General features: G+C 40.9%; 49 protein-coding genes and 1 pseudogene (2 of these 50 cut by a window edge). 30 read left to right on the top strand and 20 right to left on the bottom strand.

Annotation, left to right across the window (positions count from 1 at the left end):
* Nucleotides 1-194 carry the beginning of a nucleoside-diphosphate kinase gene (ndk, locus tag NQT65_RS08455; protein ID WP_004586996.1) on the bottom strand. The gene continues 238 nt to the left of window position 1, outside the view, so the window shows 194 of its 432 coding nt (coding positions 1-194); it begins with the start codon at nucleotides 192-194; its stop codon lies off the left edge, out of view.
* 217 nt (nucleotides 195-411) lie between these two features.
* On the opposite strand from ndk, the gene trhP reads away from it, so the two are divergent.
* From trhP to NQT65_RS08435, 4 genes are all read left to right on the top strand, one after another.
* On the top strand, nucleotides 412-1,803 hold the full coding sequence (trhP, locus tag NQT65_RS08450) for a prephenate-dependent tRNA uridine(34) hydroxylase TrhP (protein WP_256850932.1): 1,392 nt from the start codon (nucleotides 412-414) through the stop codon (nucleotides 1,801-1,803).
* A gap of 8 nt (nucleotides 1,804-1,811) precedes the next feature.
* Nucleotides 1,812-2,066 (top strand): YfhL family 4Fe-4S dicluster ferredoxin, encoded by a 255-nt coding sequence (locus NQT65_RS08445; protein WP_256850931.1) that lies wholly within the window; start codon nucleotides 1,812-1,814, stop codon nucleotides 2,064-2,066.
* Nucleotides 2,067-2,198: 132 nt separating this feature from the next.
* Entirely contained in the window at nucleotides 2,199-3,524 is a 1,326-nt protein-coding gene (locus NQT65_RS08440) for a methyl-accepting chemotaxis protein (RefSeq protein ID WP_004586999.1), read from the top strand.
* Between the two features lie 470 nt (nucleotides 3,525-3,994).
* The gene (locus tag NQT65_RS08435; RefSeq protein WP_256850930.1) at nucleotides 3,995-6,922 is read left to right on the top strand and encodes a TonB-dependent receptor; all 2,928 of its coding nucleotides are present in this window, start codon (nucleotides 3,995-3,997) and stop codon (nucleotides 6,920-6,922) included.
* 45 nt (nucleotides 6,923-6,967) lie between these two features.
* Here NQT65_RS08435 and NQT65_RS08430 read toward each other — a convergent pair whose 3' ends face one another.
* Entirely contained in the window at nucleotides 6,968-9,262 is a 2,295-nt protein-coding gene (locus NQT65_RS08430; RefSeq protein WP_256850929.1) for a hypothetical protein, read from the bottom strand.
* 497 nt (nucleotides 9,263-9,759) lie between these two features.
* Here NQT65_RS08430 and NQT65_RS08425 point away from each other — a divergent pair, with 497 nt between their 5' ends.
* Nucleotides 9,760-10,395 carry a methyltransferase family protein gene (locus tag NQT65_RS08425; protein WP_055255594.1) on the top strand — a complete coding sequence of 212 codons (636 nt, stop codon included), beginning with the start codon at nucleotides 9,760-9,762 and terminating at the stop codon, nucleotides 10,393-10,395.
* A gap of 1 nt (nucleotide 10,396) precedes the next feature.
* Here the strand turns inward: NQT65_RS08425 and NQT65_RS08420 are convergent, their stop codons facing one another.
* From NQT65_RS08420 to NQT65_RS08410, 3 genes are read right to left on the bottom strand one after another with little or no spacing between them, the layout of a single operon-like run.
* A complete protein-coding gene (locus tag NQT65_RS08420; protein WP_256850928.1) occupies nucleotides 10,397-12,430 on the bottom strand; it encodes a putative bifunctional diguanylate cyclase/phosphodiesterase in 2,034 nt (677 codons plus the stop codon).
* A 3-nt stretch (nucleotides 12,431-12,433) separates the two neighbouring features.
* The gene (locus NQT65_RS08415; protein WP_256850927.1) at nucleotides 12,434-12,967 is read right to left on the bottom strand and encodes a YfiR family protein; all 534 of its coding nucleotides are present in this window, start codon (nucleotides 12,965-12,967) and stop codon (nucleotides 12,434-12,436) included.
* Between the two features lie 8 nt (nucleotides 12,968-12,975).
* Nucleotides 12,976-15,036, bottom strand: a complete 2,061-nt coding sequence (locus tag NQT65_RS08410) for a TonB-dependent receptor plug domain-containing protein (RefSeq protein ID WP_256850926.1) — start codon at nucleotides 15,034-15,036, stop codon at nucleotides 12,976-12,978.
* Nucleotides 15,037-15,463: 427 nt separating this feature from the next.
* Here NQT65_RS08410 and NQT65_RS08405 point away from each other — a divergent pair, with 427 nt between their 5' ends.
* The 3 genes from NQT65_RS08405 (at nucleotide 15,464) to NQT65_RS08395 (ending at nucleotide 18,112) form a co-directional block, all read left to right on the top strand.
* Nucleotides 15,464-16,480, top strand: coding sequence for a Kelch repeat-containing protein (locus NQT65_RS08405; RefSeq protein WP_256850925.1), 1,017 nt, complete (start codon nucleotides 15,464-15,466; stop codon nucleotides 16,478-16,480).
* Nucleotides 16,477-17,193, top strand: a complete 717-nt coding sequence (locus tag NQT65_RS08400; protein ID WP_054981658.1) for an SIR2 family NAD-dependent protein deacylase — start codon at nucleotides 16,477-16,479, stop codon at nucleotides 17,191-17,193. The genes NQT65_RS08405 and NQT65_RS08400 overlap by 4 nt, the downstream gene beginning before the upstream one ends.
* A 121-nt stretch (nucleotides 17,194-17,314) precedes the next feature.
* A complete protein-coding gene (locus tag NQT65_RS08395; RefSeq protein WP_256850924.1) occupies nucleotides 17,315-18,112 on the top strand; it encodes a response regulator in 798 nt (265 codons plus the stop codon).
* Nucleotides 18,113-18,171: 59 nt separating this feature from the next.
* Here NQT65_RS08395 and NQT65_RS08390 read toward each other — a convergent pair whose 3' ends face one another.
* Nucleotides 18,172-18,774 carry a LysE/ArgO family amino acid transporter gene (locus tag NQT65_RS08390; protein WP_024032917.1) on the bottom strand — a complete coding sequence of 201 codons (603 nt, stop codon included), beginning with the start codon at nucleotides 18,772-18,774 and terminating at the stop codon, nucleotides 18,172-18,174.
* Nucleotides 18,775-18,846: 72 nt separating this feature from the next.
* Between NQT65_RS08390 and NQT65_RS08385 the strand changes: the two genes are divergently transcribed.
* Nucleotides 18,847-19,779 carry a LysR family transcriptional regulator ArgP gene (locus NQT65_RS08385; protein ID WP_256850923.1) on the top strand — a complete coding sequence of 311 codons (933 nt, stop codon included), beginning with the start codon at nucleotides 18,847-18,849 and terminating at the stop codon, nucleotides 19,777-19,779.
* 15 nt (nucleotides 19,780-19,794) lie between these two features.
* Here NQT65_RS08385 and NQT65_RS08380 read toward each other — a convergent pair whose 3' ends face one another.
* Nucleotides 19,795-21,108: a M20/M25/M40 family metallo-hydrolase gene (locus NQT65_RS08380; protein WP_256850922.1), complete on the bottom strand. Its 1,314-nt coding sequence runs from the start codon at nucleotides 21,106-21,108 to the stop codon at nucleotides 19,795-19,797.
* Nucleotides 21,109-21,510: 402 nt separating this feature from the next.
* Here NQT65_RS08380 and NQT65_RS08375 point away from each other — a divergent pair, with 402 nt between their 5' ends.
* The 3 genes from NQT65_RS08375 to NQT65_RS08365 all read left to right on the top strand — a co-directional run bounded on the left by NQT65_RS08375 (nucleotide 21,511) and on the right by NQT65_RS08365 (nucleotide 23,231).
* Nucleotides 21,511-22,527: a hypothetical protein gene (locus NQT65_RS08375; RefSeq protein WP_256850921.1), complete on the top strand. Its 1,017-nt coding sequence runs from the start codon at nucleotides 21,511-21,513 to the stop codon at nucleotides 22,525-22,527.
* Nucleotides 22,528-22,720: 193 nt separating this feature from the next.
* A complete protein-coding gene (locus tag NQT65_RS08370; RefSeq protein ID WP_004587013.1) occupies nucleotides 22,721-22,975 on the top strand; it encodes a type II toxin-antitoxin system Phd/YefM family antitoxin in 255 nt (84 codons plus the stop codon).
* Nucleotides 22,968-23,231, top strand: a complete 264-nt coding sequence (locus NQT65_RS08365; protein ID WP_024032911.1) for a Txe/YoeB family addiction module toxin — start codon at nucleotides 22,968-22,970, stop codon at nucleotides 23,229-23,231. Before NQT65_RS08370 ends, NQT65_RS08365 begins: the two co-directional genes overlap by 8 nt.
* A 131-nt stretch (nucleotides 23,232-23,362) precedes the next feature.
* Here NQT65_RS08365 and NQT65_RS08360 read toward each other — a convergent pair whose 3' ends face one another.
* Both NQT65_RS08360 and NQT65_RS08355 read right to left on the bottom strand, forming a co-directional pair.
* The gene (locus NQT65_RS08360) at nucleotides 23,363-24,043 is read right to left on the bottom strand and encodes an SDR family oxidoreductase (protein ID WP_004587015.1); all 681 of its coding nucleotides are present in this window, start codon (nucleotides 24,041-24,043) and stop codon (nucleotides 23,363-23,365) included.
* A gap of 229 nt (nucleotides 24,044-24,272) precedes the next feature.
* Nucleotides 24,273-25,271: a DUF4382 domain-containing protein gene (locus tag NQT65_RS08355; RefSeq protein WP_256850920.1), complete on the bottom strand. Its 999-nt coding sequence runs from the start codon at nucleotides 25,269-25,271 to the stop codon at nucleotides 24,273-24,275.
* A gap of 346 nt (nucleotides 25,272-25,617) precedes the next feature.
* On the opposite strand from NQT65_RS08355, the gene NQT65_RS08350 reads away from it, so the two are divergent.
* Nucleotides 25,618-26,472 carry a mechanosensitive ion channel family protein gene (locus tag NQT65_RS08350; RefSeq protein ID WP_256850919.1) on the top strand — a complete coding sequence of 285 codons (855 nt, stop codon included), beginning with the start codon at nucleotides 25,618-25,620 and terminating at the stop codon, nucleotides 26,470-26,472.
* Nucleotides 26,473-26,557: 85 nt separating this feature from the next.
* Here NQT65_RS08350 and astB read toward each other — a convergent pair whose 3' ends face one another.
* The 3 genes from astB to NQT65_RS08335 form a co-directional block, all read right to left on the bottom strand.
* Nucleotides 26,558-27,904: an N-succinylarginine dihydrolase gene (astB, locus tag NQT65_RS08345; RefSeq protein WP_004587018.1), complete on the bottom strand. Its 1,347-nt coding sequence runs from the start codon at nucleotides 27,902-27,904 to the stop codon at nucleotides 26,558-26,560.
* A gap of 412 nt (nucleotides 27,905-28,316) precedes the next feature.
* Complete coding sequence (locus NQT65_RS08340; RefSeq protein ID WP_256850918.1) at nucleotides 28,317-29,420, bottom strand: L-dopachrome tautomerase-related protein; 1,104 nt, start codon at nucleotides 29,418-29,420, stop codon at nucleotides 28,317-28,319.
* Nucleotides 29,417-30,433, bottom strand: coding sequence for a zinc-binding alcohol dehydrogenase family protein (locus NQT65_RS08335; RefSeq protein ID WP_126009442.1), 1,017 nt, complete (start codon nucleotides 30,431-30,433; stop codon nucleotides 29,417-29,419). The genes NQT65_RS08340 and NQT65_RS08335 overlap by 4 nt, the downstream gene beginning before the upstream one ends.
* 113 nt (nucleotides 30,434-30,546) lie before the next feature.
* Between NQT65_RS08335 and NQT65_RS08330 the strand changes: the two genes are divergently transcribed.
* Nucleotides 30,547-31,446: a LysR family transcriptional regulator gene (locus NQT65_RS08330; RefSeq protein WP_256850917.1), complete on the top strand. Its 900-nt coding sequence runs from the start codon at nucleotides 30,547-30,549 to the stop codon at nucleotides 31,444-31,446.
* Here NQT65_RS08330 and NQT65_RS08325 read toward each other — a convergent pair.
* Nucleotides 31,435-31,893: a MarR family winged helix-turn-helix transcriptional regulator gene (locus NQT65_RS08325; RefSeq protein WP_121638292.1), complete on the bottom strand. Its 459-nt coding sequence runs from the start codon at nucleotides 31,891-31,893 to the stop codon at nucleotides 31,435-31,437. The genes NQT65_RS08330 and NQT65_RS08325 overlap by 12 nt on opposite strands.
* Nucleotides 31,894-32,028: 135 nt before the next feature.
* Here NQT65_RS08325 and NQT65_RS08320 point away from each other — a divergent pair, with 135 nt between their 5' ends.
* A complete protein-coding gene (locus NQT65_RS08320; RefSeq protein WP_004587024.1) occupies nucleotides 32,029-32,457 on the top strand; it encodes an organic hydroperoxide resistance protein in 429 nt (142 codons plus the stop codon).
* Nucleotides 32,458-32,724: 267 nt separating this feature from the next.
* Here the strand turns inward: NQT65_RS08320 and NQT65_RS08315 are convergent.
* The 3 genes and pseudogenes from NQT65_RS08315 to NQT65_RS08305 form a co-directional block, all read right to left on the bottom strand.
* Nucleotides 32,725-33,191, bottom strand: a pseudogene (locus tag NQT65_RS08315) (nuclear transport factor 2 family protein).
* Nucleotides 33,192-33,280: 89 nt separating this feature from the next.
* Nucleotides 33,281-35,416 (bottom strand): FAD-binding oxidoreductase, encoded by a 2,136-nt coding sequence (locus tag NQT65_RS08310; protein WP_256850916.1) that lies wholly within the window; start codon nucleotides 35,414-35,416, stop codon nucleotides 33,281-33,283.
* A gap of 82 nt (nucleotides 35,417-35,498) precedes the next feature.
* On the bottom strand, nucleotides 35,499-36,119 hold the full coding sequence (locus NQT65_RS08305; RefSeq protein WP_256850915.1) for a glutathione S-transferase family protein: 621 nt from the start codon (nucleotides 36,117-36,119) through the stop codon (nucleotides 35,499-35,501).
* Between the two features lie 162 nt (nucleotides 36,120-36,281).
* Here NQT65_RS08305 and NQT65_RS08300 point away from each other — a divergent pair, with 162 nt between their 5' ends.
* The 5 genes from NQT65_RS08300 to NQT65_RS08280 all read left to right on the top strand — a co-directional run bounded on the left by NQT65_RS08300 (nucleotide 36,282) and on the right by NQT65_RS08280 (nucleotide 42,395).
* Nucleotides 36,282-37,166, top strand: coding sequence for a LysR family transcriptional regulator (locus tag NQT65_RS08300; RefSeq protein WP_256850914.1), 885 nt, complete (start codon nucleotides 36,282-36,284; stop codon nucleotides 37,164-37,166).
* Between the two features lie 357 nt (nucleotides 37,167-37,523).
* Nucleotides 37,524-37,877 carry a metalloregulator ArsR/SmtB family transcription factor gene (locus NQT65_RS08295; RefSeq protein WP_004587025.1) on the top strand — a complete coding sequence of 118 codons (354 nt, stop codon included), beginning with the start codon at nucleotides 37,524-37,526 and terminating at the stop codon, nucleotides 37,875-37,877.
* A gap of 38 nt (nucleotides 37,878-37,915) precedes the next feature.
* A complete protein-coding gene (locus NQT65_RS08290; protein ID WP_096042729.1) occupies nucleotides 37,916-38,926 on the top strand; it encodes an ArsJ-associated glyceraldehyde-3-phosphate dehydrogenase in 1,011 nt (336 codons plus the stop codon).
* A gap of 31 nt (nucleotides 38,927-38,957) precedes the next feature.
* Nucleotides 38,958-40,175, top strand: a complete 1,218-nt coding sequence (gene arsJ / locus NQT65_RS08285; RefSeq protein ID WP_029773649.1) for an organoarsenical effux MFS transporter ArsJ — start codon at nucleotides 38,958-38,960, stop codon at nucleotides 40,173-40,175.
* Between the two features lie 99 nt (nucleotides 40,176-40,274).
* The gene (locus tag NQT65_RS08280) at nucleotides 40,275-42,395 is read left to right on the top strand and encodes a methyl-accepting chemotaxis protein (protein WP_256850913.1); all 2,121 of its coding nucleotides are present in this window, start codon (nucleotides 40,275-40,277) and stop codon (nucleotides 42,393-42,395) included.
* A 97-nt stretch (nucleotides 42,396-42,492) separates the two neighbouring features.
* Here the strand turns inward: NQT65_RS08280 and NQT65_RS08275 are convergent, their stop codons facing one another.
* Complete coding sequence (locus NQT65_RS08275) at nucleotides 42,493-43,080, bottom strand: TetR/AcrR family transcriptional regulator (protein WP_256850912.1); 588 nt, start codon at nucleotides 43,078-43,080, stop codon at nucleotides 42,493-42,495.
* A 132-nt stretch (nucleotides 43,081-43,212) separates the two neighbouring features.
* On the opposite strand from NQT65_RS08275, the gene NQT65_RS08270 reads away from it, so the two are divergent.
* The gene (locus NQT65_RS08270) at nucleotides 43,213-43,755 is read left to right on the top strand and encodes a carboxymuconolactone decarboxylase family protein (RefSeq protein WP_256850911.1); all 543 of its coding nucleotides are present in this window, start codon (nucleotides 43,213-43,215) and stop codon (nucleotides 43,753-43,755) included.
* Between the two features lie 63 nt (nucleotides 43,756-43,818).
* Here NQT65_RS08270 and NQT65_RS08265 read toward each other — a convergent pair whose 3' ends face one another.
* On the bottom strand, nucleotides 43,819-44,349 hold the full coding sequence (locus tag NQT65_RS08265) for a hypothetical protein (RefSeq protein WP_004587031.1): 531 nt from the start codon (nucleotides 44,347-44,349) through the stop codon (nucleotides 43,819-43,821).
* A gap of 53 nt (nucleotides 44,350-44,402) precedes the next feature.
* Here NQT65_RS08265 and NQT65_RS08260 point away from each other — a divergent pair, with 53 nt between their 5' ends.
* Nucleotides 44,403-44,786, top strand: coding sequence for a DUF1294 domain-containing protein (locus NQT65_RS08260; protein WP_256850910.1), 384 nt, complete (start codon nucleotides 44,403-44,405; stop codon nucleotides 44,784-44,786).
* A 38-nt stretch (nucleotides 44,787-44,824) separates the two neighbouring features.
* On the opposite strand, the gene NQT65_RS08255 is transcribed toward NQT65_RS08260, so the two are convergent.
* Together NQT65_RS08255 and NQT65_RS08250 are read right to left on the bottom strand one after the other, a co-directional pair.
* Nucleotides 44,825-45,181 carry a PEGA domain-containing protein gene (locus NQT65_RS08255; protein ID WP_256850909.1) on the bottom strand — a complete coding sequence of 119 codons (357 nt, stop codon included), beginning with the start codon at nucleotides 45,179-45,181 and terminating at the stop codon, nucleotides 44,825-44,827.
* A 171-nt stretch (nucleotides 45,182-45,352) separates the two neighbouring features.
* Nucleotides 45,353-47,326 carry a serine/threonine-protein kinase gene (locus NQT65_RS08250; protein WP_138685256.1) on the bottom strand — a complete coding sequence of 658 codons (1,974 nt, stop codon included), beginning with the start codon at nucleotides 47,324-47,326 and terminating at the stop codon, nucleotides 45,353-45,355.
* Nucleotides 47,327-47,810: 484 nt separating this feature from the next.
* Between NQT65_RS08250 and tagH the strand changes: the two genes are divergently transcribed.
* From tagH to tssA, 8 genes are all read left to right on the top strand, one after another.
* Nucleotides 47,811-49,085 carry a type VI secretion system-associated FHA domain protein TagH gene (gene tagH / locus NQT65_RS08245; protein ID WP_256850908.1) on the top strand — a complete coding sequence of 425 codons (1,275 nt, stop codon included), beginning with the start codon at nucleotides 47,811-47,813 and terminating at the stop codon, nucleotides 49,083-49,085.
* Between the two features lie 15 nt (nucleotides 49,086-49,100).
* Complete coding sequence (tssJ, locus tag NQT65_RS08240) at nucleotides 49,101-49,565, top strand: type VI secretion system lipoprotein TssJ (protein WP_024032885.1); 465 nt, start codon at nucleotides 49,101-49,103, stop codon at nucleotides 49,563-49,565.
* Nucleotides 49,566-49,579: 14 nt separating this feature from the next.
* The gene (tssK, locus tag NQT65_RS08235) at nucleotides 49,580-50,908 is read left to right on the top strand and encodes a type VI secretion system baseplate subunit TssK (protein ID WP_024032884.1); all 1,329 of its coding nucleotides are present in this window, start codon (nucleotides 49,580-49,582) and stop codon (nucleotides 50,906-50,908) included.
* Nucleotides 50,909-50,928: 20 nt separating this feature from the next.
* Complete coding sequence (gene tssL / locus NQT65_RS08230) at nucleotides 50,929-52,209, top strand: type VI secretion system protein TssL, long form (protein ID WP_096042737.1); 1,281 nt, start codon at nucleotides 50,929-50,931, stop codon at nucleotides 52,207-52,209.
* A gap of 10 nt (nucleotides 52,210-52,219) precedes the next feature.
* Nucleotides 52,220-55,729, top strand: coding sequence for a type VI secretion system membrane subunit TssM (gene tssM / locus NQT65_RS08225; RefSeq protein WP_256850907.1), 3,510 nt, complete (start codon nucleotides 52,220-52,222; stop codon nucleotides 55,727-55,729).
* Nucleotides 55,711-56,439: a type VI secretion system-associated protein TagF gene (gene tagF, locus NQT65_RS08220; protein WP_024032881.1), complete on the top strand. Its 729-nt coding sequence runs from the start codon at nucleotides 55,711-55,713 to the stop codon at nucleotides 56,437-56,439. The genes tssM and tagF overlap by 19 nt, the downstream gene beginning before the upstream one ends.
* On the top strand, nucleotides 56,432-57,229 hold the full coding sequence (locus NQT65_RS08215; RefSeq protein WP_256850906.1) for a PP2C family protein-serine/threonine phosphatase: 798 nt from the start codon (nucleotides 56,432-56,434) through the stop codon (nucleotides 57,227-57,229). The genes tagF and NQT65_RS08215 overlap by 8 nt, the downstream gene beginning before the upstream one ends.
* Nucleotides 57,230-57,416: 187 nt before the next feature.
* A protein-coding gene (gene tssA, locus NQT65_RS08210; RefSeq protein WP_256850905.1) for a type VI secretion system protein TssA crosses the window boundary here: on the top strand, nucleotides 57,417-57,671 show its beginning. 858 nt of this gene lie beyond the right edge of the window; only the first 255 of its 1,113 coding nucleotides appear in the window; its start codon is at nucleotides 57,417-57,419; its stop codon lies off the right edge, out of view.

The following is a 57,671-nucleotide window of genomic DNA, read 5'->3' as shown; positions in this document are numbered from 1 at the left end:
GATACTAAAGCACCGAAGAAAGGACGCTCGCTGTGCTCTGCGTAGAAACCTTCAGCTTTCTCTTTTGAAAGGTGAACCATTTTAGCTGCAACGATTTTAAGACCCGCAGTTTCGAAACGGTTGTAGATTGCGCCGATGTGGTTTTTTGCTACTGCATCAGGTTTTACGATTGAGAAAGTACGCTCTAAAGCCATCTTTATGCTCCAATAATTTTTAAATAAAAGTGTGAATATTTACGGGCGCGAATTATACGCGTTTTAATTGAAAAAACCTAATTTTATTAAAAACCAGTTTGGTTGCAGTTTTATGATCTTGATCAAAAGCACATTGTTTGGCGCATTTATAATGCCGCGCTTGTAAATTAATTAATCATGTAACTGACTTGTACTCGGTTAGCTGTACGGAGCGCATATGCCAGCTGTTTCTTCTGTAACTTCTTTTATTCCCGAACTGTTATGCCCTGCGGGGAGTTTAAAAAATATGCGCTACGCCTTTGCATATGGAGCCGATGCCGTTTACGCCGGCCAGCCTCGCTACAGTTTGCGGGTACGTAATAATGAGTTTGATTTAGAGACATTACAAATAGGGATTAATGAAGCCCATGCGCAAAATAAAAAGTTTTATGTGGTTTCAAATATTGCTCCGCATAACGCAAAGGTTAAATCGTATTTACGTGATATAGAACCAGTGATTGCTATGGGACCCGATGCGCTGATTATGTCAGATCCTGGATTAATTATGCTGGTACGAGAAAAGTGGCCAGCCATGCCTATTCACCTATCGGTGCAAGCAAATGCGGTTAATTATGCAAGTGTTCAGTTTTGGGCAAAACAAGGTATTGAGCGAGTTATTTTATCGCGCGAGCTCTCGCTTGAAGAAATAAAAGAAATACGCACGCTATGCCCAAATACTGAGCTTGAGGTGTTTGTACATGGCGCTTTATGTATGGCGTATTCAGGGCGCTGTTTACTCTCGGGTTATATAAATAAGCGCGACCCTAACCAAGGCACCTGCACGAATGCCTGCCGCTGGAATTACGATGTAAAACCGGGCGTTGAAAACGAAACGGGCGACATGGTGCATAAAATTGACCCTAACCAAGTTATACCAAGTCTCGGTGAAGGTGCGCCAACAAATAATATTTACATGCTTGAAGAGCAAGGGCGCCCAGGGGAGTATATGCCAGCCTTTGAGGATGAACACGGCACCTACATTATGAACTCAAAAGATTTACGCGCCGTGCAATATGTTGAGCAGCTTACAAAAATGGGCGTACATAGTCTAAAAATAGAAGGGCGGACAAAATCGTTTTATTACGTAGCGCGCACCGCGCAAGTATACCGTAAAGCCATAGATGATGCGGCATCGGGTAAACCATTCGATACTCACTTATTTAAAACACTCGAAAACTTAGCGCATAGAGGCTACACCGAAGGCTTTTTAAAGCGCCATGCCCATCAAGATTATCAAAACTACGAATTCGGTCACTCGGTCTCTACTAAACAGCAATTTGTTGGGGAAGTAATAGGGCGCCATGCTGATGGTTTAGTTGAAATAGAGGTAAAAAATAAATTCTGCGTTGGGCATTCTTTAGAGCTTATGACACCACAAGGGAACATTACTTTTGAGCTTGAATATATGCAAAACAAAAAGGGCGAAAGTATTAGTGATGCGAAAGGCTCTGGGCATATTGTGAAAATCTCATTAGATGAGAGCATTAATTTAGAGCACGCAATATTAATGCGCAATTTAGATGAGCACCAAGATACCCGCAACCCCTATAAAAAAGTAGCAAGTGAGTAAGCGCTAGCATGGCTCTACTTATAAATAACAAGTGCATTAACTGTGATGTATGTGTAGATGAGTGCCCCAACAGCGCGATTTTTATGGGGTCAAAAACTTATCAAATAGACCCAGATAAGTGCACTGAATGTGTGGGGCATTACGATAAACCAACGTGTGCCATAGTGTGCCCCATTAATTGCATTAAAAGCGATCCTTTAAATAGGGAGTCACTTGAGCAGCTCGCACAAAAGTATGTAAACCTAGTTGAAAGTGAAGGCTGAGCACATAAAAAGGAACATATGCTTAAAAATTTAGCAAAAAATTAGCTTAAACTACTTATTAATTATCGCGTTATCATTAATACCTCCTATACTGGAAGTAACTTGATTTAGTGTTTTTTGGTAGGGAAGTTAATGTTTTTTTCAAAAGGTAAGCAAAACGAAATAGCCGCTTTAAAAGCCCAGTTGTACCCTTTAGAGCAAGTGTGGGAAGGGCTTTACAAAGAAATGCTGGTACTTAATGTACTTTATGATGGGCGAATTTCGCATGCTAACGATAACTTTTTAAACGCATTAGGTTATAACGAAGATAATTTAACAAATAATCAGCTAGGCGATTTTATTGCTGATCAGTCGCGGCTATCACCTGAATACGCAGAACTTGAAAAAGCATTCCAAAAAGAAGGCCACTGGAGTGGGGCTATTGAATTTGTTCGCCAAGATGGCAATGCAGAGTGGCTAAGATTAATTGTGCACCCTGTGGTGGGCGAGCAAAATCAGTTATTGTATTTTTCGGTGTTTGGCACCGTACTTACTAAAACCATTACAACCTCTCGAGAACAAAGCGACACAATAAAAGCGATTTATCGCTCTATGGCTGTGATTGAATTTGATTTACAGGGGCATGTGTTGACGGCAAACGATCAGTTTTTGTCAGCCATGGGGTACAATGAATCAGAAATAATTGGCCAGCATCACCGGGTGTTTTGTGAAACCGAAGAAGCTAATTCGGCTGAATACCAACAGTTTTGGAGCAAGCTTAGGCAAGGCCAATTTATTGCCGACAGGTTTAAACGCATAGATAAATATGGCAATGTAATTTGGTTAGAAGCCACCTACAACCCTATATCGAATGATGCGGATCAGCTTTATAAAGTAATGAAATTTGCCACCGTAATTACTGAGCAAGTAAACCGTGAAATTGCTATTTCGCAAGCAGCCGAAATAGCCTATGGCACCTCTACAGAAACAGATAAAACCGCAGAGCGTGGCAGCTGCGTATTACAAGAAACCGTATCTGTTATGAACGAGCTGGCTGTAAACATGGAGCAAGCAGCTAACGAAATTTCGGCGCTGGATCAACAATCTCAACAAATAGCCAGCATAGTACAAAGCATAAGTAGTATTGCCGAGCAAACCAACTTACTTGCACTCAATGCTGCAATAGAGGCTGCGCGTGCAGGAGAGCAAGGGCGCGGGTTTGCTGTGGTTGCTGATGAAGTAAGGCATTTAGCGTCAAGAACATCAAAAGCAACAGAAGAAATTGTGGAAGTGGTGCAGCGTAATCAGTCACAAACCCAAAGTACGGTAGCGGTTATTGAGCAAGGCAAAGAAAAAGCAGAGCAAGGTTTAGCGCTTTCTAAAGAGTCGGGTGAGGTTATGGCAGAAATTCAAGATGGAGCCCAAAAAGTGGTAAATGCGGTGGGCCAATTTACCAGCCAATTAAACTCTAATAACTGATTGAGTAAATACGTTTAAACAACAAGCATAAAATAAAACCGCGAAAGCGGTTTTTTGCTTTAACAAGAATGCGTACTGGCACATATTAAGTAATTTGAACTGTGGGTAATATACCTACCTCTGGCTAGAGAAAATAAATTTAACTATCACTGTAATTTAATTTGTTAGTAAGTCTCTTAACCGGAGTTTAGGTTAAGTAAAGCGGCGGGTAATATTTTTATTAAAAGGGGTTATTTCCACTTTAGCTAGCATTAAATAGCTTAAAAACGGGCGCATAAACCCTAGTTAAGTTAAATAGTAAGGTGTGAGTCATTTTTTAACCACAGTTGAGACTAAATTAAGCCAGGCGTTAACAATACATTAAGTTTCGCCATGTAAACTTTGCAGCAATTTGCCATTACGTACTGCAATACGCTAATGGATCACTGATTTGCTTAGCCTAAGCAATGTAAATGGAATAGCTGTAAAAAATGATTAATTGCCTACGTCATTACCCTTTATCTAAAGTATATAAATCTTTATTTTGCGCATCACTTATTACCTCAAGCCCATTTAGCTTAGCTGATGATGCTGCCTCACAAAACGCTAAAACTCTGCTTAAAAAAAATATGGAAGTAATTGAGGTACGGGGTATACGCTCAAGCATGGCTGAGAACTTAGATGTTAAGCGTATGTCTGGCTCTGTGGTGGATGCAATTACAGCCGAAGATATTGGCAAATTTCCTGATAAAAATGTAGCGGATTCGTTGCAGCGAGTACCTGGCGTTGTTATTGAACGCGATGGCGGAGAAGGGGCATCGGTGAGTATTCGTGGTTTATCATCTGAGCTCACATTTACTCAGCTTAATGGCAATTTTATAGCCTCATCACCTGGGGAGCCTTCACGCTCGTTCGATTACACTTTACTGCCCTCTGCCATGATAGAAAGCGTAGAAGTGTATAAATCGCCAGAAGCGCGTTTAGATGAAGGCGGCGTGGGCGGCACAGTATTAATGCATAGCCGCAAGCCTTTAAGCATGGAGGCAAACTCAGGTGTATTTAACGTTGAATCTACTTACGCCGATGTGACAAAAGAGTACGAGCCGCAATTTAGTGGCTTATATTCGTGGAAAAATGACGACGACACCTTTGGCGTATTACTAGGTTATACCTATCAAGAGCGTACTAATCGCACTTTAACAGGCAGCACCGATGCAAATGTATGGCGTTACACGGGTGACGGTCAACCTACTGATATTAATGGTAATGCCGTTGATAACAATAACGGGTGGGATACGATAAGTGATGCCAGCGGTAATCGTTATGATGGCGTGTGGTTTCCGCAAGTTGTACGTGGCTCTGTGCTTAATGAAAAACGTGAGCGTGAAGGTATTCAATTTAGTACACAATGGCGCCCGACTAATCGCTTAGAGCTAGGGTTTAACTACTTTGGTTTTACACTCGGGCAAGACAGAACCGAATCAGTCATTGATATCCCCGAGTGGTCACTCAATCCTGATTTTTTAACCGCAGTAAACTTGGATGAAACAGGCACTATTGCAACGGGTATGCAATACAATGCCAGTGCTAGCGGTGTTGAAAACGATATGCAATTTCCGTGGATGCGTGGCAGTTATGTACGAGAAGAGTCTACCTCCGATACTATCGATTTTAATTTAACCTACGAAGGCGATAGCTTTAAAGCCCGCTTTGTTATTGGTAACACTCAATCTGAGGGCGGCCCTGAAGAAAGCTGGGAAGCCGCATATAAAAGCTCAAACGCCGGTGAAAACGAAACCGTTATTCAAAACGCATCGCAAAGCGCAGCGTGGTCTTTAAATGAAAATAATGTATCGCTGAGTATTGATCCCAACACATTAGCTAACTTGCAAAGTGGCTTGGGCGGTGGGCGTGATGCGGGTTCGTCAAATTCAAGCTTTGTACGCAGCGAGCTCGAAGAGAATTATTATCAAGCCGACATCGACATTTATGTTGATTGGGGATTTTTAAAAACGATTAGAACCGGGGCTAAATATCGCCATGCCAACTTACACCGCGAGACCGGTAATACGTTTTTTTTAGATCCTAACTTTGATATTGCTGCAGGTGAGGCGAGTGAGCAAGGTATAACGCAATTTGATAGCTACCAATGGAATGGCGGTATGCCACTTGCCGAGGATGTGTTTATTAATCAAACCAATATAGTTGGCGGGTTTAATATAAACCAAATGCCCAGCATAGATTGGGATAAATACCGAGATTTAGTAACCGACAACTACACGCCTTATACCCGCATAGAAGATAACTTTGTATACGATATTGAAGAAAAAATATCAGCGTTTTACATTCAAGGCGATTTTGAATTTAGTGAAGTAAGAGGTAATTTAGGTGTGCGCGTAGTACAAACTAAAACATTAACCTCTTCTACCGATTTATATACTTATCAACTTGATCACACCAATGATGAAACAGGCGAGCCGGTAACTGGCGATGCACGTTTTGTAGAAGACTATCAGTTGGTTACACAAAAAAACACCGATACACAAATTCTACCAAGCTTTAACATAGCGTGGGATGCCACCGACGATTTAGTAATTAGAGGCGCTATTGCTAAAGTGATGGCGCGACCAGATTACAGCGATTTAGGCTCGCAGCAGCGTATTACGTTTGTATCAAATGAATGGGCAGAAGACAGAGCGGCATTCAACGAGCTTGCAGGCTTTAGTGGCAGTGGCGGTAATAAAAATTTAAAACCTTTTGAATCAGTGCAGGCCGATTTATCTATTGAATATTATTACGCCGAGGGCTCTGCATTGGGGTTAGCGCTGTTTCATAAAAAGGTTGATAACTTTGTTGTGCCGCTGGTAATAGATATGCAGCAAGATTTTGCAGGCAAAGAAAATATAGTAGAAAGCGGTGTAATTACCGTTGCGCCATACAGCACAGTGGGTAACGGCACCGATGCGGTATCAAAAGGGGCTGAAGTATTTATTCAACATGCATTTGCAGGTGGTTTTGGTTTTTATGCTAATTACACCTATAACAAAACCAATAAAGCCGATGTAAGTGTAAATGGTGAAGAATTTGGCCAATCGCCATTAATTGGAAGCGCTAAATACCAGTACAACACCTCTGCTTATTACGAAGGCGAGTACTTTACTCTTCGCGCGTCGTATAATAAACGCGGCGAAACAGTACTTGGCTTAAATAGTGGTTTAAATGTATACCAAGACCCTTATGAGCAAGTTGATGTAAATGCCGCCATTAATATATCTGATGGCTTAAGTTTAACAGCCTCTGTTATTAACTTAACTAAATCGGAAACTGTTACGCGTTTAGGTAATGATAGCGATGCGCGTTTATTAAGTTCAAGTTACTCAGGTAGGCGCTACTACGCGGGTATAAATTATAGTTTTTAAAGGAGCAACCTAAGCCCGTTATACTAGGCTTAGGTTGCCATTTTGCTATTCATTAATAGAACTATTGTCGGCAAAAAAAGATCTGATTGGGCGCAGTATATTATCTAGCGTTTTAGAAAAATTACTCTGCTCAATAGTAACGCTCGAAGACCATGCCTCAGGCATGTTAAGGGCTCCAACAGCTTTCACCATGCAGCGAATTTCGTCTCCAACAAATTCATTGGTCAATTCGAAGGTGTTTTTTACCGTGTACGTTAGTGGGTAACCACTTGCAAACCAGTAATAGCGAACATCTTTAACGCCTTGAATGTTTGCTTGGCATTCAACAGTGTTTCCTGCAAGGGCATCCCCGACGATCTTTGGTCTCGCTAGAAATGGCTCTGGGAGCTTTTCGATTTCTGAGGTTTTTTGTAAAACCTCAATAAAATCAATGTTAAAGTTTTCTTGCTCTGTTGTTGGGTTACCATTATGTGATTTTAGAGCATAGTCTAATTGTATATCTAGCCTTTGTAAGTAAGTTGCAGGGGTGGGGACACGCCCAACTTCTACCCACTTTTCATTACCTGAGTCATCACTAATAGTAACATTGATATACGTCATGTCAGTATCAACAATAAACTCCCAAGTGTGGTATTTGCCATCCCAAAACTCCATTCCACCTTCAATATTACTTTTTTGCTCTGTTAATTCCCCCCAATAAGCTTTGTAACTTTTATAACTTGAGGATTGTTTGGCAAAAATATTTTTTACAGCAGTATAATGATAATGTGAAGACAAGCCATTTAACCACTGACCATTAAGGCCGTCGAGCTCAAACCAGTCGACTTCAATACGGTTAGCAGTTCGCCAAAATAAAAAGTCAGGGTTGTACGACCAAAAAGCTGGGAATAACCCACCTGGTAAGTCACTTTGGGCTACTTTGGGAAGCATATACCGTATCCTAAATACTTTCGGCCCGCTCCAAGTGTAACCATGACCCAGATCATTTACACTGTAAAAAGCACTCCCTCTCCAACGATCATTTTTTTTAATGAGCGCTAACGTTTGGATTTTGTCATCACTATCGTGAGGATAAGCGTTGTAGGTACCATTAGGAGCAATGAGCTGAGCGCTCGCACCGACTGCAGGGTTAAAACCTGGGGCAGCCCATAGGTCGGCCTCGCCACTGGCACTATGTTTTACTCTATCATGGCGAAAGTCATCATAAAATACTCTCTCAAACCCCTCAGGCACGACTCTTTCTTTACCACTATTTACCCGAACCTGTGAAGGGCTAATTGATTTACCCCATTCAGTCCATTCCTGTTCATCGTGGATATATCTATAAGGAAAATCTTCTTTATCCATAACCGGGCGAGTATCTTTGTACGGGTGGTCGTTTGGTAAATCAATTGGACTTAATTGGCTATTAGTCGAATCAGCGAGTGCAGCTGAGCGATGTGCAGCCCACCCTGTCATTTTACGAACCATTGCTTCTGAAGGCTCAGTTAAGCCAAAAACTAAAGTGTCGTAAGCCCAAGCCATATTTCCGGTGCTCTTATCTCCAAGGTAGGAACTCGGCTCATATAGCCATTGTCCAGAAAATCGATCTGGTTGCTCAGTGTCAGTAGATAACGATACACCATTTACAGAAGCAAATAGCTGTCCATATCGTATCCCTGTTACAACCACGTTCCATGTTTTACCGTCTGCGATAACTTCATTTTTGGTTGTAATAATACGCTTATCGAGCCCAAAGCTATTTAATCCAACGTATTGAATATTCAACCCATTTGATTTGTCATACCAAATTTTGGGCGATGATTTATTCGATCCATTACCTTGATTTATATCTACAAGAGTTGTTTTTTCATCGTTGCCTGTCTCGGCATCAATTCTAAATACAAAAATACACCATCTATAATTCCACCTAGCATCACGCTGGCCAGGAACTGCAAAGTAGCTTCCCGTATTTTCTAAAAATTCAATCCCTTTTTTTGCGTCCGTTTTAACAGGCTGCAAAGCGTCTGTAGTTTGAGTTGCATTGGCAATAATTGTGCCCCGGGAAGAATGTTTGGGTAATTTACCTACTTGAGCATCCTCCTGAAAATACGCAGTCATAAGCCACTCTGGGAAAAGGTTTAGCGCCCAGGGTACTTTTTTCTCACTTGAAATTGCGCGCTCAGGAATGCGCATAGATAAGGGTAAACGCCCTTGAGTTTGTTCTAAAATAGTAACTTTTGAGTCATTATCAACATCATAGTTACCTTCAAGTTCGGGGTATTCATTAGCTAAAAAATTTAATAGCTGGTAGCGCTCTTGGTCACTGTATAAACCATCATTATTAGGGTCAAGGTTCATTTGGGTGCTTAGCGAGTTAAAGCTGAATATTAAACAGCAACTTAATACTAGAACTAATTTCTTTTTTGGTTTCATAAGTAAATTTCCATATAAATTTAATTATCTAAATACTTAATGAGCTCACAAAAAGTTGTAAGCTTATTATAGAAAAATTTAATATTTACAGAATCAGGGTACGCTCTTTTGAAAATTTTGAGGCGCTTAGCTATGGAGGAGAGAGCAGCTGATTAATTACTCTCTTGCTATAAACTCTAGCGCAGGTATTTTGATAAATCTATTTATTTAATTGGCTTTAAAAAAAGCTTCATATAAAAATAAAGAGAAATTAAACATTTTTTGCGAATCCATAGTATTAAATAGCAATTTATTGAGTTTGACGAATTACATGAGCTACTTCATTTTATTTAAACTTTATTCACTGCTCGTATAGGGGTTGTTTCTTAATTACATGAATACTAATATGGTTTAATATTTGATGGATAAAAAGTTATTGGTTAATGAGTTACCAACCGTTTATAGATGATTCTGCTTCACTAATCGAATTTACGCGTGTGTATTTAGCGCTTTTTTATACGTTTGTGGCGGGGTTTTACACCGTTAGAATTATTTATAAAAATCGTTCAACGCCTGCGGGTGTTATTTTTCCTGGCGCTAAGTTTTGTACTAGCTGGTGGAATCATATGGCGTTTAAGTTTTTTAGAGCTGCTATATGGTTTGTGTGTGTGCTGCGTGTGTTTGTGCCTGCCACCGATAACTACTTAGGTATGTTTTATACCTTAAATGGGTGGCCGGGTGTTATGTTTGGCAATATTATGCTCACGGCGGGCTTTGTGCTCAGTATGGTTGTTCATTTTCATATGGCGTCACTTTGGCGCTCGGGTATAGACCCAAATGGGCCTCAAACGCTTAAAACTACCGGGTTATATAGTTTTTCGCGCAACCCTATGTATGTTGGTGTGGCAACTGCTCAGTTGGGGTTCTTTTTAGCATTACCAAGCTTATTTAGCTTAATTTGCCTTGCTGTGGGCCTATATGCGCTTTATAAACAAATAGCCGTTGAAGAAGCGCATTTAGTCACGCGTTTTAATAATGACTACCTAAAATATAAGCAAACTGTACCGCGCTGGTTGTAGGTTATTCAACGGTTGCTTTTATTTGCAAATGGCTATTTATAAAATCTTGCTTTGAAAGCGGTTTAGAATATAAGTAGCCTTGAATGTAATCACAGCCCAACGCGATTAATTGTGCTTGTTGGGTTGGGGTTTCTACCCCTTCTGCGACCACTTCTACCCCTAAGTTATACGCCATAGTAATTATGGCTTTAATTAGCGCTATACTGCTGCTATTAGCTTCAATATTTTGTATAAACGATTGATCTATTTTAAGTATATCAATGTCTAACTGCTGCAAGTACGCAAGCGATGAGTACCCAACACCAAAATCATCAATGGCAATGTCTATATCAAGCGCATTAAGGCGTTTTAAATGGTGCTGTATAGCATTATCTGGGTCCATTAAGCTATTTTCGGTTATCTCAATTAATATAGTATGAGGTGGTAAATTATAAAGTTTGCACGCCTCTACCCATTGGGTAACCCAAACACCGTCGCGATCAATTTCTAAAGGTGAGGTATTTACACTAATTTGCACCGGTGTATAGCTTAGTTTATTAAACTGCACCGCATCGCGAACAGCTTGCGATTTAACCCATTCGCCTAGCTCTTTTATCAAGCCATTTTGCTCTGCTATATCGATAAACTCAACAGGGCCAATAATGCCTCGCTCTGGGTGGTTCCAACGGATCAGCGCTTCTGCTTTTTTTAGCGTACGTGAATGGGGGTCCCATATTGGCTGATAGTAAAGTTCAAATTGGTTGTTATTTAAGCCAATGCGTATTTCTTCTATAAGGCGGCGCTTTTCAATCGCCAGTTCTTCCATTTCGTATGAGAAAAACTCAAACCTGTTTCGGCCCTTACTTTTTGACAAATACATCGCTTGGTCGGCTCGTTTAACTAAGGTTTCGACCGATATGCCGTCATGCGGAAAAAACGCCACGCCTATACTCGCGGTTACCTGCACATGTTCGTTTTTTATGGTTATCGTTCGGGTCAGGCTTTTCATTACATCGTGTGCAATGTGCGAAACCGCTGTTGTATCGCTTATTCCTTTTAGTATTAGGGTAAACTCATCACCGCCTAAGCGCGCCACTATGTCTTGCTGTTTTAAGCAGCGGCGAAGTCGCTTAGCCACTTCGTGAAGTAATAAATCACCAAAGTCGTGGCCTAAGCTATCGTTTACTTCTTTAAAGCCGTCTAAATCAATAAATACCAAAGAAAATGGTTGTTCAGGTGTGCTTACAAGCTGTTGCAGGTGCTCATAAAAATAACGGCGGTTAGGTAGGTCGGTTAAGCCATCTTGATAGGCATATTGATGCAGCTGAACATTGGCATTTTCGAGCTCTTTTGTTCTGCGTTTTACTTGGTTTTCTAGCAGGTTATCGCGCTGTTCTATAGTTTGCAGCATGGTATTAAAGCAGCTAGTTAGTTTACCCACTTCATCTTTTGAAAGCTCTTTTGCACGTAAGCTATAGTCGTTAGATGAGGTAATTTGCTCTGCTGTTTGTGCTAAATATAAAATGGGGTTTAAAAAACGTTTTCTGAGCATTAGCGATACAAGCAAACTTAAAATAAAGCTAAAAATCATTAATACAATAATAAACCGGCCATAAAAAGCGGCTCTGTCGTTTAGGTCACTGTCGTCGGCGCGCACAATCAGCGTACCGTAGCGTTGAGCGTCAATTGTTAATGCTGTTTTTACTTCTATTGTATGCGGGGCTGAGCTTTCTTGGCTGTATTTAGGCGAGGTCACGCTTGCAATTTGTTGGCTCAAATTGTTTATCACTTCTACCGATACAATATCGGAGCGCATTAATAACGGCTCAATCAGCTCTTTTATTGCGGCGGTGTCGTAAAATATTAAAGCAGTACTAATATTGGGGGCTAATATTTGCGAGAGTGATTTTAGGCTTTGTGTTTGTTCTTGTTTTGCTGTTTTTAGCTCATACGCGCTAAAAACAGCAGTAACGCTAGCCGTAGAAATAAGCGCAACGCTCATTAAAATAAACAGCAGCTTTTTACTCATTGAGTTGAGTGAGAAGTAGTTTTTCATTATTTACCCCTCAACTACACGTGCTAGGCGCAGCACTTTTGAGCTCATAGTAATGCCTGCTTTTTTTAGCTTGCTTGGAGCAACTTCAAAGCGCACCTTACTACTTGAAAGGAAAAATCGAATATGTCCCTGGGCGGCTATAAAGCCATCGGTTTCGCCAACTATCATTGTATTTTTTAAATTAAGCGCGGGGTGGGCATCTAACCACATGTTATAAGTATTATCGGTAATAAATACTATATCACAGCTCTCAAGTGCAGTTGCTTCAAGGGGTGTTAGTTTATTTCGTAAGTGGCGGTTATGTACTTTTCTGTTTTCTAGGGCGGCATTTGCTATTGCTATAAATTGGCTGTCGGGGCTACAAATTAAAAAGTCGGAGCCGTTTTCGGGTGCAGATTGCCATTGCCCTAAGCGGGCAAAGTTATATAAAAAGCCTGCTTTAAGCACATATTCTTTTTGCACCGCAAACGCGCTCGAGCTTGTACAAAGCGCAAGGCAAAAAAATAGGTAAAGCAATCGATTTAAAGGCTTAAGCATTGGCTCTCTTAAAATGTTGCACTAACAGAAAACGTTACACATTCGTCTATGTAATTAGGAACCGTAAATGTTTCGCGAGTATTGGCGTACTCTATGTGTGAGCCTGCAAATAAATTTTTGCCTGATACTGCTGTGGCCCAGTTATTGTTTATTTTCCAGTTCCATGTAAGGTCTACAGCGGTGTAGTTATCTGTATTGTAAGTATTTGAGTTTTCGGCTCTTAGCGTGGCAAAAATAGAATGCTGCTCACTTAATTGGTAATTCAGTTTAGTAAATAATTGTCTGTTTACTGAGTCGTAGCCAATAGTAGGGCGTGTTGCATTAGGTAAGTCGTAATCTATTTTTGTATAGCTGTAGCCAACTTCGCTGCTTAAGTTGTCCATTAGTTGCATCGAGAACAATAAATCACCGCCGGTTGTGGTGGTTTCACCTACCGAAACAAAGTCGTAATCTAAGCTTGTTGTTTGAAGCGCCGCAAATGCTTGTGACACTTCCCCGGCTAAGTAAAAGTTTAATGCAGGTATAAATTGTTCTACATGAGGGTTTAAGCTAATTACGGCCACATCATCCGCTTGCGTATTAAATGCAGAAACATCTAAAGACCACTCCGCCTTTGATATACGGTAGCCTAGCTCGTACGAGATATAATTTTCGGCTTTTACTTTATCGTTACCATTTAAAAATGTAGCTATATGGTATTGATCTATTTCAGCAATACCCGACTGCATGCCAATAACGTCTGAGATTTTTTGGCCATTTACTCTAAAGTTATCGTTAAATTCAATTAGTGTAGGAATACGTACGCTTCGTGAAATTGAACCCCATGCTAGGTGCTCGCTATTTGGCTGATAGGTAAAGCGGGCAAGGGGTTGATTTTCCCAACCGGTTAAATCGTTATGCTCTATTTTTGTGCCTACAATGAGGTTTAACGTATCTGGAATAACACTGTATTGCGCTTGCAGCATGGAACCGTATTGATGAAGGTCTTCTAGGTCTTTATCGCTATTAATAAAAATGCTGTCTTGAAAAGAAATATCATTAAATCGATAATTAAGCCCCCAATCTACCTGGAGTGCACCGGTAATAAAGTTCATTTGATAATCAACGTCAATCGATTCAAAATCTTCATTTATATAGGGTTGTTCACCATGTTGTTTAAGCCACGACATTTGCAGCATTTGGTTTGCATTATCTGAAAGGCGATGCTCAATACGGGTCATTAATCGCGTATCGCGCCTATCTGCAATAGTTGGAAACTGCTGACTGCGGTTAGACGCATCTACTACCCCAGTAAGGTTTTGGCCGTGCTCTGTGTGGGTATGATCCCCTTGTAGGAGGATTGACCACTCATCGCTTGGCGTAAAATCAGCTCTAAAGCCGCCAGCGTGCTGTTTAGTAAAGTCATTAGGTTTAATGCGGCTGCCTTTTTTAGAAGGGGCGGTATTTTTAGTATTATAGTAGCCCCTGTAACTACCAATATCAGAAATATCACCACCATGGCGAAGGCTTATGTCGGCATTTATTTGATTACCTGTAATTGCTTTAGCGTAAGTGTTGCGTGTATCTAAGCTATTTTTAGTAATGATATTGATCACGCCGTTATTTGCGTTATTACCCCATAACAACCCGCCCTGACCACGAATAACCTCAATGCGTTCAATATCGTATAAAGGCACATGCAACGACTCCCAATACACAGCCGCAAATTTGGGGGTATATAGGCTTTGCCCATCTATCATTACTAATAATTTGCTGGAATACCTTGAAGCAACACCGCGTGCAGAAATAGCCCATTGATTGTTATCAAGTTGTCTTACGGTAAGGCCTGGCACCATTTTTAATGCCTCAGGAATAGAGGTAGCGCCCGAACTTGTAATTTGCTCTTTGCTTAGCACATAAATAGAAGAGGCGGTGTTAAAGGCCGATTGTGCTCGTTTCATTGCAGAAGTTGCTTGAACATCCATTCCCATTAACGCGTCAAGGTCTAAGTCATCGTCGTTTAATGGTTCTGCAGCAAGTATTGGTGAGGCAATAATTAGTGAGCACAATAGCTTTTTAGGTATTTTCACCTAGGTTTCTCCACAGGGATCAAAAATCAAAAACAGGATATATTTTTGTAAAACATTTGTTACCACAAAATATTAGCATACTTTATATTGCTAAAAGTACACTTTATTAGGCTAACTCGCATAAATTACTAAGTAGTAAGGGTGTTTTAAAATTTAACGCTAAATTATTAAAGTTTTGTAGTTTTTAAATAAAATTAACAAATAAAGCTACAAAATCAAGTAATAAGGCAGTCTACATTAGGCGCTGCTTGTAAATTCGCTTATCTCATTTAGCTCGCTGGCTACGCCATTAATTATTAGATGGTATGTAAAACGCAGCACACCTAAACACATGCATTAATAAGGTAAATTACTTATAGTTAGCTGGTTCATACAGGTAAAATAATTTACCCTAAGTGTATTAGTCACTTTTATATTATTTGTTTTTATGAGCCTTCTTTTTTCTATTGCGTTAGCAAGCCTTCCTGCTTTACCCGAACCCGTTGCAAACAATGCCGTAGCTAAGGTTACTGTTGAAAACCAACGCTATTTTTTGAGTTTTATGGGGCTAGGTAAAAACAAACAACACACAGATGTACACAATAAGGTATTTTCACTAAAACTGGGCGACAGCGCATGGCAGCAACAAGCGAGTGTGCCTTCAAGTTTGCCATTAAAGGGGCGCTTAGCCAGTACTGCTGTTGGCTTAGGTGAATACGCTTATATATTTGGTGGCTACACCGTAGATAGCGATCATACTGAAATTTCAAGCCCCGATGTGTACCGTTTCGATATAAAAAACAATACGTATAAACACCTTGCAAGCATGCCAGTACCAGTTGATGACAGCGTAGCGATTAGCTACAAAGAGCGTTACATATACCTTATTAGCGGCTGGCATAACGATGGCAACGTAAATTTAGTACAAGTTTACGATACTAAAAACAATACATGGCAGCAGGCGTCGCCTTTTTTAGGTGAGCCAGTATTTGGCCAAGCGGCTGCTATTAGTGGTAATACCATTGTTATTTGCGATGGCGTTAAAACCCAAGCAAATTCAGATTCTCGCCGCTCGTTTGCAGGTGTTGCTCAGTGTTTAAAAGGCACAATAAATGCCAACAATCCGCTAAAAATAGATTGGCGTACTTTGCCCCACCCTACGGGGGAGTCGCATTACCGTATGGCTGCTACTAGCTACAATAACAATATTTACATGATTGGCGGCTCTAATAACCCCTATAACTACAACGGGATTGGTTACAATAAACAGCCCGCCCCGGCGAGCAACCATGTGTGGCGTTTTAATATAAAGCAAAACACGTGGCAGGTATTACCTAATGTAGCTGTTGGCAGTATGGATCACCGTGGCCTACTTGAGCACAATGGTTTTTTATATCGTATTGGCGGTATGAACAACCAACAACAAGTAATAAACGATGTACTAGGGTACGAGGTAGCACAGTGAATACACTTTATATTACCGGTGCAGGGGTAAGTGCTGCTAGTGGCATACCTACATTTAGAGGCGAAGATGGCTTTTGGACTATAGGCAGTAAAAACTATACGCCTATGGAAATGGCCACGCGTGCTATGTATCAAAACAATCCGCGCGAGTTTTTAGCTTGGTATTACAATCGTTTTGCAGCCTATCGTAACCATGGCCCGAATGAAGTACACCATTGGCTGAGCGATAAAAACTTAATAACCCAAAATATAGATGGTCTTGATGGCAAAGCCGGTAATAAAAATTACATTGCTATACACGGCAGGCTCGATCAAATGACGTTATTTCATGAGCAAGGCGAAGCCGTTAAACCGCTTATGACTCCGTGGGATAGTGTAGATGAAAGCCGCCTGCATGAGTCTCTTTTTGAGCTATTTAATATTCAAAACCAAACACCTGAGCTTAATCATTCGTTTAAGCCTTTTGTGTTGTTGTTCGATGAATTTTACACTGAGCTTTACAGAATAACCGAAGCACAACAGCGTATGCTCAACGCCGATAAAATTGTATTTATGGGCACCTCGTTTAGTGTAAATATCACCCAAATGGCATTAGAAGTAGCCCGTAATTACGACATACCTGTAGAAGTGGTAGACCCTAACCCTGTTCACATAATGCACAGCAATGTAACGTACAAAAAAATGAATGCATTAGAATACATCCAATCTAATTAGAAAGTGCTATATTTTGAAGAGATTGCTAATGTTTTCTTAAATATTACAATCTCTTTATATAATATTAACGAGTCAACAATGTTATTATTATCCTTATTATAACAATACTAAAGAGACTTGAATGAGCGACCTAACTGCAATAGCAAACTTATCCATTTTACTTGTAGAGCCTTCAGAGGTTCAGCAAAAAATAATAATAAAATCGCTTGCAGAAAGTGGTGTTAAACAAGTAGAAACTGCGGCTACTCAAGCGCAGGTTTTATCGTTACTTGAGAGTTACCACCCAGACCTAGTAATAAGCTCGATGTACTTATCAGACGGCACCGCCGACTCATTATTGCAAAAAATAAGACTTAACCCCGCCACTGAACATCAACCTTTTATGCTTATATCGAGCGAGCGTAATAAAAAGTACCTTGAGCAACTACGCCAATCCGGTGTGTTGGCTATTTTACCTAAACCTTTTAGCGCAAAAGCCATTACTCGCGCACTCAAAGCAACTCTCGATATAATAAGCGAAGAAGAAGTAGAGCTTGATCATTTTGATGTAACGCTACTTCGCGTACTTGTAGTAGACGACAGCCGCTTTGCTCGTAAACACATAATACGCGTACTTGCTGGCATGGGGATCCCCGAACCCGTAGAAGCCAAAAACGGAAAAGAAGCCATAGCGCACCTTAGTGAGCAGTCGTTCGATTTAATCGTTACCGATTACAACATGCCAGAAATGGATGGTCGCGAACTAACCGAAACTGTACGTGGCTCAAATGCTTACTCGCATATTCCTATTTTAATGGTGAGCTCAGAGGCAAACGACACTCACCTAGCTAATATTGCGCAAGCAGGAGTAGATGCTATTTGTGATAAACCGTTTGAACCGGCCACAGTGCGAGAATTACTTTATAAAATAATGTCTTAGTCTTTTAAAAAACGGCTAACAACAGCGGTAATTAAATACATAACTACCGCTGTTTTGGCTTATTGGCTTGGCACGTTATATAACTGAAACGCCACAAAACATAAAATAACCGCAATACAGCTATCAAATACGCGCCATCTAAATGGGGAGCTTAAAACCTTTTTTAATTTTGGCGCAAACAACACTAAGCTACTAAACCAAATAACAGAGGCCACACAAGCACCAATAGCAAAGTGCATAGGCGCGGGTTGTAATGCGCCAATGCTGCCAAGCAGCAATACGGTGTCTAAATAAACATGTGGATTTAGTAAGCTTATAGCAAAGGCCGCAAGGGCCGTTTTCCACCAGCTCACTTTTATTACCTGAGTTACTTTTAACCCCGATGTGCCTTTAATTGCACTGCGCGCAGAGCCAAATGCTAAGTAAAGTAACATAGCTATACCGCCCCACGTTAACCACGGTAATAACCCCGGCAGCCATAGCTTTAACTCATTAGCGGCAAATACACCTACAATAATTAGCGTGGCGTCGCAAAGTATACAAACCGCAGCTAAAACAAAACGGTTAGCGCCCGCCATACATTGGCTTAAAATCCAAATATTTTGCGCCCCAATGGCAATAATTAAACTCAGCCCCAGCATCACACCCGACAAAAACGACATACTTCAAATCCACTCAAATAAAACCCGTTATCCAATGCCTTGCAGGGTAGGGGGGATTCTGTTACAAATCCAATGAATATATTTATTGTTATATGCGTAAAACTCATGATTGATTACCAGTTACTCAATGCGCTTAGTGCCGTTATAAGTGAAGGCGGATTTGAAAAGGCCTCAAAAAAATTATTTATTACCCAATCGGCGGTGAGTAGGCGTATTCATCAGCTTGAGGCCAAACTAGGCGAGCCCGTATTAATAAGAACCCAACCGCCAACGCCCACGGCACTTGGTAAACGTTTACTTAACCATTTACAGCAAGTATTACAGCTAGAAGTGGCCCTTAATGTAGAGGCACTTAACGAGCACACAGATTTAAACACCCCGCTTAGCGTAAAGCTTGCTGCTAATGCGGATTCGCTTGCCACCTGGCTGCCCGAAGCACTCGCCGTATTAGATACAGAGCTTGCGTGCAAATTACGCTTTGAAGTCATTAGTGAAGATCAATCCATTGCCCATAAAAGAATGAAAGACGGCGAGGTTATGGTGTGTATTAGCTCATCCCCCGAGCCCGTTAATGGCGGCCTAGTTAGCCCGCTTGGCGCCATACGCTACAAAGCCATTGCAAGCCCCGATTTTATAAAACAACATAAGCTTACTGAGCTTTCGCAATTAGCGCATTTACCGTGCTTGGTATTTAGTGAGTATGACAAGCTACAACACCAGTTTTTAGAAGATATTAATGGCTCAGCCCCACTGTTTACCCATATTTACCCTTCGTCAGAGGGATTTAAACAAGCCATGATAGCAGGCCTAGGTTATGGGCTATTACCTACATTACAGCTAGGAGACTCGCTGATAAAAGGCGAGTTAGTCGATTTATTCCCAGAATATTATATAGATACACCTTTGTACTGGCACTATTGGCAAACCGAAAGCCCGCAGCTTAAAACGTTGCGTAAGTTTGCATTGCAAGTAGCAGGCAAACGGTTAGAGCCTATTAGCCCATAAAGGCTAAGCCTGCGTTTATAACTGCCCTAATCTGTAAATAAGCAGTGCTGTTTTAGCGGTGTTTTTATTAAGTGAGGTTAAATCGGCGGTTTCGTTTTTAGTGTGTGCGCCACTGCCCATTAGTCCTAGGCCGTCAAGCGCCATATCAACATGGTTTGCAGCAAACGAAATATCAGCCGCGCCGGCATTACGTGGGTTTGCAGCCTCCACTTTGTTATAGCCTAAGTCTTGGCTTGCTTGGCTATACAGTGCAAGCAGCTTTTTATTACCCTTGGTGAGCCCCATTGGTGGGTAGCCGTCTTCAAAAATAAGCTCAGCATGGCTGCCATTTAAGCTTTTAGCCACTATTTGCTGCATCACTTTTTTAGCGCCTTCTACCTGCTTTGGCGAAAGTGCCCGTAAATCACCCGCTACATGGACGGTTTGCGCAATTACGTTACTTTTACCAAACGCCGTGGCTGACGAGTTAGCACTGTCGTAATCGGCATTTGTACCGCCCACAATAAGCCCGGGGTTAAAGGTTAAATTAGGTTGTGTAGCTAGTTGCTCTCTAAAGTCATTTAAAATACGCGACGCCTCGTAAATAGCGCCATAGCCCACATTGTCACTAAATATTTGCGATGAATGTGCAGCATTGGCCGTTACATTTAACGTCCAGCCGGTATAGCCACGGCGCGCCGCCATCGCGGTTTTAATATTGTTATCGCCATTCTCAAAACCTAGCGCTACGTCAGCCCAAATTGCGCCATCAACAATCGCCTTTTTAGATAAGCTAAGCGGGCGACCGCTGCTTTCTTCATCGCCGGTAAGCAGTACTTTGATGCTTACGTTTTCAAGTAAATTAAGCGCTTGCAGGCTTTTAAGGGCGGTAATTATAATAGTATTACCACCTTTCATGTCGGCTATACCTGGGCCACTGGCGGTGTGTTCATCAATTTGTTTGTAGGTAGTAAAGTTATCGTGTTTGGCAAACACGGTATCAAGATGGCCGATCATCAGTATTTTTATTGCATCGGGATCATTACTCTCATGGGTTGCTAGTACATGCCCTGCACGGTTAAACGCGCTGCCATCTAACCATTCAACCTCAAAACCAATGGCTTTTAGTTGCTCGCTTGCAAGCGCGCCCACCTTTTTTACGCCTTCAATATTAAGCGAGCCGCTATTAATATTTACCGCTTGTTTTATCTCTTTAAGCGCTTGCGGCATATTTTGCTCAACCTGTTTTACTATTTCACGCTCGTTTTTATTAAGCGCCGCGTGGCTTGTAAACGGTAGGGTACTCGCAAGGGTAAAAATAAGTGCTTGGCTAAATTTTAAAAGTGACATAACAGCCTAATAATTGAAAAGTAGTTCAGCTAATATGAAGTAAAAATACAAAGGGTTCAATAGAAGTAGATTGTGATTTTTAACTAATTTTATAAACAACAACGAGTTACAAGATTAAGGGTTAAAGGGGGTATGCGTTACTGGTTTAAACGCAGATATTTAAAATATAACCTGTTAATTAATAATCAACCGGCATAACTAAGCAGCGATTTGTCTGATATTACTTATCTCCACCATTTTTGGGTTTTGCTGCATTTAGAAAAGGTAAGGCGAAGCTAACTATTTGTTTACAGGTGTTTATTTTATAGCTAGGATGAAACCACTTTAATATAGGGACATTAAGTACTTTGTAAAATGACAAATGTCGTAGACTAAATTGTTATGCCCCTTAAGGAGTTCTAATTGTCAGAGGTAGTTGTTCTAGCTTGCTTGGTTACCCTTCCTACACTTATCCCCGTAATAGTTATTGCAGGAGTATTAGGGGCAGGCTCGTGGTGGGGTAAACGTTTCACTTCTGCACTAACTCTGAGTGCAGACAAAGGGCTTTCCAGCCAAGGATTGTTGTGGTTAAGTATTTTTTGCCCATTCCTTTATTTTATGACTTTAGGGTTTGTAGCTTGGCAGGGTTATGAAATATCAATAACTGGAGAGGGGTTAAATACATTTTTTTCGATTAGTAAAGTACCTCTAGCAATACTGTCTTTGGCTATTCCACTTTCTGTTCTGGTTTCAAGATTCCATGCGACGAATCAAACTGCCGAACAAATCAAGATAACACGGCTAAAAAACAACCTTGACCTATTTAACTCCCACAGGAGTGAACTTTTCAGCTATTTCTCCCAAATAGGTGAAGTGAACTACTTCGACTGCTTTACTGCAAAATTTAAAGTCCACCCAAGAGTCCATAAGGTTTTTTTCATAGGCTCCCCTGCTGATGGTACCCCTGTTCCCAATGAAGGCAGTTTCAAAGATATTGAAAGTGAGTTAAGTTTTGCCCGGCGGCAACTTGATGCTGTCATTACTGATAAAAGCCCGACACAGACATATGATTTTTATATCGCTAATTTATGCAGCACAATTTATCGCTTAAGCGAGAAACTTGGGCTCCCAGAAATTTATGAGACTCTCGCAGAAAAAAGCATATTGGTTCCTGTAGTGTTTAAAGGAAACAGAAAGGAACTGCTTACTGTTGGCACAACAACAGAAGAAATAGTTTCTGCATACCGTTATGCCAAGGGGTATTATGAAAATTTGTGTGATTTTGCAGGCAGAGAGTCCGAAAAGGTCGAGGACGAATCTCTAAAGTATATTGATACTGGCGGAAAGTTTAGAAGCATTAAAGAGGTAAGTGTTATCGAAAACCTTCACCAAACAAAAATCAAAGAGGTCATCGCTAGTGATCAGGAGATAATAAACTAGCCACCCACCTTAAATTTTTTTCATTCTATCCAGCGGCTGAGCTGGTTAATATAAAGTGGCCTTTGTTTTAGCCCACATGTCTGTGCGCTTTATTTAGAAATTTGCTACCACAACAAAGTAATGCACAGTATCCTGTACATGTAATAATTTTCCAGCTAAACTTGTCTTATATAATGTACAAGTGAGGTGCAAAATGAGAATAGTGTCTTTTACCGAAGCCCGAAATAGTCTAAAAGCCGTTTTGGATAATGTAATTAATGATGCAGATACGACAGTAATCACTCGTCGTGACACTGAAGATGCGGTTGTAATGTCATTAGATTACTACAACAGCCTTATGGAAACTGTTCATTTACTTCGCTCTCCAGCGAACGCTGAACATTTAAACCGTTCAATTGCGCAGTATAAAGCGGGCAAAACGACTCCACGAGAACTTATTGATGAGTAACAGGTTATTATCATGGACTGATGAAGCTTGGAATAGTTATGTCTACTGGCAGACTCAAGATAAGAAAACCTTGAAACGTATAAATAAGCTAATTGCTGATGTTAAGCGTTCTCCATTTGATGGGATTGGAAAACCGGAACCCCTTAAAGAAAATCTTTCAGGCTTTTGGTCTCGTAGAATAGATGATACAAATCGTTTGGTATATGCCGTGGATGATACAGCAATTACAGTTATCTCGTGCCGTTACCATTACTAAATAAACAAGATAAATAAACAAGACATCCATCTTAAATTCTTCATTCTATCCAGCCAGTATTTATCAAAAACAACCATCAGGTTTAACGCCATTGGCATTAAACCTAATAGCTCAAACTCAACCAATCAACGTTAATTAGTCGGCATTAAATATATCTCGCGCACGTTGTTGCGCTGGTTTGCTTCAATGGCAAACAGTACGGCGTCGGCTACATCTTGTGGGTCGAGTTTGTCGGGTTTAGCTTCATCAAAAAATGGGGTGTTTACCATGCCAGGGGCTATGGTGGTACAGCGGCCATTCCACTCGCTCATTTCTTCAGCTAAGTTTTGCCCAAACCCGTAAGCAAACCATTTAGTTGCACCGTAAATAGAGCCTTTTATTGGCTTACGGCCAGCGGCTGAGCTGGTTAATATAAAGTGGCCTTTGTTTTGGCGTAAATGAGGCAGGGTTGCTTTTGCCGTCCACAGCAGGGCTTTAATGTTTATGTCTATCATGGTTGACCATTCATCGGGGTCGCCTTTTTCAGTGCCTGCGGTTGAAACGCCCATACCTGCGTTGGCAAATGCGGCATCTAGTCGGCCAAATTTTTTAAGCCCTTTTGTTACTACGTTTTCAAGTTCGGTAAAGTCGGTGGCATCTGCGGGTACACTCAGTGCGTTGTCTTCACCTAATGACTCAACTAGTTCAGCTAATTTATCTTCACTTCTGGCGGTAAGAATGACTTTATGGCCGTTATTAACCAATGTTTTTGCACTCGCTTCACCTATGCCACTAGAGGCACCTGTAATTAGAACTACTTTTTCTTTCGCCATGATTATTTCTCCTATGTTTACATATTCAAAATGATAAGAACGGTTTAACTAATACGTGCTATTAACTGTACCAGTTCTGGGTTAACGGGGCTTGAATGCAGGTCACTTTACGAATGAATTATTTGGATGATGTTAGGTGAGTGGCTTTAATGGGTTTTTGCAAAGGTGGAGTGTTCGTTTTTGTTATACTTTTTATAAAAAAAAGCGCACCTTAAAGTGCGCTATACGTTTATTGTGTTATGTCAAAGCTAACTGAAAGGTCCTCAGTTTGCGGTACACTAATTTGCTTAAGTTGATAAACAGTGAAATCAGTATCTTCTAGCTCTGCATCGTCTATATGTGCGGTGCACGTATAGCCAAGTTGGTAGTCTCCCGGTGTAATGAAAGCAAGCTCAAACTCATATTGGTTATCGTCTTGGTCAAGTACAACATTTGCGGTCGCAAGTGGGGCATCTTCTGGGGTTTGCTCATCTATTTCGTATATATCTTTAGGTATTTGAGCATCTGATGAATATAAATATACGGCGTGTCCAAACGTTGAATCTGCAGCAGCAGTGGCGATATTGTCTGTTTCACAGTTATTAATAAGCGCTTGGCTTACTGTGCCTTCAATTTCTTGTGACTCAGAAAGATTTTGTAATCGTACGCCTCTAGGTTTTAAAAAGATCTCCTCATTATTTTGGGGATCGACCAGCGATTTTTTTAGGTCAAATTCTAAAACAAAGTCGTTATCAGTTTGGTTAAGTGTAAAGCCATCGAGTTGTATTTCGCCTACACCATCATTCCCTTTTCTTTTTACCACGAGCGGAGCAATGCTGTCGTCTTCGTATACTACGTGAGATGTAAAACTAAGGTTATTAGTATCGCCATTTATAACCTGAGCGCGGATCCACGAGTATTCGCCTGCTGGCACTTCTTGATCGTCAAGCAGCTCAAAAACATCATCCCCGGTGTAATCGAGCAAATTAACCATTTGTGGTTGAGATGCGTCAGTTTCACTTCGGGTTTCAAAACTAAATTCTTCATCGCCTTGTGTTTTAATAGTGATTGAATCAAACACGACGTTAACCGCTTTTAAACCACTAACCGGGGCATCTGACACACCAAGGCTAAAGGTTGACTTGTCGCTAGATTGTGGCGGTGTTGTGTCATTGTCATCACTTGAAGAGCCACACCCCGCTAATGCGAAAAGAACGGCGCTGCTGACTAATGTTGATTTAAAATTCATGATTTACTCCTTTAGTTTATAAAGCGGATTGTAGAAGGGCTAAGCTGAATTTAAATTGAACTGGTTTTTTGAATAGTTACTTGAAATTAATCTTTATTTTACTTTGCGCATTTTTGAACAAAAGTATGTACGCCATAGGTTAACTAGTTTGTGAGCACAAAGGTTTTAAGTGTGAAAATTTAAGCGAAAAAAAGAAAAACTTTGCCCAATTAATTTGCTGATTTAGGCACACCTTCCACTTATTTTATTGCTATCGCTTTAAAATTTTTACTATATACTCCCGCCACTTCTTTTGAAGTGTATAGATTTAATTCTTGCTGATAATCAGCCCATAGTTGGAATATGTATGAAAGATAAACTTATTGTGTTTTGGCAAAGCCATTCAGAAACAATCATCACTTTAGGTTACAAAGTGGTATTAGCCTTGGCTATTTTAGTTGCGAGTGCGCTTATTGCGCGTTCAGTAAAAAAAGCGATTAAAAATTCTAAGTCGCCATTAAAAAAAGTAGACGAAACGCTACTGCCGCTTTTATCGAGCATTGCGGGGTATTTAGTTTACATAATTGCTGCGCTGTTTATTTTAGATATTTTTGGCGTTAATACGGCAAGCTTAATAGCGCTAATGGGCGCGGCGGGTTTAGCGATTGGTTTGGCGCTTAAAAACACCTTAAGTAATATTGCCGCTGGCATTATGCTATTAATACTTAGGCCATTTAAAATAGGCGATTTTGTAGATGCGAGCGGTACGCTTGGCACAGTTAACGAAATAAACTTATTTACGACCATTTTTAAAACCACCGACGGCCTGTATATCGCATCGCCTAACGGTAAAGTGTGGGGCGGCAACATTAAAAACTTTACCCGTAACGGTAAAAGGCGCATGGATATAGTGGTGGGAATTTCGTACGCCGACTCTATTGATGTTGGCTTAAATGTACTTAAAGACGTTGCCGAATCAGAAAGCCGACTACTTGCAGAGCCAGCACCTAAAGTAATGGTTACTTCAATAGGCGAAAGCGCAGTAAATATTCAATTACGTGCATGGGCTGTAAATGGCGATTACTGGCAAACTGTGTGGGATTTAAATAAACGCGTTAAAGAGGCCATAGAAGGCGCGGGGCTGAGTATTCCGTTTCCGCAGCGAACGCTGCATATATCTGAGTCGATGGCATCGGCAGTAACGGTTAATAACGGTAAATAAAACCTTTAAACACTATTGCATAAGCACAAATAAAAATAGCGAGCCTTGGCTCGCTATTTTTGTATCAGCTTTTTGCTGACGAGTATTAACCTTCTAATTGAAAGTCGTATACCGAGCCTAAGTTAAGCAGTTGGGTGAGTTCATCCAGTGCTTGGTAGCTTTCGGTAAGTAGGGCTGAGTCGGCAAAGTCGCTTGCACCTAACTTATCGCGGTAGTTTCGTTTTGCCCAGTCACAAAGCTGAGTGTATTTAGTATCGGTTAAAATAACCTCTGGGTTTACCGCAGCAAGTTCTTGCTCGTTAAGAGCTACACGTAAACGCAGGCAGGCAGGGCCGCCGCCATTTTGCATACTTTGGCGCAGGTCAAAAAACTGCACTTGGTTTACTGGGTTATCGGCTAAAATCATTTCTTCAATGTAGGCGTTTACTGCGCTATTACGTTGGCACTCTTGTGGCGCTACTAATAGCATTGAGCCATCGTCTAGGCTTACTAATTGGCTATTAAACAAGTAACTGCTTACAGCATCGCTAATGCTTACTTTATCAGTAGGTACTTCAATTATGTATAGCTGTTTGCTGCCGGTGTAGGCATCGCGAATTTCTTGCAGGGCATCGTGTTGGTTTAAAAATGCTTGCTGGTGGCAAAGCAATACGTTTGCGTTACCTACTGCAATTACATCGTTATGAAACACGCCTTGATCTATTACATCTGGGTTTTGCTGCAGTAAAATTTGGCTCGATTCTTTTAAATTATGTAATCGGCAAATGGCTTCTGAGGCTTCTAGTGTTTGCCTTGCAGGAAACTTAGCCGGTTTTGGTAACTGGCTGTTAAAGGCACTTGCGCCAAATACAAACATTTCTAGGCCTTGCTCGCCGTGGCTGTCGCAAAGTCGGGTGTGGTTAGCCGCGCCTTCGTCGCCAAAAAAGCCCTGATCGGGTAAATGCGTGTGGTGTGCAAAGTAGCTATCGTTATTAAACATGGCTTTTAGTAAGCGGGTAGTTGTAGCTGGCTCTAGGGAGCGATGAAACTTATTGTTTAAATTAGCTGAGGTAAAATGCACTTTGCCATCGAGGGTATCTGGCGATGGAGAAACAGTAGCGGCATTGGCGGTCCACATTGCAGAGGCCGAATAACACGCGCGCAATAAAATAGGGTCTGCTTTAAATGCTTTATGAATAACTTGCGAGTCGTTGCCGGTAAAACCTAGGCGACGTAGTACGTTTAAATCGGGGCGTGCGTGGGGCGCAAACACACCTTGTGTTAGGCCTTTGTCGTGCATGGCTTTCATTTTTTCAAGGCCCTGTAACACAGCTTCTTGAGGGTTTGAAAAACTTGCCGCATTATTTAACGAGGCAACGTTACCATACGATAAACCCGCATAGTTGTGAGTAGGGCCAACTAAGCCATCAAAATTTACTTCTAAGGCGTGCATACACGTTCCAATCATATTGTTTTTAGTTACTTAACAATACAACGCAATGGCCGCGCTTGCAAAGCCTATAAATACGAAATTTATCGGCTGTAAACTCGCTCTTTGTCGCACGTGGTATGGGTATTACTCGGATCGTTTACCTGCCATACGCTAATGTCTAAACGCCATAGTAGGTAAAGGGTGTGGTATAGGTTAGCCATGGTATTTTCCTTGAAAGTTTCACTGAACACATCTGTACTTTGAAAGAATTATGCCAACTGTTAATTGAATATTTTATGAATACAAATCAGATATTTATTAAAACACTAAAAATAACTTTTGAGCGCTTAGCACCATTTTGGGGCTAAAAGGCTCAAAAGTTGCACCAAAAAGCCACGCAGCGGGTGCGTGGCGTATGGTTTATACGCTGTATTTAGCGCCCTACTTTACCCTTTACTAGTGGGTCGAACGACAGCACACTAAATTTTCCTTGGCTGGCGTTTTTACCGTTATTTAATACTGGCGAGCGGTGTAGCTCATCTACGGTAAAATATATTTTATGATCGGCGCCATAACTAAAGCCATCAGGCCAGCTTAAGCGCTCGTCTTTAAATAATACCTGGTATTTACCGCTTGGTTTTACTACACCAATTGCGCCGTTGGTTATGTCCGTAACATACACATTACCGCCGCCATCAACAATAATGCCATCTGAAATTGGTTTAGTGCCGTAACGCGTTACTTTACTTTCAAGGGCGCTTGCGCTCAGGCTTTTATTGTTAATATCGCTTGTGGCAATACGGTAAACCGATGTGCCAGACATAGAGCCAAAGTAAAGCCATTGTTCGCTTGGGTCGAGTGTGATTGGGTTTACCCCTAAACGTGCTGGTTGGCCGCCTAGTTTCATGGTGCGCCCTTCAATGACCATGTCGATGTTTTCGGCTGTGGTGTATGGGCTATTTTGTAAGACTCTGCGCGCCTCACCTGTTTTTAAATTTACGGTAATAATAGCGGCTTGGCTGCCTTGTGCGGTGTCGGCAATGTATACAACGCCGTGTTTATTATCGATAACTAAATCGTTTAAAAACGAGGTGTCGGTAATGGTGGGTTTAGCTAAATAAATTATTTTATGCAGCTGCTCTTTGTTGGTATCCCAACCGACTAAACGCCCAGCACGATCAGGGCCTGATGTATCAAGCATCCATAACACGCCATCGGCAGATACATTTATGCCAAGTACATCGTAAAAGCCTTTGCCGTTTTTATACGCGTATGCCCATTCTTCATTAGGGTAGGGCTTGGTGGTGCCATCGCTTAATAGCTCCATAATTTTTTGTTTTTGGCCGTAAAAACCATGTACCGATAAAAACTTACGACCCGAGGGCGTAATAGCAATATTACCTGGTGGGTGCTGCGCGTCGAATGTAGCTACTGTTTTTAAATCAGCATTTTGATTAGCGGTATTAGCAAACACACTGCTGGTTAAAAACGCAGTGCTACAGGCTGCAACTAAAAGTATTTTTTTAATCTGGTTCATGCTTCAAAGCCTTCTAAAACAAGTTTACCGCGTGAGGTGTGCGATTCTAAAATTTGATGCGCTTTATATAAATTAGCAGCGTTTATTAATCCTAAATTTTGCCCAAGCGTGGTTTTAAGTGTACCTGAGTCTATCAGCTCGCTAATTTCATTAAGTAAGGTGTGCTGCGCTGTTATATCGGCGGTAGTAAATAGCGAGCGGGTAAACATAAACTCCCAATGCACTGAAATACATTTACGCTTAAATTTTAAAATATCGAACGATGTAGGGTCATCTATTAGCGCAAATTTACCTTGCGGTTTAATACACTCAACTATTTGGTCTTGGTATTGGTCGGTGTGGGTTAAGCCAATAACGTAATCAAACTCAGCTAAACCCAGTTCTTTGCGCTGCTCGTTTAAGTTTTTAGTATGATTGAGTACATGATCCGCTCCTAACTCTTTAAGCCAAGTTACGCTTTGCTCGCGTGACGCAGTACCTACCACCTTTAGCCCAGTAAGCTGCTTTGCAAGCTGTACCAAAATAGAGCCAACGCCACCTGCGGCGCCAATAACTAAAATAGATTGCTGAGTATTTTGCTTATTTTTAGGCACTTGCAGGCGATCAAATAGCATTTCGTAGGCGGTAATACTGGTTAGCGGCAGCGCTGCGGCTTGTGCGTCGGTTAATGTTTTAGGCGCACGCCCTACAATACGCTCGTCAACTAATTGAAATTGCGCATTACTGCCTTGGCGCGATAAATCGCCGGCGTAAAATACACGATCTCCCACATTAAATAACGATACCGACTCGCCAACGGCTTTTACAACGCCTACGCCGTCCCAGCCTAATACTTTGTAGCCTTGCTCTGGCGCTACATTTGCACGTATTTTTGTATCTACAGGGTTTACCGAAATAGCCTTTACTTCAATAAGTAGGTCGTGCCCGGTGGCGGTTGGGGTATCAAGTTCAATTGCTTGTATAGAGCTTGCTGTAAGCGTTTTAGTGTTTTTGGTGTAGCCAAATGCTTTCATGTGCGTTCCTGATGATTTTAACCAAGTGTTTTTAACTTATAAGCACTATAGCTCAGTTGAAAAATAGAAAAAGACATGAAAAACTAAAGCACTTTCAAATTTTAATTGAAAATATGCGATCATTTAACGATATTCAAACTTTTATAGATGTAGCCAGTTGCGCCAGTATTTCTGAAGCTGCACGACAAAACGAGCAAACCCCAGCGGCGGTAAGTGCAGCTATTAAGCGCCTAGAAAAAGACTTAGGAAACGTGCTGTTTATTCGCTCTACTCGCAGCTTACGCTTAAGTGTGGCAGGGGAGCAGTTTTTAAGTTACGCCAAAGACTCTCTTTCGCTTATTCAACAAGGGGTAGCTGCAGTACAAACCGCAGTGGGCGAAGTAACGGGAACGCTACAGGTATCGGCCCCGTGTGACTTAGGGCGTAATAAACTAAGTGAATGGCTTAATGAGTTTTTAGCACACTACCCGCATGTAAAACTTAAACTGCACTTAAGTGACGAAGTAAGCGACATTTACAGCCAATCAATTGATATTGCGCTGCGCTTTGGTGTACCAAAAGATTCGCAGTTAATTGCAGCGCCACTTTTTTTAAATAATGCGCGTATTTTAGTGGCCTCTCCTGAATATGTAGCAAAAAATGGATTGCTTACACATCCCCTTAACTTAACGCAGCACACCACTATTACGTTTATGCGCTTTGGTGAGGTGTTTAAAGAGTGGCGATTTTATAAAAATGGCGCGGTGCAAAAAGTGCAGCTAAATTGCCAACACATAGTAAACGATGGCGAAATGGTTAGGCGCTGGGCGCTAGAGGGCAAAGGCATTGCGTATAAGTCGTACTTGGATGTAATTGATAATTTAGCAAGCGGGGAGCTCGTTCATTTATGCCCCGAGTGGCAAAGCGATCCGCTACCGCTCTATATGATGTACGCCGACCGACGCCAAATGACCCCGGTGATCAGCGCATTTAGGGCGTTTATTCAACAAAAAATAACCGCGTTAGTTGGCTAACTCATCATCGTTTTTAGTTGTTAAATCGCTTATTACTAAATCAAGCAGCTGCATTAGCTGTTTGGCTTGTGTGGGGTCTACACTTTCAAACTTACATAATATGTTTTTTGGAATATCAGCGGCTTCGTTTTTAAGGGCTTGCCCACTTTGGGTAAGCTGAATTAGGCGCTTTCGCTTATCGTGCTCATCTTTAATAACAGCCAGCAGAGACTTTTCGGTCATTTTTTTGAGTATTTGGGTCATAGCGCCACCATCAATAGCGGTTTTATCTATTAGCTGCGCTATGGTTATTTTGTCTTGCTCCCACAGCGCCATCATCACTACATACTGCGGATACGTTAAATTAAGTGCAGCTAAAGGCTCACGGTAAGCGCGGGCAATACTATTTGATGCCATATATAACCTATGACAAAGCTGATTTTTTAATTTTAATTGCTCAAATGACATACCTAACTCCTAGTGCGTTAATACCTTCAACTCAAAAAACATTTTAATTTGCATGCAAAGTATTTGCAATCTCTAATTACTTGACCTATTATTTTGCATGCAAATTAAATTAATTGATAAACTTTGGAGTTCACTATGAATGTATTACAAAACGTTGCCTACACAGCAAAAGCAACTGCAACCGGTGGCCGTGAAGGTGTAGCTAAATCAGACGATGGCCGTTTAAATGTAAACTTATCAACCCCAAAAGGGCTAGGTGGCGACGATGGACAAGGCACAAACCCAGAGCAATTATTTGCAGCTGGTTATGCAGCGTGCTTTATTGGTGCACTAAAATTTGTAGCCGGTAGCGAAAAAATTGCGCTACCAAGTGATACACATATTAACTCTGAAGTATCTATTGGCGCGATTGAAGGCGGGTTTGGCATTGCAGTTAAATTAGCTGTATCACTCGGTGATATGGATAAAACAGCAGCGCAAGAGCTGGTAAATAAAGCACACCAAGTATGCCCATACTCAAACGCTACACGCGGTAATATTGAAGTTGAGCTTTCGGTTATTTAATTAACTGATCACTTCGCATTGTAATAGCCCAGTGGTTTGCCACTGGGCTTTTTTGTATGCAAAGTTTATTCAATAACGTTATAAATATATAAAAACAGCATGATTAAATTAACCCATGTACCAGCAATTAACACAGTTGTATTTGTCATTGCAGTGATTAAGTAAGCAGCTCTTTAATGCTGAAAAATGTTGGGAGGATGAAAAGGGTTAAGGCGTTCTGCAAGAACGCCGATAGAGGGCAAACTTTATCGTCTGTATTGGGTGTGCTTACAGCCCTAACTCCGATAACCCTGGGTGATCGTCGGGGCGGCGTCCTTGAGGCCAGTGGAATTTTCGTTCTGATTCTTTGATGGGTAAGTCGTTGATGCAAGCGAAGCGATTTTGCATTAAGCCGTTTTCATCGAATTCCCAGTTTTCGTTGCCGTAGGAGCGAAACCAGTTGCCGCTGTCGTCGTGCCACTCATACGCGTAACGCACGGCAATACGATTTTCAGTGAAAGCCCATAACTCTTTTATAAGCCTATATTCCAGTTCCTTTTCCCATTTTCCTGTTAAAAATGCAGCGGCTTCTTCGCGGTTATTCACGAAAGTACTGCGATTACGCCATTTGGTATCAACTGTATAAGCAAGTGATACCTTTTCAGCGTTACGGCTGTTCCAGCCATCTTCTGCTAGGCGCACTTTTTCGATGGCACTTCGCGGGTAAAGGGGGGCAGTGGTGGGCGTGTACTCATGTTTAAATCCTCTTTGGGTAAAGTAACGTTGAATAACTTGTATAGGTTTCATAAATAAGTGACTTTGAATATTAGCCTGTTTAATTGAGCTACAGGTCTAATATAACAGTGTCGCAATCTTTCGCTGGTACCGCGCAGCATAACAATACGTCTGATGCGTCAATATGCGCACTTGGCTTGGTGCGATACGTTACAGCACCACTTTTTAGTTTAACCGCACATGAGCCACATTGACCGCTGCGGCAACTGTATGGTGGCGTAAGTCCTTTGCTTTCGGCTACGTCGAGCAGGGGCTTGTCATCCTTGTACCAGCTTTGTTCAATACCTGAGTGGGCAAACTTTATCACAGCAGATTCAGCCTCTAGCTCAGCGTGGTTGCTGGTATCTGTTGATTGGCGAAGTAAAGACGACGGCCCAAACGCTTCGGCGTGAATATCTTGATCTTTTACCCCAATGCCAATCAGTAAGTCATACATACTTTGCATAAAACCTTGGGGGCCACACAGATAAAAGTCTTTATCGTACAGCGATGGGAAATCGACGCTATGCTCTGATGCTATTGCATTGAGTACGTCCATTACCAAGCTTTGGCTAATTCGCCCTTGGGAAGTGTAATCGTTCGACACAATAGCGTTTTGCGTTTGATTGCTGTGCGCCTGACTTAAAACAGAATAATACTGAATACGCCCAGCGCTACGCTTTGCAATGTTGCTCAGCTCTGCATAAAAAGCGCGTTGCTCACTATTTTTTGCGGCTTGAATAACTGCCATCGGGCGGATATAGCGAGTGCGAATACCTTCATTAACTGCATCATTTGCCATGGCCACCATTGGCGTTATGCCCACACCCGCACCTATTAAAATGGCTGGGCGCTGTTGTGTGTTATCGATAAAGAAATGGCCGCTTGGTGCTTTAATCTGTATTTCACTGCCAATCGATATTCGAGAATGCAAGGTACTTGATACCAGACCATACTCTTCACGTTTTACTGAAATACGATAACCAATTTGCGATGGGGCACTGGATACAGTGTAATTGCGCACAATCCAACTGTCAGAGTTTTGCTGTTTAATACGCAGGGTTAAATGTTGCCCAGGGGAAAATGGCAGTACAGGAGCATCATCTTTTGGCTGTAAATAAAATGAGCGGATTGTACTGCTCTCGTCTTCGATTTTACTGACGGTAAATGCGCGCCACTGGTTACGTTTAGCTTGTGCTTTTAACACCGCTTCTGTCTGTGACCAAGTGCCCGTTGCTTGAGAATTGGGAGAGTAGCTATCGAATTGAGCGCGAAATGGAAGTGCCGCTTTTAATGTCACCCCTTGGGTTAGGGTAAATTGCCAGCCGCGCTGCGCACCTTGAAACCCTTTAATTATCGGTGAGTCACTCGCCAGCAAGGTAACCGTGCCGGTTAACATAAAAACATCGCCGCTGGTAAAATCAACAAACAGTAAACCCGCCTTGGGGTTGACTAAGAAGTTTCCCAGCGTATTGAAGAAGTTATTTCCTGCATAATCAGGAATGGTGAGGGTGTTTTCGTCAACCTTTATAAAACCTGGCATGCCGCCACGGTGTGACACATCAACCCCCATAGCATTGTGGGCAGATAGCTGACGGTTTACTTCGTTTGCAGGTTCGTGACCCGCAGAACTGGCAACAAAAAACGTATCCGCTTGGCGGATAAAGGCCTTTAGGGCATCACTTAATTCAAAGAACGCTTCAGCGCGCGGGGCCTTGTATGGCGCATCTGGCGAACGGATAAATTGAAGGTCGCGAGTTTGAATATACTGCGGACAATTGCCAAAAGATTGCTCAACCTCTAAAGCAAACTGGTTGTTCGCTGCGCTGGTAACACAAGCGTTGACGCGGTTTCTACGCCGGGTCGACATTTCCAGTCCCAATAAACCCAATCGAGCACCTTGTGTAATTGCTGCGGCTAATGGATCACCTGATAAAATTGGGGTGTTTACTGTGAGCTGAGTCGGTGAAGGGGACTGCACGAAGCCGGGCTTTCCAGGTAAAATTGACGCCCAAAGTTGCCCCTTATCTGATGTACTACCCAGCACCATAAACGGCAGTTGTTGGAAAAACTGCCTATGCTGATCTGGCATGTATGGGCGGATTGCGCGACGGCCAATATTGTCCATCTGCTCCAGAGCACCTACACTGGCTTGCAACTGACGTTCACCATCGTGAAATGGAGCATAGCGATTGCTTGGTTCCATGGGGCCTCCAATACGGGTAAGTTAATTTGCTTGATTGGTATGACTGGGCTTAGCGCCCAGTCAAAAAAGGTAAGTCAATAGGTTAGGCAACGAGACCTGCTTTAGTCGTTGCCATTGGCTTAAACCCATCTAGTGCCTCTACATTTGCTAAAAAGCGACGAACATTTGGGTACTCAGCCAAGGACACATTACCCTCAGGAGCATGGGCTGTGTACGTATAAATAGCGATATCGGCTATGCTCGGGCTTTCTCCTACCAAAAACGCTCTATCCTCTAAATGTGCATCCAGTTTTTTCAACACGTTGTGGGCTGTAGCAATCGCAAAGTCAGCATCCAAGGTTGCGTTGAACACGGTAACTAAGCGTGCATTGCACGGGCCAAAAGCAATTTCTCCTGCCGCCAATGACAAGAACTTTTGCACTTGGGCTTCAAGCACGGCATCGGTAGGTAAATAGTTCGGCGCGTATTTACGTGCTAGGTAAACCAGAATGGCATTTGAATCACTGATAACCGTGTCACCGTCTTCTAATACGGGTACTTGACCCGCAGAGTTTAGGGCTAGAAAGGGGGCTTTTTTGTGCTCGCCGTTGGCTAAGTCAACATTGATCACTTGGTGGGCGATACCAGCGATGTTCGCAAATAACTCGACACGCTGAGCGTGGCCTGAAAGTGGGAACGAATGAATTTTGACTGCATTTGACATAATAGATCCTCTGTTAGGTATAAGGTTAACTGGCCTTGTTTGGGCTTATCTTTGCGTTCGAACAAATAATAGGCGCTGAATTTCTTATGTACAATACATTGATTTATAGAATCATTATGTACAATATATTCATAAATTATTCGGGATATTAAACGAGGTTTTATGGATACCATTGACGGCATGCGCACGTTTATTGCGGTGGCAAAGCAAAAATCTTTTACAGGTGGTGCCAAACAACTAGGCATAAGCACTAAACTGGCGAGTAAATACATTGCTCAGCTGGAGCAAAAACACGGTGCTTTATTATTTCACCGTACTACGCGCACTGTTACCTTGACTGAAACTGGGCAGGCGTATTTTGTGCGATGCGTTCCTTTGCTGGAACAATTTGAAGAGCTAGAAGATGTCATTCAGCATCGGCAGTCTTCTCTGTCTGGCACGGTTCGCTTAACCGCACCTACCGCATTTGGCAGTACTAAATTAGTTGATGCACTGGCCCCATTTTTAGCCAAGCATCCGAAAATTAATGTTGAGTTGAACCTGTCTGATCAGTATGTGGCTATCATCGATGAAGGTGTGGATGTTGCTGTGAGGTTTGGGCCGTTGAAGGATTCAACGCTGATCGCAAAAAAATTGATGGATATGCGTATTGTTTTCTTTGCCTCTCCTGAGTATTTAAAGCGCAATGGCAAACCAAGGCATCCCCGTGCGCTGGCGACACACAATTGTTTATTGCAAACTTCTCAAAACGACCCTGAAAACTGGAAGTTCAAGGAAGATGGCAATACGTTCACCGTTAATGTTAGCGGCGATTTTGCTTCTAACTCCCCCAGAGCAGTAACCCATATGGCTTCTCAAGGGCTGGGAATAGGCATGGGCCCACAATACGTGACAGAGCCTTACGTAAAAGACGGCTCATTGCAGTTACTGTTCGAACCCTATGAAGCAAGCATATTGGAGCTAAATGCAGTGTATGCTTCAAATCGCCACTTACCGGCAAGAATACGAGCATTACTTGATCATCTTGCGCTTTCTTTTGCAACTTAGTGGTAATTACCTCAATAGCTACTGTGCAGGCACAATGTATAACGTATCTGCTTATTGATTTAGACTTTGCTTGTGAAGTAGAGCAAAGCGTAGGGCATCTTTTTATCGCACAGAGCTGCGTAAATACCTTGTTAGCATAAGGCTTTAAATTGCAGTAGCGATAAAACAAGTATGCTCATACTAAAACGTTACAAAAGCCCAGTGGTTTGCCACTGGGCTTTTTTGTGTGCTGCAATTTACTAGATATCACATTAATTGAAGCGGGCTTTTAAATAAATATACGAAAATTCGTATATTCACTATTTCATATATTCTTATTTTGTTTTATTGTATGCACACTAACTAAACGAGGATGCTATGGAACAACTCAACCCACTTCAATTTTACAAATGCTTAGCCGACGATACGCGCTTAAAAGCCATGTTATTAATTAGCCATGAGCAAGAGCTATGTGTGTGTGAGCTTGTTGCTGCGCTGGAACTGAGCCAACCTAAAGTGTCGCGCCATTTAGCGCAACTTAGGCAATGTGGCTTATTGAGCGACCGTAAGCAAAATCAATGGGTGTATTACAGTATTAATAAAGCCCTGCCACAATGGGCTCTTAGCGTACTAACGCAAACACGAAACGAAAATTCTGCGTTTTATAACGACGATTTAAATCGACTCAATGCTATGGGTAATCGCCCAGAGCGTGCAGCAAGCTGCTGTTAATTAAGCAAATTGATATAACTTTACTAAAGGTATTTATTATGACAATTAAAGTAGGTATTAACGGCTTTGGCCGTATGGGACGTTTAACACTGCGCGCGGCTTTAGAGTGGCCAGAAGTAGAATTTATTAAAGTAAACGATGTAGCGGGCGATGCTAAAACACATGCCCATTTATTAGAGTTTGACTCAGTGCACGGGCGTTTAGCCCAAAATGTTACAGCAAACGAGAATAGCTTTAGTGTGGGTAAACATACTATTGCCGTTACCAATAACAAAACCATTAGCGATACCGATTGGTCAGATTGCGATGTTGTAATAGAAGCCAGCGGTAAAATGAAAACCACTGAGCTGTTAAATCAATATTTAGCACAAGGTGTAAAGCGCGTTGTGGTAACCGCTCCGGTAAAAGAAGACGGCATTTTAAATGTGGTTATGGGCGTTAACGATAATTTATATAACCCAGATGAGCACAAAATTGTGACTGCGGCTTCGTGTACGACTAACTGTTTAGCGCCTATTGTAAAAGTACTGCAAGAAAAAGTAGGCATTAAGCACGGCTCAATGACCACTATTCACGATATTACCAATACCCAAACTATTATTGATGCGCCACATAAAGACTTACGCCGTGCTCGTTCGTGCGGGACAAGTTTAATACCTACCACAACCGGTAGTGCAACAGCCATTACGCATATATTCCCTGAGCTAAAAGGTAAGTTAAATGGCCATGCCGTACGCGTACCTTTAACTAACGCATCAATTACCGACTGTGTATTTGAGCTTGAGCGTGGTGTAACTGCCGCTGAGGTAAATGAATGGTTTGCTCAGGCGTCTAAAAACGAGCTTGCTGGCGTATTAGGTTACGAAGAAAAACCGCTGGTATCGATTGATTACAAAACCGATCCACGCAGTAGCATTATTGATGCGCTCTCTACCATGGTTATTAATAATACCCAGCTTAAGTTATACGCCTGGTACGATAACGAATGGGGCTACGCTAATCGTACTGCCGAGCTTATGCTTAAAGTTGCTAAAAGTGACTTGGTTTAACCATTAATTAAAGGTTTTAAGGGCGTTAACCATGTTTGAGCAACTCGCTAATTTACCTACAGCAATAAAACAGTATTTAATAATTACCGGTAATTACTGGGCATTTACCTTAACCGATGGCGCACTACGTATGCTGGTGGTGCTGCATTTTCATCAGTTAGGGTATGGTGCGCTGGCCATTGCCATGCTGTTTTTGTTTTACGAAATTTTTGGTGTGATCACCAATTTAGTGGGCGGTTGGCTAGGGGCTCATTTAGGCCTTAATAAAACCATGAACTTTGGCTTGGCGCTGCAAATAATGGCGCTTGCCATGTTATGCGCGCCAAGTGAATGGCTCACCGTAGCTTATGTTATGGCCGCGCAAGCGCTTAGCGGCATAGCAAAAGATCTAAATAAAATGAGCGCCAAAAGCGCCATTAAACACTTAGTGCCCGAGGGAGAAAGCGGCCAAGGCCAGCTCTATAAATGGGTGGCTATTTTAACGGGCTCAAAAAATGCGTTAAAAGGGGTCGGCTTCTTTTTAGGTGGTTTACTCCTTACGGTACTGGGTTTTGTAGGTGCTTTAAAAGCCCTAATTTTATTACTCACTATTGCGTGGATTATTAGCGTTGTATTTTTAAAAGGCGACATGGGCAAGGCTAAAAATAAGCCTAAGTTTAAAGAGCTATTTTCTAAATCCCGTGCAATAAATTTATTAAGTGCAGCACGATTATGCCTGTTTGCCGCGCGTGATGTATGGTTTGTAGTGGCTTTACCTATTTATTTAGCCCAGCAGTTTAACTGGAACTTTTGGTGGGTCAGTGGCTTTATGGCACTTTGGGTAATTGGCTACGGTGGTGTGCAATCGCAAGCGCCGCGAATTACCGGCACCAGTAACTCAAACGTTGATACCGTTAAACATGCCTATTTATGGGTGTTGCTGCTAAGTGGTGTAACAGCACTATTAGCTCTCTTTATGCAACTTGATGTGGCCGTGCATGCCACGCTGATTATAGGTTTACTTATATTTGGCGGTGTATTTGCCGTTAATTCATCTGTGCATAGTTACTTAATTGTCAGCTTTGCTAAAAGCGATGGTGTATCGCTTGATGTTGGCTTTTATTATATGGCCAATGCCATGGGGCGTTTACTGGGCACGGTGCTTTCGGGGTGGGTGTTTCAGGTTTATGGCTTTGTAGCGTGTTTGTGGGTGAGCGTTGCTTTACTTATAGGTGCCACAATAACCACTGCTATTTTGGCCAAGCGTTAGGCCTAATTGTTCAAAAAACTTAAATTATTTTATGTTATTGATGGCTTGATGCAGTTTGTATATTAAACTGTAGGGGTGTTTTAACAAAAGGTAATTTAAGTGCGAGAACTCACGTTAGCAAAAAAGTTATTATGGATAACTGTAGGGAGTACATTTTTAACAGTATTAGTACTTTCTGGGGTTTTATGGTGGCAAATGTCATCAAACAGCGAGGCGCTCGCTAAAGAATCTGAAGATTATATCGTGGCCGAAGTTGAGCAAAAGCTTAACGCAAACGCGGCTGCTTACGGCGAAAAAATTGCCGGATTTATCAACGAAGCTTACCGAATTCCAAACTCATTAGCTGCATTACTTGGTGATGCGGCTAATACTCAAACATTAAACCGCGACACGGTAGTGAGCATTAACCGCTCTATACTTGAAAAAAATCGGTTTTTATCGTCAATTTATTCGCAGTTTGAAGCCAATGCCTTTGATGGGCAAGACGCGCAATTTAAACAAGGATATAAACACTCAGTTAATGGTGATGGCACGTTAGAAGTATATATAACGCGTGACCAAAACGGCATTATTGAGCAGCAAAAAGTAGCTAACGCTGCCGATAAATACCTGACCTCGTTAAATGAATTTGGTATTCGTGAAGCGCATTGGTATTTATGCGCAAAAGATACACTTGAGCCCTGTATTATGGAACCTTACCTTTACGAAATACCTTCTGGCGATTCGGTTATGCTTACCTCTTTAACCGTACCTATTACTAAATCGGGCCGCTTTATTGGTTTAGCAGGCGTTGATTTAACGCTCCCTACGTTTCAGGGCTTAACCGAAAAGCTTTCGAGCGAGCTTTATAACGGCCAAGCAAAAGTAACTCTTTTAAGTGATATAGGTTTAATTGTAGGCAGCAGCCACTACAAAGCTAAATTAGGCCGCCCATTTAAAGAGGCAGTTAGTAGCAATACTTACAGTGAGCTGGTTAAATTTAAAGGGCAACATGGCCTTTTTAAAACACCTAGCGAGTATTTAGTTAACTACCCAATTAATATTAAGCTGGCTAACACTCAGTGGAGCTTGCTTATTGAAGTGCCAAGTAATTTAGCCCTAGAGGGGCCTAATGCTTTAGCTAAAAACATGAGTGACTCGGCTAATCAGCTCGGGGTTGTTATTTTAATAACCGGTGCTGTTATTGCTTTAATTGCTTTTGTTATTATGAAAGTGGTGGTGGGTACAGTGGTTGCGCCACTTGAGCAAATTCAACAGCGTGTAGATAACCTTGCCAGCTCAGAAGGTGACTTAACTCATACGCTCCATGTTGATACCCACGCAGAGCTAATTGCGCTTGCGGGTGGCTTTAATGCCTTTTTAGCTAAGTTACGTGGCTTAATTGCAGAGCTTAAAGATGTATCGTCGCAAACAAAACAGCAAGGCGAAATAGCACAGCATATTGCTATTGATACAAAACATAATGTGCAATCGCAGTTTCAAGAAATTGAAAGTGTAGTGACCGCTATGAACGAAATGAGCGCCACCGCACTTGAAGTTGCCAGAGCCTCTGAGCAATCTGCTCAACAAGCGGATGAAATAAATGGTTTAGTGGTTAGCAGTGAGTCGAGCTTGTCATCGGCTATGAGCCAAGTGAAAACCATGTCTGAAGAAATAAAAGAAGCCAACCAAGCGGTTGAAAAAGTGGCTTCGCGTAGTAAAGATATTACGCAAATTTTAGATGTGATAAGAACCATTTCGGAGCAAACAAACTTACTTGCACTTAATGCCGCCATTGAGGCAGCACGCGCTGGCGAGCACGGCAGAGGCTTTGCGGTAGTTGCCGATGAAGTACGTGCACTGGCGTCTAAAACACGCTCATCTACCGATGATATTAGCCAACTTATAGATAGCTTATTGTTAGAAGTAGGTAATGCATCAACCGTAATTGAAAAAGGCGTAGTACGCGCGCAAAGCGCAGTAGACGAAACCTCAGTGGCGTTTGACGCGCTGCACAGTGTGGTAGTAAAAGTAGATGAAATTACTAATCAAATTACCCACATTGCCACCGCAGCCGAGGAGCAAAGCTTAGTAACCGAAGAGATAAACCGTAACCTTACGCTTATTTCTGATGCTGCATCGCAACTTGCTGATTTATCGACTCAGGCGGGCGATAGCAGTGAAGCGCTTAATGCACTGGTAGCGCAGCAAGATAGCGAGCTTAATAAGCTTAAAACGTAAGTAAAGCTCAACCCTAGCAAATATAAAAAGCGGCTAATTCACACGAATTAGCCGCTTTTTTTAGTTGAGACTTTTTAGAAGTTAGTAAAACGAAACGTTATAGCTTTTTGATCAAGGCAAACATTTGGTTGATCATTGGCTGCGCTAATTGCTCAACCCCTGGGCGGTTAAAATAGCCACGCAGCCCAGTAAATTGCACCTGAAAAAACTGCGCGTATTCAAGCGCGGTAAGGTTGCTGCTTAGCTCATTATTTTTAATGGCTTGAGCAAATAAGGTGGTTAAGTAGGCTTCAAATTTTGCCGATAGGTCTAAGCTTAGCTCGTATAACGAGGCGTCTTTTTCTGCAAATTCGCTGTTTGCTTTTACCAACATACAAATAGCACTTGGGCTACAGTCTTTGGTTTTAATAATTACGTTTTCTACAAACGCACGCAAACCACCTAAAACAGAGTCAGAACTTGCTAAAAACCCGTCAATTTGGCTTTTCATTTGTACTGTGTAGTCTTTTAAAGACTCGCTGTATAGGCCTTCTTTAGAGCCAAACGCCGCATATATACTGCCTGGGCGCATGTTAATGGCTTCTTGTAAATCGCGGGTTGAGGTGGCGTTAAACCCCTTTTCCCAAAACAAGTGGCTTGCAACGCGAATTACATTATCGCGCTCAAATTTAACTTTGTTAGCCATTTTAATCTCAACTATTTTGAACGTATGCTCAATTTTAACTTGAACAGTCGCTCAAAATCAAATAGTATGTGTCTCGAAGTTACTTAACCTGACACTAGGTTACTCAAACACATTAATTTATTGGAGCAGAACATGGCAGAATTTACGTTATATACTCAAGACAACGCACCAGAAGAGTCAAAATCGTTTATGGCTGATTCAGTAGCAGCATTTGGCATGTTACCTAACCTTCATGCCGTAATGGCAGAAGCGCCTACGCTACTTAAAGGTTACCAAGTACTGCATGAGTTATTTCAAAACACCTCGTTTAACGCAGAAGAGCTAACTGTGGTATGGCAAACAATTAATGTTGAGCACGAGTGTCATTACTGTGTACCAGCACACAGCGCAATTGCCGCTTCAATGAATGTAGACCAAGATATTGTTGATGCCCTAGTAAACAAAACACCCCTTGCAGATGCAAAACTTGAAACACTACGTGAAACCACACTTGCAATGACACGCGATCGCGGCGTAATTAGCGATGAGCAAATTGAGAAGTTTTTTGCAGCAGGTTACGGTAAACAGCAACTACTAGAAATTGTTGTAGGCTTATCGCAAAAAGTAATGAGCAACTACACTAACCACCTTGCTGATACACCAGTTGACGAACCATTTAAAAAGTTTGCTAAATAATAGCGGTTTTATAAATAACAAAGGCAGCCTAGGCTGCCTTTTTGTATTGTAAGCGAATGGCCATTATTTAAATTTAACGGCTTTAGTGCTGCGTGTGTAAGTACGCTGCTCGGGCTTAGTCCACTCACCCTTTTTTAAATAAGAAGTTGAAACTACAAACGTATCGTTTTTTAGCTCGCTGATCGAGCGCACTTTAGTAATACCTTCTTTACTGCCTGTTACCTCTTCATACGCTACAAATTGGGTAGGGCTGAGCACTTTCATGGTGCCTTTTGTGTAAAAACCTGCGGTAGTAAAATAGTAAAACACCAATGACTCTTTTTTACTGTCGTAAAAAATCATTGATTCCCCACCATACTCACCTTCATTAATAGAGTGCTTGGTATGTATAGCTTTACCATTTAATGCGCGCTCCCAGTGGCCAACATCTTGTACAGGTTTGGCACCTTTAGGTACGTCAAAATCGGCCTGCCAAGTACCTAAATAAGGTTTAAATACAGCGAGTTCTTTATCAAGGTTGCTTGGGGTATCAGTGGCGTAACTATTAAAGGCGTATAAGCATAATACTAAAAATAGGGCTTTAAAGTATGTCATAATTTGGCTCTTATTATTTTGGTTTAACTCTTTTTAGTATAGGCGATCATGAATTGATAAAGAAAACATTAATCACCTTTGCACTGCTTTTTTTGGTCGGAGTATGGCAAGCTCATTGGCTTTATAATATGAGCATTTATATACCAAGCTACTTTACAGGTTTAAGCTTTTTTACTTTTATAATGTACGCATGGGATAAACGACAAGCTAAACTATCAGCGCATAAAAAAGTAAACCGCACACCCGAGCGCACGCTTCAGTTACTGTCGTTACTAGGCGGTTGGCCCGGCGCACTCATTGCACAGCAATGGCTTAGGCATAAATCGCAAAAACGTCGTTTTATAGTGGTGTTATGGCAGTGTATTTTTGGGAATGTGAGTGTAATAGGGGCTATTACATTTTTTGCAGAAAACATGAGAGTTATGCCTTTAAATTAATGTGTATTTAAAGGCATAAATACAATTTTACACGGTGTTTAGTTTGCAGCTTCAGTTTTGGCTACTTCATCTAACTCTACTGTAAGTATGGTTTTTTTATCAACCACAACCCACTTACGATAAGTTTGGTAACCTGGTTTGCTTACCTCAACATCGTATTCACCTTCTTTTAGTTCGATCGCGTCTTGGTATACCGGTTTGATATTCATAATGCGTACGCGAGCGTCAATAGGGTTAGTAATTACGGTAAGTGAGATTGGAGCAACCACTTCGGCTACTTCAGCCTGAACATCGGCAACATTGTCTTCAACTTTTTGTTCAGTTTCATTCATATTTGAAGTGTTTGCACAGCCACTTAAGATGAGTAATGCTGCAAGTGCGGTTATTTTTTTCATTGGTACTCCATAAATCATTATAGTAATTAAAATTGCGAAATATCATGGAGGAGTACAAGCGTTAGCTTAACTCGTCGTCCTTGACTTTCGTCGGTAAAACTAAGTGTTCATCAACTTTTAAAGTGTATTGTAAAAGCAAAGCCACAATCGCTTTGCTTTACTGTTTATAAGTTACAATAAAACATTATCAAGTGATTGAGTAATGGCTTCACTTCGCTCTACTAGTTGTTCAGCAGTACGATACATTTTTCTCTTCATTAAGGTATTCGCCATTGTAATGTATCGTTTAGATAACTCTTGCTTTAAAGAAACCAAAAGCGAAAAGTCTGATGGTAAATCCACTGACTCCACGTTAATCTGCTCTTCAAATTCTAATAGTTCTTTGTATTGTTCAATGCCTTCCAGCTTTTCTGTGTAGCGATTAAAGCGTGGCTGATAAAATACAACAGCATCTGCAGTTGGAAATTGTGCTTGCTGGCCTTTATTTACTTTTTCCTGGTACAAGGTGAGTGCATCGATTGCCGACTCTCTTTTGAGCAGCTCAGCAAATTGCAGCTCTTCTTTTTGCGTATTAGTAAAGATGGCTTTCCCTACGTTTAATAACGCTTTTTGAGCAATAACGTCGTCTTCTTGTATAGCATTATCAAGCGCTAACTTGTAGTTATCAAAGTGAATTTGTGAAGGCTGATAGACGTACGTGTCATCGACCTGTTTTAAATCGATAATTAACTGAGGAATACTATTGTTATCAACTTCGTTATAACGAGATTGCTCTAAAAGTAAATTAATTCGCGATGTAATATCAAAAATAATAGATTGTCTTTCTCTTAAAATGCTTTCCAGTTGCACAGAAAGCTTTTCTGAATCTGGGTAGTATTCAAGTGCCTGAGTGTATACATCTATTGTTTCGTCGAAGTTCTTAAACTTATCACCACTATTATTTAGTTGATTAGCCATACCATCAAAGCTTTGCAAAACACTCTCTTGATTTACACGCAATAAGCCTTGCTTTAAAACTTCGTATTGCGGCGGTATTTCAGAAAGCTTATCGAGTATGCTTGGGCCATTCCACGACATCCACGTTTTTACTTGCTGATTTATCGCCTGAGCATTGTCTAATTTTGCTTCGAGCTGTTTTACATTGTTATTGTTAGATAAGTAATATTGCCCTGCTAATACTGTAGCAATCACTAAGCTTGCTACTAGTGCGATAGCTGGTTTGTAATTATGGTTTAATTTAGCAGTAATGGGGTCGAGTGAACTTAATCTATCAGAAGCGTTTAATGCAATTGCTTTATTTAAGCTACCCCACAACCATAATGGGCAGTTACTAGGGCGTTTGGCCGTGGCATCTTTTGCTAGCTTATCAGCTGCTACGCGGTTAAATGGATGTTTGCTGCTTAATAGTTCAAGCGCTATACATGCGTAAGAAAATACATCATCTTTAACTGATGCTTCTGCACCTTTAAGTTGCTCCGGGCTTGCATAGGTGGGGGTATAACCACCTACAACTGCGGCATTTTGTTGGTTTTGAACAGCATAGGCATCTTCAATGGTTTTATGTTTTGCAATACCAAAATCAAGTACTTTTAAGTTGCCGTTAGAATCAAAAATAATATTCGATGGCTTTAAATCATTGTGGATAACACCGCGTGCATGCGCGTAAATCAGTGCATCAGCTAACTGCTCTAAAATCACTTTGGCTTTTTTAAACACCATGCCAGTGGGTTTATTTCTTTTTATTATTTGCTCAAGTGTTTCGCCTTCAACAAGCTCCATTGTTACATAGTGAAGATCGCCATCTGAACCTGCTGAATAGACTTTAACTATATTAGGGTGAGCTAACTGTTGTGTTTTAGTGGTTTCATCTTTTAGGAGAGTGATTGCCTCTTCTGAGTGTGAAAACTCTTCGAGTAACACCTTTATCGCCACAAACACTTCAGGGCGGCTTGGGCTTTCTAAAAATAAATCCCTTGCGCGATAGATATAACACATACCGCCTTGGCCAATTAATTCTTCAACCAAGTAACGAGCAGATATTTTTTTGCCAATTAGATTGAGCTTATTTTTAGCTTGGGGTTTTTTGAGATTTGAATCAAGCGACGCTATCTGAGTTTTATCGTTAGAATTATTGATACCGCTCATTATAAATCCTTTTATTGTGTATATATAAATAATTGCAAAGGTGAATTTTTATCGTTTTTATCAATTCTCCCTTTGATAACGGCAGTATTTTTACAAAAAAAGATTACTTTAGCAATCTTTCTAGCGTAGAAGTTTCATACAAAATTAATTATGTCGCCTGTTTTAACTCACTTAAAATTTGTTTTTATTTTTAAACTTAAAAAATAACGTGCTTAAAAGGGCTGTAAAAGGCGTAAAAGGTACATTCAGCGGTAATTTTTCACTTTATTTTGTTTGGGATTAAGTTTGTTGCAGTGTGCTGAAAAAGGAACATTCAAACGGTAATTTAATTATTGGATTTCATGTTTTTAGGTTTATTAAATTTATCATTGTCTTCAAATTTAAATATATGTGTATATTTTTATATATTAATTTCAATGTTGACAATAGTTTCGCTTCTACTTTATCCTAATAAAAATGTAGATTTATGGGACTAACTTATCAAATGGAACTGATACTAAATATAACTAGTTATCATAGACTCTCGCCTGAAATTGAAGCTTCTAAAACAACTAAACACTCTCTTATTTTTGGCCGCTCGGAAGCGTGCGATTGGCACTTGCCTGATCCTGAAAAAATAATTTCTAGCCGACACGGCCGTATTGAAAAAGAAGGGGATTCGTTTTACTTATACGATACCTCGACTAACGGAACGTTTGTTAATTTTGGCGTGTCTGCGCTTGGTCAAGGTAATAAACACCGTTTAGCGCACAGTGATGTGATTACTGTGGGGGACTTTCAAATTGAAGTCGAGTTAGCTGATTCTCAATCTACGACAGCATACACTGAAGCACGCCCAAGTACGGATGACTTTGTACTGAGAAATAGCGCCCCAGCACCTGCAATAGATAATTTTTCTTCAAGTGACTTATTTTTAAATGAATCTATTTTAGATGAGTCAATGCCTGCTGTTTCAATGAAAGAAGAAAACATGGCACAGCCTGATAATCAAATTCCTGAAAATTGGGATGAATTATCACATTTAATGAACCCTGATGTGTCAGTCTCACCGCAAAGCCATTTTGATGATGTTGCAGTGGCAGAGCAACCCGTTAAAGTTGAGCCACAAAAAACACCAGAACCCGTTAAGCAGCCAGTAAAACAAACGCAAACACACGCTAGTACCGCAAGCGCTAATTCCACTTTATCGGAGGCGTTTTTAAAAGGTTTAGGTGTTAAAACTGAGCTTCAAAATGCCCTTAATACACCAGAGTTGTGGTTTGAAATGGGGCAAAGTTTAAATTTATTATTAAACGAGCTGATGGAGTCATTAAGACAACGAGCATTGGTAAAAAATCAATTACGTTTGAATCAAACCATGTTTCAAACAAAGCAAAATAACCCTATAAAATTTTCTGCTGATATTGATGATGTTATTCAGAATTTATTCATAAGAAATAGTGCAAGCTTCCTGTCGTCTCGTGAATCGATTAAAGAAAGTTTTACTGATACACGAAGACATGAACATGCTTTATTAGCAGGAGCTGATGGTGTACTTAAAGGGATTTTAGAACAGGTTTCTCCCCAGCAGATCACCCAGCAAGTAAATGAAAACTCTAATGTATTAAAGATTATTCCAGGCCAGTCAGAAGCAAAATGTTGGAAGATATACCAAAGCCTTCATGAAGAGCTAGCGCATGATGTTAATGCTAAAGGCGCTATGGCGTTATCTGACGATTTTTTAAAGGCTTACAATGATAAAACTCAAGAAACGTTTTAGGAAGGAAAGTAAATAATGTCTAAACTTAAGCTCTTTTTTATGAGCATTAGCCTACTCTTTTTGACGGTTGGGTGTACCACCGTAAATAAAATAGTGCCGCCTTCAACTGATTTAATTATTAATGTTTCTAAAGATGTAAATCCAGACACATCAGAGAGACCGTCGCCAGTTGTTATGAAAATATTTGAACTTAGTTCACGAACAATTTTTGATACGCAGGACTTTTTTAGCTTATACGAAACGCCTGAAAAGCTACTGGGTCCAGATTTACTTAAAAAAGATGAGTTAGAGCTACAACCAAACTCAGTACAAAAATACAAAATGAGCCTTAATAGAAATACCCGTTATGTGGGTGTTGTTGTGGCCTATAGAGATATCGACCAAGCAAGATGGAGAGCCGTTATTGAGGTTGATCCAACAGGCTATGACGATATAGATGTAAATGTTGAAGCAATTGCTACATACATGAGAGAGCGATAAAAAGGATTTGTAAAATGGGTGATAACACTCGTGTTGCGTGGACTGAAGGGATGTTCTTAAGGCCGCAACATTTTCAACAATCAGATAAGCATTTTTCTAACTTAATAAATCAATTATGCAAAGGGAATTTATCTGATCCGTGGGGCATACTTGATATAAGTATAGACACACAATTATTGAGCTCAGGGCAGTTTGCTCTTGAGTCTTTAAGTGCTATCACGCCTGATTTACTCCCAATTGAAATGCCGCAATCAACTCCTTTACCTGAGCCATTAGTGGTTAATAAAGACGTGTATGATGAGGTGGTATACCTTGCCATCCCTGCATTAAAAAGCAGTGGTATTAATATTTCAGCGCTGGATGAAAATATCGTCACGCGCTATAAGCTAAATGATCTAACAGTTAGTGATGACTCTTTGGGAGCTCAATCTCAAGAGGTAATTCAAGTTGCTAAAATCTATAGCAAACTTGTGCTTTCATCAGATGATCACGCTGGTTATATTTTGCTACCTGTGGCGCGTATTATTGAAGTAAGCAGTGAAGGAAGCATTAAGCTTGACACTAAATACATACCTGCCTCTTTAAAAGTAGGTCAATGCAAGCCGTTACTTGGTTTAGTAAGAGAAATAGGCTCTATGATAAAACAGCGCGCAGAGAGTATTTCTGTGCGTTTATGTCAAGGTTATGCAGGGAGCACCTCTGTTGCTGACTTTATCATGCTGCAAACACTTAATAAGTACGATGCTGTTTTTGACAATCTACTTAGCGTGAATAACCTCCACCCAAATGTATTTTATACCCGCCTTATTGAGCTTGCTGGCGAGCTATCTACTTTTAGTACTGCGAATAAAAGAGTACCAAAGCTGCCTAAGTACGATCATGAAAATTTGGGCAAAGTATTTTCTGAAGTAGTTAATTTCTTATATCAATCTTTAAGTCATGTTATTGAACAAACTGCGACAGAAATTAAATTAGAGCAAAGCAAGTTTGGTATTTCGTTTGGCGCACTAAAAGATAAATCTGTACTTAACTCGGCACAATTTGTTTTAGCAATAAAAGCAAGTGTACCGCATGAAGAGCTGCGCAAAATACTGCCCTCACAAATTAAGATTGGTAGTGTAGAAACCATACGTGACTTGGTTAATAACCAAATTCCTGGTATTACCATTAGTAACTTACCAACGGCACCGCGCCAAATCCCATACCATGCAGGTTTTCATTACTTTGAGTTAAACAAGCAGGGTGAACATTGGGAAAAACTTCGTTCAAGTGGTGGTATCGCTATCCACTTATCGGGCAATTACCCAGAGCTACAAATAAGCCTTTGGGCAATTAGAACCTAACTTTTAAAGGAAGAGTTTCAATGGACGAAACCATTATAAAACCTCGCCCTGGTAGACTAGGGCGTGACACTTCAAACACTCCTAATGTTGATAACGATGCTGATAAAACAGTGATGTCTGTTGAGCCTGTTGCCAGCAGTGTTGCTAATACGTCTAAAGTTTCAATTTTTAAAAACCCACTTTTAGAAGCGGCAACAGATTGTTTTTCAATTGTAATTTCGATTAGCCAAGCTAAAGAGATGACAAATATTGCTGCTTTAAAGCATCGCTGTGTTGAGGCTGTAAAGCGCTTTGAAGTTGAAGTGCGCAACCAGGGGCTTTCTAAAGATGTCATTACCAACTCGCGTTATTGCTTGTGCGCGATTTTAGATGAATCAGTTTTAAATTCTAAATGGAGCTCAATGGAGTGGGCTGATGAGAGTTTACTATCGACGTTTCATAAAGAAACGTTTGGCGGTGAATACTTTTACACCCTGCTTGATAATGCACTGGCTCAACCTGAACAACACAAACAATTTATTGAGCTGCAGTACCATTGCTTAAACTTAGGCTTTAAAGGTAAATACAGACTAGACAACGGTGGCGATACTAAAATAGAAGAATATCGCTCTCAAATGTATCACCTTTTAAATCAATTAGATGGCCCATTAAACAATAAACTTTCACCTAATTGGAAGCAGCGTGTTGCCGCTGGCGTAGAGCTTAGAAATCAAGTTCCGCTTTGGGTGATTTTTTCAGTGCTGGGCTTAGTGCTGTTAATGGTTTACTTATTTATCAACATGAAACTCAACGACGGCGTTACTTCACTTAACGATAAGCTGGCTGTTATTCATCCTATAGCGCAAAACGAAAGTGTAGATAAAAAAGATAAGCAACTATTAGTACTTGAGCAGTTACTGCAAACAGAAATTCAGATGGGGATTGTGACAGTAAAGAAAAACCTAGACCGCATAAGAATTTCAATAAACAGCGAAAGTCTATTTAATCAAGGCGACGCTAAATTATTACCGTCAATTCAACCCATTTTAGAAAAGCTAGCACTTAGTTTAGAAGGAACAAAAGGGCGTATTTTAATTACTGGGCATACCGACGATACGCCTATTCGGACTGATAAATACCCATCAAATTGGCACCTTTCTTTAGCCCGTGCAACGCAAGTTGCTAATTCTATGGCTAAAAGTACAAACCTAAGTGGCCGTTTATGGCCTGAAGGTAAAGGTGCTGCAGAGCCTATCGCCAGCAATTCAGATTCAGCTTCTCGGTCACTAAACCGACGAATTGAAATCGATTTATTATTTTAATGAGGCTGACATGAGTTTTTCACACAAAATAAAAAAAATTACTTACGTACTTACTTCTAAAACAGCCATGTTAATTATCGGCTTTTTGGCGTTATCTTTATTAATTTGGTTTGGCGGTCCGCTTATTGCGATTGCTGACTTTATCCCTTTAGAGAGTGTAGCAGCACGCCTGTTAACTATTTTGTTTGTTATTTTAGTGTTTGCTATCACCAAAATTTATAGCTTAACGCAACAAAGCAAACGCGATGAGAAAATGGCTGATGAGCTAATTGAAAGCGATGAGTCGAACAGTAACGAGGTGAATGAAGAGATCACCACGTTAAAAAATCGCATGAATGAAGCTATCAACTTACTCAAAGATGTAAAGCTATTTAAAGGTAAAAATATATATCAATTACCTTGGTATATTATGATTGGCCCGCCTGGGGCCGGTAAAACAACGGTTATTAATAACTCGGGCTTAGACTATCCGTTAAAAGATAAGTTAGGTGTTGATTTAGTCCACGGTGTAGGTGGTACACGAAACTGTGATTGGTGGTTCACTAATAAAGCCGTACTTATCGATACCGCAGGGCGATACACTACACAAAGTAGCCACGCAAAACATGACTCACGCGCATGGGAGGGCTTTTTAGGGCTTTTACGCAAGTACCGCCCTCTACGTCCTATTAACGGTGTAATGATCAGCATGGGTATTTCTGAGCTCATGAGTCAAACTAAAACAGAGCGTAACCTACATGCCCGCGCAATTAAACAGCGCTTACAAGAGTTACAAAATCAGTTGGGTATGACTTTTCCGGTGTACGTTATTCTTTCTAAAGTTGATTTAATTGAAGGTTTTAGAGAGTTTTTTGGCGAGCTTACAGAAGAGGAATGCGAGCAAGTTTGGGGTGTTACTTTTGAGTTAGACCTAGATAAAGACACTCAAGTTGAAGCGTTTAACAAAGAGTTTCACGCATTAATTTCAAAACTGACAGAAATGCTTAATCGTAGGCTGATTAACGAGCGTAATGAAGAAATACGAGCCAAAATTTTCGAATTTCCGAGACAGCTTCGTGTGCTGCAAGGTGTGGGCGATGCGTTTTTAAAAGAAATTTTTACCCCTAACGCTTATGAAGAACTCCCTATGTTTAGGGGCGTGTATTTGACCAGTGCAACTCAAGAAGGGAAGCCAGCTAGCTTTTTAAATGACGTAAACTCAGCAGATTCTAGTTATATAAATCAATCGAAAAGCTTCTTTATCAAAAATGTTTTAGAAGGTGTAATTTTCCCTGAGCAAAACCTAGCCAGCACTAACAAACATCACGATAAGCAAAACAAATGGCTCAGAGTAGGTAGTATTTCTTTAGCCAGTATTGCGGTAATTGGTTTTTCTATTTCGTGGTACTTTAGCTTTGCATGGAATAATAATTTAATGGCTGCTACAGATGAAGCCATTGAAACTTATCAGGAGCTAGATGCCGCCTCGTTTGATAGAAGCAACTTATTAGTATTAAACGACAGGCTCAATGCGCTAAGAAACTTACCAGCTAACAACCCTGCGTTAGTTGATGACGATGAATCTCAGTCAATAGGTTTTAATAAGCTTAGTGAAATTAAACAGTCATCTACACAAGCCTATAACAGGTCTCTACAAACGTATTTAGAACCCTATATCGCAAATACGTTAATTAAAGAAATGGAAGCGCACCCAGAGCACCTTAGCTATTTATACGAGACGCTAAAGTGCTATTTAATGCTATTCCAACCTGAATACTTTGAAAGTGAAGATATTTCGGCTTGGTTTAATGCATACCTAGAAAGAAATCTACCGGGTGATAAAAATGCGCTAACTCGCGGCCAGTTAATGAACCACATTGCTGCCTTATTAGAGCTGGGGGTTAGTCAAACAAAAATAGATAATCAAGCAGTGCGTATAGCTAGAGCTGAATTAACTAAGTTACCAATAGCCGAAAGAGCATACCAACGCCTACAAGCTGATTTTCTTGATAGCAGCATTCCGCCGTTTAGATTAACAGACATTATTAGTTTTGAAAGTGCGCAAAAATTCACATTCAGAAACAATGGCGAGCTGACTCGAAGTATCCCTGGTTTATATACCTTTAACGGTTTTCACGGCATTTTTAATGTTGAAAAAAGTAAAATGCTTGGAAATTTGATGGCAAGCAGCTGGGTATATGGCGAGGAAGCATCGGGCACTTATGATATTTCTAAAGAAGAAATTGAAAAGAAATTAGAGCAGCGTTATTTCCAAGATTATGTCTTCTTTTGGCAATCATTTATCGACGATTTAAGCCTGAATCAGTACAGCTCACCTGCTGAGGGTGTGAATATTACTGATGTACTTGCTGGCTCAGAAGCACCGATTAAAAACATTATTATGGCTGTGCAAAAAAATGTGCAACTAACCAAATTGCCGGTGTCAGAGAATCAAAAAGCAGCGGGTAAAGTTGCCGCTAATGCCGCTGAAATTGCAATGCAAACTAAAGCTAACAGAATTAAACGTTTTTTACCTGACGAAGCGCCTAAGTTTGACATTAAACTGCCAGGTTATCAGGTTGAAGAAGCGTTTGAAGATGTTATAAATATTGATGCTCAGCAATTAGATAACATTCAGAAAAACCTCAGAGAGCTCAATGTATATCTAACTAAGCTTGATAGAGGTGATCAGTTAAAGTCATCAATAAAAGATCAAATCAGTGGAAAAAGTAAACCAAGTTTCATTCGCCAACTTGAGTTCCAAAGCCGTGATCTACCTTACCCATTTAATAGCTGGTTATTAGATATAAGCAGAGATACCAGTAATATCACTAAAAATAGCGCTAACAGGCACTTAAATGAGATTTGGAAAAGCCAAGTTTTACGTGAGTACAACGCAGCTATTGTGGGCCGATACCCTTTCTCTCCTTATGCACAAAAAGAAGTGAATATGAAAGACTTTACACGCTTCTTTGGACCAGATGGCACTATTGATAGCTTCTTCACTAACTATGTAGCGCCAAGTGTGGATATGAGTTCGAGTCCGTGGAAGTTTGAAAAAGACATTGGCATAAGCGCTGATACTCTAGCCATGTTTGAACTAGCCCATCAAATTCAAACGGTATTCTTCGATGGTGGAAGTGCAACACCTAGAATTGAGTTTGGCTTACGTCCGCTATCGTTGGATAAAACTACATCGAGCTTAATGATTGAAATTGACGGTCAATCAATGATTTACCGCCATGGCCCTTTAAGAGTTACCAACTTTGTTTGGCCAGGCGCAAGTGGACAAAGTAAAACGCGAGTTGTATTCACTCCACCTAATGGGGGCCGCTCAGTAAATACGACCTACCAAGGTGAATGGTCGCTTTATCGCATGCTAGATGAGCTTAGCGCTAAAAGAGCTAAAACACGTGAGGATTTAGAGTTACATTTTTCTCTCATGGGTAACAACGCAAAAGTTGAGCTATTGCCAAAATCAATTAGGCATCCATTTTGGAATAAAAGTGTAGAGAAGTTTTCATGTCCGACCCGATTATAAATATAGGCTACCTCGGCAAAGTCCCTAGCTTGGGGGACTTTGTTCAAGACAGCGTTTCGAAAGAATTTTCAGAGCACTGGGAGCAATGGCTGCAAGCAGCTATTGCTGTAAGTAAAGAACAGTTAGGCGACAATTGGCAAGATAACTACCTAACAGGTCCTGTATGGCATTTTGCTTTATCGCCAAATATTGTTGGCGATAAAGGCGTAATGGGAACCCTATTACCGAGTATGGATGCAGTAGGGCGCCATTACCCATTCACAGTGGCCAGTACATTAGAAGTTGCGCCGATAGAAGTATTAAATTCGGGCGTTTTCTCCTTAGAGTACGAAGACACAGTACTTAAAGTGCTCGATAGCTCTGTTGACCTTTTTACTTGGCGAAAAGACGTTGCTAAATCGATAAGCACCCTTATAGCGCCTAAAAAGCAGCTTAGTATTTCTCCCTCTAGCGACAAAAATAAAGAGGGTGAAGCATTTGAGTTCTCAGGTGATGAGCTATCAAGTGATGTTTTAAAAGACGCCCTACATGCACTTTTATATAAAAAGCATGGTGATTATAGTGTTTGGTGGACACACGGTTCATGCAATATAAAGCCTATGATGCTTGTTACTTCAGGACTACCGCCTGTTAACCAAGTTGCTGCTATGTTAGATGGCCGATGGAAACATTGGGAATGGAATTACACACAGGTAAAAAATAGTGATTAGCAATTTAAGTACAAGTTACGCAATAACTCATCGCGGTGCAGTTAGGCAATTAAATGAAGACTCTCATGTTGAAATTAATAGCCATAACTTATGGGTAGTAGCTGATGGAATGGGTGGACATGAAGCGGGTGAAGTTGCAAGCCAACTAGTCGTAGATGTTATTAGAGCAAAAGTTGAAGAAAAGACACTAGCTACGCTTAGCGTTTCTCATATTGTTTCAGCTATTGAAGATGCAAATCGCCAATTAAATGATTACAGCGCTCAGTACTTAGGAAGTAAAACGGCGGGCAGTACAGTAACCGCCTTATTTATAAAAGATAATCAATATTACGTTTTGTGGGTAGGTGATAGCCGGGCATACATGCTGCGAAATGGCCAATTACAGCAAGTATCGCGGGATCATAGCCAAGTAAATGACCTTATCGATGAGGGCGTAATTTCAATCGAGGAAGCAAAAACGCACCCTCTTTCGAATGTGATTACCCGTGCAGTGGGCGTTACAGACGAAGTTAAAGTAGATGTAGTACAAGGTGAAGTAAATACTAATGATATTTTCTTACTTTGTTCAGATGGCTTAACAGGCGAATTGTCTGATGAAGAAATATGTTTGTCATTAGAACCTAATAGTATTATTGATTCAGGTATGGCGCTAATGCATTCTTCTTTAGTTAGAGGTGCACGCGATAATGTTACCTGTATTATAATTAAATATGGCCATGAAAATTTTAGTAGCAATTCGGAAACATACAAAATTCAGGATGAGGCTACTATTCCACTTTTTACTAAATAATTATTTATTACTAATTATATAATTTTAAGTGTTAATTTATTTATATTGAAAAGTTTATTGTTTATATATTTGCAATTGTTTTGGTTTAAACACAATTGTAACTAGGCTTGTATTTTAATATAAAGAATGTAATATGAAATCCGCTCCGCTTTATTGGAGTTTTATGGATAATTATTAGGACGACGGAATGTTTGTATTTGAAGAGTATATTTCCCCTATTTCTGAAACTGAGATCGCAGGTTTAGACCCTCGCTCGGATGTTTCTCCTACGTCGACTTATTACGCCTTAAAAGATTTAAGAAACCAACTTCGTGCCGCTGAAAGAAACGCGTTAGTAGACGAAGAAGGTATTTCATCACTTGCTCGCGACTGGTTACCTTTATTAGAGCAATGCAGTAGCGCAATTAAATCACAAAGCAAAGACATTGAGTATTTAGCATGG

Source organism: Pseudoalteromonas agarivorans (assembly GCF_024518735.1).
Taxonomy (GTDB): Bacteria; Pseudomonadota; Gammaproteobacteria; order Enterobacterales; family Alteromonadaceae; genus Pseudoalteromonas; species Pseudoalteromonas atlantica.
Note: the sequence above shows the minus strand (reverse complement) of the source record. Positions and strands in the feature narration are given on the sequence as shown.

Excerpts from the sequence above, each read along its gene's own strand:
- arsJ (WP_029773649.1), top strand. The coding sequence starts at position 38,958 with ATGTTTGAGCAACTCGCTAATTTACCTACAGCAATAAAACAGTATTTA.
- NQT65_RS08365 (WP_024032911.1), top strand. The coding sequence starts at position 22,968 with ATGAGTAACAGGTTATTATCATGGACTGATGAAGCTTGGAATAGTTAT.
- NQT65_RS08430 (WP_256850929.1), bottom strand. The coding sequence starts at position 9,262 with ATGAACCTTGACCCTAATAATGATGGTTTATACAGTGACCAAGAGCGC.
- NQT65_RS08335 (WP_126009442.1), bottom strand. The coding sequence starts at position 30,433 with ATGAAAGCATTTGGCTACACCAAAAACACTAAAACGCTTACAGCAAGC.
- NQT65_RS08255 (WP_256850909.1), bottom strand. The coding sequence starts at position 45,181 with ATGAAAAAAATAACCGCACTTGCAGCATTACTCATCTTAAGTGGCTGT.
- tagF (WP_024032881.1), top strand. The coding sequence starts at position 55,711 with ATGTCCGACCCGATTATAAATATAGGCTACCTCGGCAAAGTCCCTAGC.
- NQT65_RS08355 (WP_256850920.1), bottom strand. The coding sequence starts at position 25,271 with ATGAATTTTAAATCAACATTAGTCAGCAGCGCCGTTCTTTTCGCATTA.
- NQT65_RS08385 (WP_256850923.1), top strand. The coding sequence starts at position 18,847 with ATGAATATATTTATTGTTATATGCGTAAAACTCATGATTGATTACCAG.
- NQT65_RS08300 (WP_256850914.1), top strand. The coding sequence starts at position 36,282 with ATGGATACCATTGACGGCATGCGCACGTTTATTGCGGTGGCAAAGCAA.
- NQT65_RS08275 (WP_256850912.1), bottom strand. The coding sequence starts at position 43,080 with ATGGCTAACAAAGTTAAATTTGAGCGCGATAATGTAATTCGCGTTGCA.
- NQT65_RS08445 (WP_256850931.1), top strand. The coding sequence starts at position 1,812 with ATGGCTCTACTTATAAATAACAAGTGCATTAACTGTGATGTATGTGTA.
- NQT65_RS08435 (WP_256850930.1), top strand. The coding sequence starts at position 3,995 with ATGATTAATTGCCTACGTCATTACCCTTTATCTAAAGTATATAAATCT.
- trhP (WP_256850932.1), top strand. The coding sequence starts at position 412 with ATGCCAGCTGTTTCTTCTGTAACTTCTTTTATTCCCGAACTGTTATGC.
- tssJ (WP_024032885.1), top strand. The coding sequence starts at position 49,101 with ATGTCTAAACTTAAGCTCTTTTTTATGAGCATTAGCCTACTCTTTTTG.
- NQT65_RS08390 (WP_024032917.1), bottom strand. The coding sequence starts at position 18,774 with ATGTCGTTTTTGTCGGGTGTGATGCTGGGGCTGAGTTTAATTATTGCC.
- tagH (WP_256850908.1), top strand. The coding sequence starts at position 47,811 with ATGGAACTGATACTAAATATAACTAGTTATCATAGACTCTCGCCTGAA.
- NQT65_RS08330 (WP_256850917.1), top strand. The coding sequence starts at position 30,547 with ATGCGATCATTTAACGATATTCAAACTTTTATAGATGTAGCCAGTTGC.
- NQT65_RS08440 (WP_004586999.1), top strand. The coding sequence starts at position 2,199 with ATGTTTTTTTCAAAAGGTAAGCAAAACGAAATAGCCGCTTTAAAAGCC.
- NQT65_RS08380 (WP_256850922.1), bottom strand. The coding sequence starts at position 21,108 with ATGTCACTTTTAAAATTTAGCCAAGCACTTATTTTTACCCTTGCGAGT.
- NQT65_RS08340 (WP_256850918.1), bottom strand. The coding sequence starts at position 29,420 with ATGAACCAGATTAAAAAAATACTTTTAGTTGCAGCCTGTAGCACTGCG.
- NQT65_RS08325 (WP_121638292.1), bottom strand. The coding sequence starts at position 31,893 with ATGTCATTTGAGCAATTAAAATTAAAAAATCAGCTTTGTCATAGGTTA.
- NQT65_RS08395 (WP_256850924.1), top strand. The coding sequence starts at position 17,315 with ATGAGCGACCTAACTGCAATAGCAAACTTATCCATTTTACTTGTAGAG.
- NQT65_RS08320 (WP_004587024.1), top strand. The coding sequence starts at position 32,029 with ATGAATGTATTACAAAACGTTGCCTACACAGCAAAAGCAACTGCAACC.
- NQT65_RS08420 (WP_256850928.1), bottom strand. The coding sequence starts at position 12,430 with ATGAAAAACTACTTCTCACTCAACTCAATGAGTAAAAAGCTGCTGTTT.
- NQT65_RS08350 (WP_256850919.1), top strand. The coding sequence starts at position 25,618 with ATGAAAGATAAACTTATTGTGTTTTGGCAAAGCCATTCAGAAACAATC.
- NQT65_RS08305 (WP_256850915.1), bottom strand. The coding sequence starts at position 36,119 with ATGTCAAATGCAGTCAAAATTCATTCGTTCCCACTTTCAGGCCACGCT.
- tssL (WP_096042737.1), top strand. The coding sequence starts at position 50,929 with ATGGACGAAACCATTATAAAACCTCGCCCTGGTAGACTAGGGCGTGAC.
- NQT65_RS08295 (WP_004587025.1), top strand. The coding sequence starts at position 37,524 with ATGGAACAACTCAACCCACTTCAATTTTACAAATGCTTAGCCGACGAT.
- tssM (WP_256850907.1), top strand. The coding sequence starts at position 52,220 with ATGAGTTTTTCACACAAAATAAAAAAAATTACTTACGTACTTACTTCT.
- NQT65_RS08425 (WP_055255594.1), top strand. The coding sequence starts at position 9,760 with ATGAGTTACCAACCGTTTATAGATGATTCTGCTTCACTAATCGAATTT.
- NQT65_RS08415 (WP_256850927.1), bottom strand. The coding sequence starts at position 12,967 with ATGCTTAAGCCTTTAAATCGATTGCTTTACCTATTTTTTTGCCTTGCG.
- NQT65_RS08265 (WP_004587031.1), bottom strand. The coding sequence starts at position 44,349 with ATGACATACTTTAAAGCCCTATTTTTAGTATTATGCTTATACGCCTTT.
- tssK (WP_024032884.1), top strand. The coding sequence starts at position 49,580 with ATGGGTGATAACACTCGTGTTGCGTGGACTGAAGGGATGTTCTTAAGG.
- NQT65_RS08250 (WP_138685256.1), bottom strand. The coding sequence starts at position 47,326 with ATGAGCGGTATCAATAATTCTAACGATAAAACTCAGATAGCGTCGCTT.
- NQT65_RS08360 (WP_004587015.1), bottom strand. The coding sequence starts at position 24,043 with ATGGCGAAAGAAAAAGTAGTTCTAATTACAGGTGCCTCTAGTGGCATA.
- NQT65_RS08290 (WP_096042729.1), top strand. The coding sequence starts at position 37,916 with ATGACAATTAAAGTAGGTATTAACGGCTTTGGCCGTATGGGACGTTTA.
- astB (WP_004587018.1), bottom strand. The coding sequence starts at position 27,904 with ATGCACGCCTTAGAAGTAAATTTTGATGGCTTAGTTGGCCCTACTCAC.
- NQT65_RS08270 (WP_256850911.1), top strand. The coding sequence starts at position 43,213 with ATGGCAGAATTTACGTTATATACTCAAGACAACGCACCAGAAGAGTCA.
- NQT65_RS08310 (WP_256850916.1), bottom strand. The coding sequence starts at position 35,416 with ATGGAACCAAGCAATCGCTATGCTCCATTTCACGATGGTGAACGTCAG.
- NQT65_RS08405 (WP_256850925.1), top strand. The coding sequence starts at position 15,464 with ATGAGCCTTCTTTTTTCTATTGCGTTAGCAAGCCTTCCTGCTTTACCC.
- NQT65_RS08370 (WP_004587013.1), top strand. The coding sequence starts at position 22,721 with ATGAGAATAGTGTCTTTTACCGAAGCCCGAAATAGTCTAAAAGCCGTT.